At 49.7% G+C, this 57,671-nt stretch carries 53 protein-coding genes (2 of these 53 running past the window's edge); 41 read left to right on the top strand and 12 right to left on the bottom strand.

Features of this window, described 5'->3' with window-relative positions; all coding sequences use genetic code 11:
• Nucleotides 1-376: the 3' portion of an O-acetyl-ADP-ribose deacetylase gene (locus ACYVUU_RS10400; protein ID WP_484500841.1), read on the top strand. Its footprint begins 125 nt before the window's first position; 376 of the gene's 501 nt are visible here — the last part of the coding sequence; its start codon lies beyond the left edge, outside the window; it ends in the stop codon at nt 374-376.
• A gap of 65 nt (nt 377-441) precedes the next feature.
• Here ACYVUU_RS10400 and ACYVUU_RS10395 read toward each other — a convergent pair whose 3' ends face one another.
• Complete coding sequence (locus tag ACYVUU_RS10395; RefSeq protein ID WP_484500840.1) at nt 442-1,359, bottom strand: cytochrome C5; 918 nt, start codon at nt 1,357-1,359, stop codon at nt 442-444.
• Nucleotides 1,360-1,635: 276 nt separating this feature from the next.
• Here ACYVUU_RS10395 and ACYVUU_RS10390 point away from each other — a divergent pair, with 276 nt between their 5' ends.
• The 3 genes from ACYVUU_RS10390 to ACYVUU_RS10380 all read left to right on the top strand — a co-directional run bounded on the left by ACYVUU_RS10390 (nt 1,636) and on the right by ACYVUU_RS10380 (nt 8,699).
• Nucleotides 1,636-5,334, top strand: a complete 3,699-nt coding sequence (locus ACYVUU_RS10390) for an LPXTG cell wall anchor domain-containing protein (protein ID WP_484500839.1) — start codon at nt 1,636-1,638, stop codon at nt 5,332-5,334.
• Between the two features lie 517 nt (nt 5,335-5,851).
• Complete coding sequence (locus ACYVUU_RS10385; protein ID WP_439774988.1) at nt 5,852-7,255, top strand: class II fumarate hydratase; 1,404 nt, start codon at nt 5,852-5,854, stop codon at nt 7,253-7,255.
• Nucleotides 7,256-7,280: 25 nt separating this feature from the next.
• The gene (locus ACYVUU_RS10380; protein WP_439774987.1) at nt 7,281-8,699 is read left to right on the top strand and encodes a DASS family sodium-coupled anion symporter; all 1,419 of its coding nucleotides are present in this window, start codon (nt 7,281-7,283) and stop codon (nt 8,697-8,699) included.
• A 173-nt stretch (nt 8,700-8,872) separates the two neighbouring features.
• Here the strand turns inward: ACYVUU_RS10380 and ACYVUU_RS10375 are convergent, their stop codons facing one another.
• The 3 genes from ACYVUU_RS10375 to ACYVUU_RS10365 all read right to left on the bottom strand — a co-directional run bounded on the left by ACYVUU_RS10375 (nt 8,873) and on the right by ACYVUU_RS10365 (nt 12,738).
• Nucleotides 8,873-10,405, bottom strand: a complete 1,533-nt coding sequence (locus ACYVUU_RS10375) for a C69 family dipeptidase (RefSeq protein ID WP_484500838.1) — start codon at nt 10,403-10,405, stop codon at nt 8,873-8,875.
• A 277-nt stretch (nt 10,406-10,682) separates the two neighbouring features.
• Nucleotides 10,683-11,630 (bottom strand): sugar-binding transcriptional regulator, encoded by a 948-nt coding sequence (locus ACYVUU_RS10370; RefSeq protein ID WP_484500837.1) that lies wholly within the window; start codon nt 11,628-11,630, stop codon nt 10,683-10,685.
• A 169-nt stretch (nt 11,631-11,799) separates the two neighbouring features.
• Nucleotides 11,800-12,738 carry an aggregation-promoting factor C-terminal-like domain-containing protein gene (locus tag ACYVUU_RS10365; protein WP_484500836.1) on the bottom strand — a complete coding sequence of 313 codons (939 nt, stop codon included), beginning with the start codon at nt 12,736-12,738 and terminating at the stop codon, nt 11,800-11,802.
• A 399-nt stretch (nt 12,739-13,137) separates the two neighbouring features.
• On the opposite strand from ACYVUU_RS10365, the gene ACYVUU_RS10360 reads away from it, so the two are divergent.
• Both ACYVUU_RS10360 and ACYVUU_RS10355 read left to right on the top strand, forming a co-directional pair.
• The gene (locus ACYVUU_RS10360; RefSeq protein WP_484500835.1) at nt 13,138-15,669 is read left to right on the top strand and encodes a M1 family metallopeptidase; all 2,532 of its coding nucleotides are present in this window, start codon (nt 13,138-13,140) and stop codon (nt 15,667-15,669) included.
• 139 nt (nt 15,670-15,808) lie between these two features.
• Complete coding sequence (locus ACYVUU_RS10355; protein ID WP_484500834.1) at nt 15,809-16,594, top strand: HNH endonuclease; 786 nt, start codon at nt 15,809-15,811, stop codon at nt 16,592-16,594.
• A 58-nt stretch (nt 16,595-16,652) separates the two neighbouring features.
• Here ACYVUU_RS10355 and ACYVUU_RS10350 read toward each other — a convergent pair whose 3' ends face one another.
• The 4 genes from ACYVUU_RS10350 to ACYVUU_RS10335 form a co-directional block, all read right to left on the bottom strand.
• Nucleotides 16,653-17,249, bottom strand: a complete 597-nt coding sequence (locus ACYVUU_RS10350; protein WP_484500833.1) for a hypothetical protein — start codon at nt 17,247-17,249, stop codon at nt 16,653-16,655.
• A gap of 101 nt (nt 17,250-17,350) precedes the next feature.
• Nucleotides 17,351-17,773, bottom strand: a complete 423-nt coding sequence (locus ACYVUU_RS10345) for a very short patch repair endonuclease (RefSeq protein WP_484500832.1) — start codon at nt 17,771-17,773, stop codon at nt 17,351-17,353.
• A gap of 28 nt (nt 17,774-17,801) precedes the next feature.
• Nucleotides 17,802-19,652 carry a Z1 domain-containing protein gene (locus tag ACYVUU_RS10340; RefSeq protein ID WP_484500831.1) on the bottom strand — a complete coding sequence of 617 codons (1,851 nt, stop codon included), beginning with the start codon at nt 19,650-19,652 and terminating at the stop codon, nt 17,802-17,804.
• A 16-nt stretch (nt 19,653-19,668) separates the two neighbouring features.
• On the bottom strand, nt 19,669-20,859 hold the full coding sequence (locus ACYVUU_RS10335) for a restriction endonuclease PLD domain-containing protein (RefSeq protein WP_484500830.1): 1,191 nt from the start codon (nt 20,857-20,859) through the stop codon (nt 19,669-19,671).
• 263 nt (nt 20,860-21,122) lie between these two features.
• Between ACYVUU_RS10335 and ACYVUU_RS10330 the strand changes: the two genes are divergently transcribed.
• The 4 genes from ACYVUU_RS10330 (at nt 21,123) to ACYVUU_RS10315 (ending at nt 24,983) form a co-directional block, all read left to right on the top strand.
• Nucleotides 21,123-22,265 carry a DNA cytosine methyltransferase gene (locus tag ACYVUU_RS10330; RefSeq protein ID WP_484500829.1) on the top strand — a complete coding sequence of 381 codons (1,143 nt, stop codon included), beginning with the start codon at nt 21,123-21,125 and terminating at the stop codon, nt 22,263-22,265.
• Nucleotides 22,266-22,386: 121 nt separating this feature from the next.
• Nucleotides 22,387-23,019, top strand: coding sequence for a nitroreductase family protein (locus ACYVUU_RS10325; RefSeq protein ID WP_484500828.1), 633 nt, complete (start codon nt 22,387-22,389; stop codon nt 23,017-23,019).
• Nucleotides 23,020-23,102: 83 nt separating this feature from the next.
• Nucleotides 23,103-23,288, top strand: a complete 186-nt coding sequence (locus ACYVUU_RS10320; protein ID WP_003613252.1) for a hypothetical protein — start codon at nt 23,103-23,105, stop codon at nt 23,286-23,288.
• Nucleotides 23,289-23,381: 93 nt separating this feature from the next.
• On the top strand, nt 23,382-24,983 hold the full coding sequence (locus ACYVUU_RS10315) for a Rib/alpha-like domain-containing protein (protein WP_484500827.1): 1,602 nt from the start codon (nt 23,382-23,384) through the stop codon (nt 24,981-24,983).
• A 93-nt stretch (nt 24,984-25,076) separates the two neighbouring features.
• Here ACYVUU_RS10315 and ACYVUU_RS10310 read toward each other — a convergent pair whose 3' ends face one another.
• Together ACYVUU_RS10310 and ACYVUU_RS10305 are read right to left on the bottom strand one after the other, a co-directional pair.
• Complete coding sequence (locus tag ACYVUU_RS10310) at nt 25,077-26,288, bottom strand: L,D-transpeptidase family protein (RefSeq protein WP_484500826.1); 1,212 nt, start codon at nt 26,286-26,288, stop codon at nt 25,077-25,079.
• Between the two features lie 94 nt (nt 26,289-26,382).
• Entirely contained in the window at nt 26,383-27,018 is a 636-nt protein-coding gene (locus ACYVUU_RS10305) for a hypothetical protein (RefSeq protein WP_484500825.1), read from the bottom strand.
• 65 nt (nt 27,019-27,083) lie between these two features.
• On the opposite strand from ACYVUU_RS10305, the gene yaaA reads away from it, so the two are divergent.
• The 11 genes from yaaA (at nt 27,084) to ACYVUU_RS10250 (ending at nt 36,578) form a co-directional block, all read left to right on the top strand.
• Nucleotides 27,084-27,821: a peroxide stress protein YaaA gene (yaaA, locus tag ACYVUU_RS10300; RefSeq protein ID WP_484500824.1), complete on the top strand. Its 738-nt coding sequence runs from the start codon at nt 27,084-27,086 to the stop codon at nt 27,819-27,821.
• Nucleotides 27,822-28,001: 180 nt separating this feature from the next.
• The gene (locus tag ACYVUU_RS10295; protein WP_484500823.1) at nt 28,002-29,405 is read left to right on the top strand and encodes an FAD-binding oxidoreductase; all 1,404 of its coding nucleotides are present in this window, start codon (nt 28,002-28,004) and stop codon (nt 29,403-29,405) included.
• Nucleotides 29,406-29,728: 323 nt separating this feature from the next.
• Nucleotides 29,729-30,232 carry a TetR/AcrR family transcriptional regulator gene (locus tag ACYVUU_RS10290; RefSeq protein WP_484500822.1) on the top strand — a complete coding sequence of 168 codons (504 nt, stop codon included), beginning with the start codon at nt 29,729-29,731 and terminating at the stop codon, nt 30,230-30,232.
• Nucleotides 30,233-30,270: 38 nt separating this feature from the next.
• Nucleotides 30,271-31,329, top strand: a complete 1,059-nt coding sequence (locus ACYVUU_RS10285) for an FtsX-like permease family protein (RefSeq protein WP_484500821.1) — start codon at nt 30,271-30,273, stop codon at nt 31,327-31,329.
• 1 nt (nt 31,330) lies between these two features.
• Nucleotides 31,331-32,005: an ABC transporter ATP-binding protein gene (locus ACYVUU_RS10280; protein WP_439775610.1), complete on the top strand. Its 675-nt coding sequence runs from the start codon at nt 31,331-31,333 to the stop codon at nt 32,003-32,005.
• A gap of 142 nt (nt 32,006-32,147) precedes the next feature.
• The gene (locus ACYVUU_RS10275; RefSeq protein WP_484500820.1) at nt 32,148-33,167 is read left to right on the top strand and encodes a hypothetical protein; all 1,020 of its coding nucleotides are present in this window, start codon (nt 32,148-32,150) and stop codon (nt 33,165-33,167) included.
• Nucleotides 33,168-33,263: 96 nt separating this feature from the next.
• The gene (locus ACYVUU_RS10270) at nt 33,264-33,761 is read left to right on the top strand and encodes a PTS sugar transporter subunit IIA (RefSeq protein WP_484500819.1); all 498 of its coding nucleotides are present in this window, start codon (nt 33,264-33,266) and stop codon (nt 33,759-33,761) included.
• A gap of 198 nt (nt 33,762-33,959) precedes the next feature.
• On the top strand, nt 33,960-34,754 hold the full coding sequence (locus tag ACYVUU_RS10265; RefSeq protein ID WP_484500818.1) for a hypothetical protein: 795 nt from the start codon (nt 33,960-33,962) through the stop codon (nt 34,752-34,754).
• Complete coding sequence (locus ACYVUU_RS10260) at nt 34,741-35,439, top strand: hypothetical protein (protein ID WP_484500817.1); 699 nt, start codon at nt 34,741-34,743, stop codon at nt 35,437-35,439. Before ACYVUU_RS10265 ends, ACYVUU_RS10260 begins: the two co-directional genes overlap by 14 nt.
• 31 nt (nt 35,440-35,470) lie before the next feature.
• Nucleotides 35,471-36,133, top strand: coding sequence for an ABC transporter ATP-binding protein (locus tag ACYVUU_RS10255; RefSeq protein ID WP_484500816.1), 663 nt, complete (start codon nt 35,471-35,473; stop codon nt 36,131-36,133).
• Nucleotides 36,117-36,578, top strand: a complete 462-nt coding sequence (locus tag ACYVUU_RS10250; protein WP_484500815.1) for a hypothetical protein — start codon at nt 36,117-36,119, stop codon at nt 36,576-36,578. Before ACYVUU_RS10255 ends, ACYVUU_RS10250 begins: the two co-directional genes overlap by 17 nt.
• A 76-nt stretch (nt 36,579-36,654) precedes the next feature.
• Here the strand turns inward: ACYVUU_RS10250 and ACYVUU_RS10245 are convergent, their stop codons facing one another.
• The gene (locus ACYVUU_RS10245) at nt 36,655-38,055 is read right to left on the bottom strand and encodes a C69 family dipeptidase (protein WP_484500814.1); all 1,401 of its coding nucleotides are present in this window, start codon (nt 38,053-38,055) and stop codon (nt 36,655-36,657) included.
• A 277-nt stretch (nt 38,056-38,332) separates the two neighbouring features.
• Here ACYVUU_RS10245 and ACYVUU_RS10240 point away from each other — a divergent pair, with 277 nt between their 5' ends.
• The 5 genes from ACYVUU_RS10240 (at nt 38,333) to ACYVUU_RS10220 (ending at nt 41,968) form a co-directional block, all read left to right on the top strand.
• Nucleotides 38,333-38,875, top strand: coding sequence for a TetR/AcrR family transcriptional regulator (locus tag ACYVUU_RS10240; protein WP_439775606.1), 543 nt, complete (start codon nt 38,333-38,335; stop codon nt 38,873-38,875).
• A 135-nt stretch (nt 38,876-39,010) separates the two neighbouring features.
• Nucleotides 39,011-39,550 (top strand): NAD(P)H-dependent oxidoreductase, encoded by a 540-nt coding sequence (locus ACYVUU_RS10235; protein WP_439775605.1) that lies wholly within the window; start codon nt 39,011-39,013, stop codon nt 39,548-39,550.
• 16 nt (nt 39,551-39,566) lie between these two features.
• On the top strand, nt 39,567-40,115 hold the full coding sequence (locus ACYVUU_RS10230; RefSeq protein ID WP_439775604.1) for an NADPH-dependent FMN reductase: 549 nt from the start codon (nt 39,567-39,569) through the stop codon (nt 40,113-40,115).
• A 98-nt stretch (nt 40,116-40,213) separates the two neighbouring features.
• On the top strand, nt 40,214-40,996 hold the full coding sequence (locus tag ACYVUU_RS10225) for a tyrosine-protein phosphatase (RefSeq protein ID WP_439775603.1): 783 nt from the start codon (nt 40,214-40,216) through the stop codon (nt 40,994-40,996).
• A gap of 12 nt (nt 40,997-41,008) precedes the next feature.
• Complete coding sequence (locus ACYVUU_RS10220) at nt 41,009-41,968, top strand: FAD:protein FMN transferase (protein WP_439775602.1); 960 nt, start codon at nt 41,009-41,011, stop codon at nt 41,966-41,968.
• A 44-nt stretch (nt 41,969-42,012) separates the two neighbouring features.
• Here the strand turns inward: ACYVUU_RS10220 and ACYVUU_RS10215 are convergent, their stop codons facing one another.
• Nucleotides 42,013-42,537 carry a CvpA family protein gene (locus ACYVUU_RS10215; RefSeq protein ID WP_439775601.1) on the bottom strand — a complete coding sequence of 175 codons (525 nt, stop codon included), beginning with the start codon at nt 42,535-42,537 and terminating at the stop codon, nt 42,013-42,015.
• Between the two features lie 163 nt (nt 42,538-42,700).
• Here ACYVUU_RS10215 and rsmG point away from each other — a divergent pair, with 163 nt between their 5' ends.
• The 15 genes from rsmG to pfkB form a co-directional block, all read left to right on the top strand.
• Nucleotides 42,701-43,420 (top strand): 16S rRNA (guanine(527)-N(7))-methyltransferase RsmG, encoded by a 720-nt coding sequence (gene rsmG, locus ACYVUU_RS10210; protein WP_439775600.1) that lies wholly within the window; start codon nt 42,701-42,703, stop codon nt 43,418-43,420.
• Nucleotides 43,421-43,438: 18 nt separating this feature from the next.
• Nucleotides 43,439-44,263, top strand: coding sequence for a nucleoid occlusion protein (gene noc, locus ACYVUU_RS10205; RefSeq protein ID WP_484500813.1), 825 nt, complete (start codon nt 43,439-43,441; stop codon nt 44,261-44,263).
• 1 nt (nt 44,264) lies between these two features.
• Entirely contained in the window at nt 44,265-45,044 is a 780-nt protein-coding gene (locus tag ACYVUU_RS10200) for a ParA family protein (RefSeq protein WP_003621113.1), read from the top strand.
• Nucleotides 45,022-45,915: a ParB/RepB/Spo0J family partition protein gene (locus ACYVUU_RS10195; RefSeq protein WP_484500812.1), complete on the top strand. Its 894-nt coding sequence runs from the start codon at nt 45,022-45,024 to the stop codon at nt 45,913-45,915. The genes ACYVUU_RS10200 and ACYVUU_RS10195 overlap by 23 nt, the downstream gene beginning before the upstream one ends.
• On the top strand, nt 45,908-46,171 hold the full coding sequence (locus ACYVUU_RS10190; protein ID WP_484500811.1) for a DUF951 domain-containing protein: 264 nt from the start codon (nt 45,908-45,910) through the stop codon (nt 46,169-46,171). The genes ACYVUU_RS10195 and ACYVUU_RS10190 overlap by 8 nt, the downstream gene beginning before the upstream one ends.
• Before the next feature lie 76 nt (nt 46,172-46,247).
• The gene (gene ychF / locus ACYVUU_RS10185) at nt 46,248-47,348 is read left to right on the top strand and encodes a redox-regulated ATPase YchF (RefSeq protein WP_439775596.1); all 1,101 of its coding nucleotides are present in this window, start codon (nt 46,248-46,250) and stop codon (nt 47,346-47,348) included.
• 14 nt (nt 47,349-47,362) lie between these two features.
• The gene (locus ACYVUU_RS10180; protein ID WP_439775595.1) at nt 47,363-48,133 is read left to right on the top strand and encodes a DUF1129 domain-containing protein; all 771 of its coding nucleotides are present in this window, start codon (nt 47,363-47,365) and stop codon (nt 48,131-48,133) included.
• 133 nt (nt 48,134-48,266) lie between these two features.
• Nucleotides 48,267-49,994: an ABC transporter ATP-binding protein gene (locus ACYVUU_RS10175; protein WP_484500810.1), complete on the top strand. Its 1,728-nt coding sequence runs from the start codon at nt 48,267-48,269 to the stop codon at nt 49,992-49,994.
• A gap of 10 nt (nt 49,995-50,004) precedes the next feature.
• Nucleotides 50,005-51,849, top strand: a complete 1,845-nt coding sequence (locus ACYVUU_RS10170; protein ID WP_484500809.1) for an ABC transporter ATP-binding protein — start codon at nt 50,005-50,007, stop codon at nt 51,847-51,849.
• A gap of 128 nt (nt 51,850-51,977) precedes the next feature.
• Nucleotides 51,978-52,664 (top strand): response regulator transcription factor CroR, encoded by a 687-nt coding sequence (croR, locus tag ACYVUU_RS10165; protein WP_201330739.1) that lies wholly within the window; start codon nt 51,978-51,980, stop codon nt 52,662-52,664.
• Nucleotides 52,654-53,865, top strand: coding sequence for a sensor histidine kinase (locus tag ACYVUU_RS10160; protein ID WP_439775592.1), 1,212 nt, complete (start codon nt 52,654-52,656; stop codon nt 53,863-53,865). The genes croR and ACYVUU_RS10160 overlap by 11 nt, the downstream gene beginning before the upstream one ends.
• Before the next feature lie 36 nt (nt 53,866-53,901).
• Nucleotides 53,902-55,452 (top strand): UDP-N-acetylmuramoyl-L-alanyl-D-glutamate--2,6-diaminopimelate ligase, encoded by a 1,551-nt coding sequence (locus ACYVUU_RS10155; protein WP_484500808.1) that lies wholly within the window; start codon nt 53,902-53,904, stop codon nt 55,450-55,452.
• Between the two features lie 13 nt (nt 55,453-55,465).
• Nucleotides 55,466-56,215 carry an aspartate/glutamate racemase family protein gene (locus ACYVUU_RS10150; protein ID WP_439775590.1) on the top strand — a complete coding sequence of 250 codons (750 nt, stop codon included), beginning with the start codon at nt 55,466-55,468 and terminating at the stop codon, nt 56,213-56,215.
• A gap of 152 nt (nt 56,216-56,367) precedes the next feature.
• Nucleotides 56,368-57,117, top strand: coding sequence for a DeoR/GlpR family DNA-binding transcription regulator (locus ACYVUU_RS10145; protein WP_439775589.1), 750 nt, complete (start codon nt 56,368-56,370; stop codon nt 57,115-57,117).
• Nucleotides 57,117-57,671 carry the 5' portion of a 1-phosphofructokinase gene (pfkB, locus tag ACYVUU_RS10140; RefSeq protein WP_439775588.1) on the top strand. 360 nt of this gene lie beyond the right edge of the window, so 555 of the gene's 915 nt are visible here — the first part of the coding sequence; the start codon lies at nt 57,117-57,119; the stop codon falls past the right edge of the window. Before ACYVUU_RS10145 ends, pfkB begins: the two co-directional genes overlap by 1 nt.

The raw sequence follows: 57,671 nt of genomic DNA, 5'->3' as shown, positions 1-57,671 counted from the left end.
AAAATTGAATGAGGCCTGCCGGGCCCTGGGCAGCTGCGAGACGGGTGAGGCCAAGATCACGCCAGGCTTTAACCTGCCGGCCAAGTACATCATCCATACGGTAGGGCCGGTTTACTCGGGTTCGCATAGCGATCCTCTGCTTTTGGCGGCCTGCTACAGAAACAGCCTGCGGGTGGCCAAGGAAAACGGCCTGCACTCGGTCGCTTTTTCCGCGATTTCAACCGGGGTCTACGGCTATCCGCTGGACGCGGCCAGCAAGGTGGCCTTCGGTGAGGTCCGCAAGTGGCTGAGAGAACACAAGGATTACGAAATGCGGGTAATCATGGTGGCCTACGATGCCCGGACTTACGCCTTGTACCAGAAATTGCTGGGGTAGGAAAATGGAGATTTAGAATCAAGCAAAAAAGCTTCAGTAAAGCAATACTGAAGCTTTTTTCATTGCTATTCAAATTCATCTCGTTTGATCTCCCGGTAGATAGCCAGGACGAGGACAAAGACGGCGGAGATGATGGCCGGGTAGACCATGCTGCCGACCTGGACAGCCTTTTCCGCTGCTGCCTGGCTCATCTGATTTTCCACGGCGTATGAGATGACCCAACGGTTCATCAGAGTTGGCGTCAAGGCAAAGGAGATGGTGGAGATCAAGGAGGCCACCGTCATCACGTGCCGGGAGTAAGGCTCTCTGAAGAACTGGGACAAAACGCAGAAGGCTGGGGCGATCATCAAGAGGAAGATCCAGAGGATGATCATGGTGCCGGCAGTGGAGTTCATCATCTGCGAGCTGTTGGTGGCGTAGCGGTAAGTCCCCCATAAAGAGCCCCCGGTCAGCTGGTTGAAGAGGTTCAAAAAATAGGACCCTTGCTGGCCGAAAGTCCCCTGACTGGAGAGCATGTTCTGTACGACGGTCAAACTGTCGGTTGTCCCGGCGCTGGTGAAGTCAACGCTGACGATCTGCCGCATGTAGGCGGCCAGGAACATGATGGTTGAACCCAGAAGCTGCAGGGCCTTAATCATGCTCAGCTTGCGGGAGGCCTTGAGCTTGAATTCCAGACTGAGAACCCGGTTAGGGTGATGGGAGCGGCCGATCACGAAGATGCCGGCGATGGTCAAGACGATGATGATGGCCAGGCCGATCCACCACTTGGCCAGGATGCAGAAGATGGCCAGGCTGATCATGATGACCGTGACGTAAGGGCGGTCAGCGAAGATCTGCCAGAAGTTGAGCCGGACCTTCTGCTCGCTTCTTGAAGCCCCGTCAGTGTCCAGTCGGGGAACGGAATTAAAGCTTGTCTGCCGCGTCTGCTTTTGCGCGGTTTGTTCTTGTCTTTCTTGGTACTGTCTGCGCGACATTCTTGCCATGATAAAAAACTTCCTTTCGCAATCACAAGCCTAGCACAAGTTGGCCTGTAAAGGCTCTTTTTTCAGACGGTTTAACTTAAATTATAAGCTAATTACAGATCCTTTGGGCGAAAATAGTTTAGCAGCTTTATTGCATTTTGATGATATTTTTGTCTTTCTAATAGATAAAAGAATCTTTATTTTTCCGATGCTTCCCGCTTTTCCGGGGATATCTCCATCCTTTATAATTAAATATATATGTGATTTTACTATTTAAGAGCGAAAAGGGGAAAAAACATGAAAGCGAGAAGCGAGACCCGGATCAAGCAGATGGCGGCAGTTGCGGCTGCTGGTATTGGGGCAGTCAGCCTAGGGGCGGTAAACTTACCGCAGCCAGTCAGCGCGGCCACTAATGACGTGCAGGCTAGTTCCAGCCAGGATGACTTGAAGACGGCGCAAGAGAATGTTAAGACGGCTGAAGCAGAAAATACGCAGGCTCAACAGGCAGCAGACCAAGCGCAAAGCGCGGTTGCTGACCAGGAAAGTGCCGTCAATGAGGCGCAAAAGGCCAATGAAGCTGCCCAGGCAGATTTGACCGCGGCTCAAGACGTGCAAGCAGAAGCTGCTAAAACTGCAGAGGCAAACAAGGCCACTCAAGCTGCTGATCAAGCCAATTTAGACCAGGCAAAAGAAGCGCAAACTAAGGCAGGGCAAGCCCTCCAGGACGCGCGGAATAATTCAGCTGCTGCCAGCCAAGCGGCCAGCGAGCAGGCAAAAGAGGTCAGCCAAAAGGAAGAGGCAGCAAAGCAAGCTAAAGAACAGGCAGCTTCCGCCACTCAAGCTCAAGAATCGGCCAAAAGCCAGGCGGTGCAAAAGTCCGCGGTTAAAGACAAGGCTGCTGCTAATCTTAAAAACGCGCAAGACGGCTTAGCTAAGGCGACTGACCAAGCAAACTCAACAAATACTGCTGTAGCGAAGAACGAACAAGATTTGCAAAACGCGAGCGAAGAAGCAAGTACATCTCAAAAGGCCAATGATGATGCGGTAAAGGCCCAGGAAACGGCCAAGGCAGCAGAAGAAGAGGCCCAAAAAGCAGCTGATCAAGCTCAAACTGTCTACGATTCAGCCAAGGCCAATGCTGACCAAAAGACAGCCAACCAAGAAGCAGCTCAAAAGGCTTACGATGATGCCCAAACCGCCAAGACTGCGGCAGAGGCAGAGCAGACCGCGGCCGTCAATGACGAAGCCAAGGCCAAGTCTGCCGTAGACACTGAAGTGGCAACTGAAGTTTTATACAGTGGCGATGTTCTGGATTTAGAGAAGAAGGCCAAGACCGCGCAAGCAGCTTATAACTACCACAAGAATTTGACAGAAGAGCGGCAGAATACTTTTGAGAATACTTATCAAAAGGCTGTAACTGACGCGGAAGCCAATCTTCAAGCCACTAAGACGGCAGAAGGTGACGTCAACAAGATTGTTTTGCCAGACGGCTTTTTAGAGGCGGCTAAGGAATACTATGCTGCTGACGAAAACAGCAAGGCGGCAGCGGCCCAGAAGCTGTACGAAGTTGGGCAAAAGGGCCTGCCAGGCTTCACCTACAACAACCGCTATATTTCCGCGGCCGCTGATGAAGGCCGGAAGGTGGAATTTGTCGACGGTCAGGTGATGAACGCGGATGACGCTAAGGAACTGACTTTGTACGCGGCTTCCCTGATCAATCCGCTGCGCGAGGCCAATGGCCGCCAGGCTTACAAGGTCAGCCAGAATTCAGTGCAATATTCCAGTGACGTAGCAAAAGAATATGATGCCGACCACTGGCTGCTGGGGACTAGAGGCCACGACGTGCTGGCATTAAACAGAGTAGCAATGGACTACAGCAGCCGCGGCATCTATAGCAACAGCGAATCAGAGAATGCGACCAACGGTTTTGTCTGGCTGAATTACACGCAAGATGAAAAGACCAAGAATCTTGCTGAATACACGGCAGTCAGAAACGCAACTACAAATATGCAGGCCTACACTGGCACGATCAGTATGAACAAGCTTAAGCAGGCGATCTATGAGTCAATCTTGGGGTGCCTGGTTGACGACTCCGGGTCAAATTGGGGGCACATGAAGGCGTTCCTTTTTGCCAACCCAACCAGAACGGAATACTTGGGCGTGTCGATCGATCACTACCTGCAGATCCACTTTAACTCAGTCAGCTTCACTAATGACCATTCAACCGAATATGAAGTTCCGGCATTGGGGACAGGGGACCGGCAGAAGGTGATTGACGCAATAACTGATCTGTCTAAAAAAGAAGGCGCGCGGGATCAATACCAGTACATTTACCTGGAACCAGAAAAGAATTATCTAGCTACCGCGACTAGCAATCTAGAGACGGCTAATAGTAATCTGCAGGCGGCAAAAGATAAAGTGGCCGCGGCAGATAAAGCTGTAAAGAAGGCACAAGAAGCCTACGCTGCTGCCCAGGAAACGACGGCAGCTAAGACGGAGGCTTTGACCAAGGCGCAAGATCTGGCTACTAAGGCAGAGACTGCTTTGAACGCGGCCAAGGCAGAAACGGCAGCTGCACAAACGGCATTGACCAGCGCCCAGACCGCTTTGACGGAAAAGCAGGCAGCTTTAAAGGAAAAGACTGAAGCGGCAAGTACGGCAGAAGCAGCAGTAAAGAACACGGCAGAGGCTTTGCAGGCAGCAGAAAGCAAGGTAACGGATTTAACCGCCAAGCTGGAGGCTGCTAAGGCAGAGGCTGAAGAGAGCGCAAAGAATCTGCAAAGCGCGCAAGCTAGTGTTGACGCGGCTGAAACGGCAGTCGGGGATGCAGAAAAAGCTGCAGCTGACGCAAATGCCGCGGTAGAAGATGCTACGGCAAAAGTGGCCACTGCTAATGCGGCCAGTCAGAAGGCTGAATCTGAATTGGCAACTGCTAAGCAAAAGCTGGCTGACCTGCAGGCAGCAAAGGTTCAAGCAGAGACTGCAGAAACTGCGGCTGCAGAGGCAAAGGCAAATGCTGATGCTCAAGTCAGTGAACTTGCTCTTAAGGCAGAAGAAAGTGCCAAGCTGTCAACTTCCACGGAAAAGGAAGACCAGGCAGTTGAAGACGCTAAGGCTAATGCGGCAAGCGCGCAAGCTGCTTTGACCGCGGCAGAAGCTGATTTGGCGGATAAGAAGGAAACGTTGACGAAAGCCAAGGCAAGAGTGGCCGCAACTCTGCACGCTTTGAACCTGGCAAAGGCCCGCCTGGCTGCTTTGGAAGCAACACAGCCGACGGAACCAACAACTCCAACGGAACCGACGACTCCAACGAAGCCAACGACCCCAACGGAGCCGACTAAGCCAACCGAACCGACGACTCCAACCGAACCAACTCAGCCGACGGAACCGACAACTCCGACAGAACCGACGACCCCAACAGAGCCGACAAAGCCGACTGAACCGACGAGTCCAACGGAGCCAAGCAAGCCGACAGAGCCAACGACTCCGACTGAGCCGACTGAACCGACGAAGCCAACGAGTCCAACGGAACCGACTAAGCCGACGGAACCAACAACTCCAACGGAACCGACTAAGCCAACAGAAGACCCGACTCAGCCAAGTACAGAACCGTCTACTGAGCCAACGACAGAACCGACTACCGAGCCGTCCGAAGAACCATCTACTGAACCAACTGATACTGAAGAACCAGCTGATACAGATGAAGATACCGACGACAGTGACGTTGTAACTGTAGTGAACGCGGATGAAGAGCCAGCAACTAAGTCTGCTGTTAAGACTCCAGCTCCTGTGACTAAGTCAGCTGCTAAGGTACCAGCTGCCCAACCTGTTGCTAAGTCTGCTTCTGCCGCAAAGACTCCAGCCGCGGCTGCAGCTCAGCTCCCGCAAACCGGTGAGAAGGAAGCTAAGCCTGGCATCTTGGCAGGTATCCTGTCTCTGCTGGCCGGAGTTTCTCTCTTTGGCCTTAGCTTTAAGAAAAGAAAGCAAGAAAAGTAAGTCCTGATTTCCTAAAAATCAGTCCATAAACAAAGAGCTCTAGAAGCGTTTAGCAACTTCTGGAGCTCTTTTTTCCCTTGTATTTTTGTTTTTGTACCGGGGGATGTATGACTGAAAAAATCTGCTTTTTCCGCTATGCTCATTTTGCGCATTCTTCTTAAGAGCAATGAAAGCGTATTATTATAAGAAGGAACTGTCTAAATCACTTTTAGCAAATGAACATTTCACAAGTTACATTTTTCATTAACTCCCTGTAAAAAATAGGCCAAAAAATTTTCCCTACGTCAAATTAAATTGCGAAATACTTCTAGCAACCGCTTACTTCAGCTTGAAAACTTTTGCATTTTAAGAATTTTGCCAAAAAATTGTTCAAATTTCAAAAAATAGACAGTCCTTGAAATTCTTTAAAAAACAACAAAAAGCTGTGTCATTTTTAACAAAATTCAAAAAAGCCGTTATATAATGCAAGTAGTTAAGCAAGATTTTTGTAAAAGTTTATTGTAAGGAGATTTGTAAGATGGCAGAACAAGAATACCGTATTGAATCAGACACGATCGGTGAAGTTAAGATTCCTAAGGAAGCTCTCTGGGGCCCGCAAACTGAAAGAAGCCGCAACAACTTCCCATCCGGCGAATTGATGCCATTGGCTATCATCCGTGCTTTCCTGCACTTGAAGAAGGCTGCTGCTGAATCAAACGTTGAAGTTGGCGATGAACCAGCTGAAAAGGGACAAGCAATCGAAGAAGCTATCGACCAATTGCTGGCTCTCAGCGACGAAGACTTGCGCAAGGACTTCCCACTTCACGTATTGCAAACTGGTTCAGGTACTCAAACCAACATGAACGTCAACGAAGTTGTTGCCAACCTGGCCAACAAGCTTCACCCAGGCTTGAACATCCTGCCAAACGATGACGTCAACCGTGGCCAAAGCTCAAACGACACTTACCCAACTGCAATGAACATCGTTGCCGTTGAAGCTGTCGACAAGCTGGAACCAGCTATTCAACACTTGATTGACGAACTTAAGGTAAAGCAAGACAAGTACTGGAAGACTGTCAAGGTTGGCCGCACCCACCTGCAAGACGCTACTCCTTTGACTTTCGGCCAAGAAGTTTCCGGCTACATCTCAGCCTTGAAGCATGACCTGGCCTACATCCAAGAATTGAAGCCAAGCCTTTACGAATTGGCTATCGGTGGTACTGCCGTAGGTACTGGCTTAAACGCAGCACCAGGCATGACTGAAGCAATCGCTGGCAAGCTGTCAGAAGTTTACGGCCACGAATTCAAGGTTGACACCAACAAGTTCTGGGGCCTGGCTCACCACTCAGCTTTGAGCGTAATGCACGGCGCCTTCAAGACTTTGGCCAACGACATGTTCAAGATTGCCCAAGACATCCGCTTCCTGGCTTCTGGCCCACGTGCCGGCTACGGTGAACTGAACATTCCTGCCAACGAACCGGGCTCATCAATCATGCCAGGCAAGGTTAACCCAACCCAAGCTGAAGCCGTAACCATGGCTGTAGCCCGCGTATTGGGCAACGACGTAACCATCAACTTCGCTGCCAGCCAAGGCAACTTCGAAATGAACGTCTTCAAGACTGTCATGATTGCTGCCTTCCTGGAATCAGCTGAAATCCTGGCCGGCACTATCACTGGCTTCGCTGACAAGATGATCCACGGTTTGACTGTCAACGAACAAAGAATGGACGACCTGCTGGAAAACTCCTTGATGACTGTTACTGCTCTGTCACCAAAGATCGGCTACCACGAAGCTGCCGTAATCGCGCAAACTGCTCAACGCGAAGGCACTACCTTGAAGGAAGCTGCCCTCAAGAGCGGCAAGGTGACCGAAGAACAATACGATGAATGGATGGACTACATGGCTATGACCAACATCGACCGGACTAAGCCAGAAGAATAGTCTTTTTCAAAAAGCGGGAGAAAAAATGTTAGCAAAAGTTAATTACAAAGGCTTCATCTGGCCTTTGATCATCGGGATTGGGCTCTTCCTGCTCACTCCTTTGCGTCCGGCAACCATCACCGTTGCCGGCTGGCACATGTTCGCCATCTTCCTTGCGACGATCATTGCCTGCATCACCAAGCCTCTGCCAATCGCCGGGGTATCTATCATCGCCTACGTCATCATCATTGGCCTGGGCCTGGTCCAAATGAAGCCAGCCCTGTCAGCCTTCGCTGACTCAACTCCATGGACCATCGCCATGGCCTACATGATTGCCCGGGGCTTTACCAAGACTGGCTTGGGCCGGCGGATCGCCTTGATCTTTGTCCGGGCCTTCGGTAAAAAGACTTTGGGTCTGGCTTACTCCTTGTCCATGATCGACCTGGTCGTTTCACCAGCCACCCCAAGTAACACTGCCCGGTCTGGTGGGATCGTCCTGCCAATCATTGAATCCTTGTCCGACACCTTCGGTTCCAAGGTTTCTGATGGTACGGAAGACAAGATCGGTTCTTACCTGGTCTTCAACGAATTCCACGCCAACACGATCTCATCCAGCCTCTTCATGACCGCCTCAGCTCCTAACGTGGCCGCGGTTGGTCTGGCAGCAGCTAACGGGGTCAAGATTTCCTGGTTCGGCTGGGTAGCAGCAGCTATCGTGCCAGCCTTGATCTCCTTCATCTTAGTGCCAATCATCATCTACAAGATGTACCCGCCTAAGATCAAGGAAACTCCTAACGCTAAGGAATGGGCTGACGGCCAATTGAAGGAAATGGGCGCCATGAAGGCCTCTGAAAAGGTTATGATGGCTGTCTTCATCCTGGCTCTTGTCTTGTGGATGCTGTCCAGCTTCATCGGCCTGGACGCTACCTGGGTAGCCTTCCTGGCAACCGCGCTTCTGCTGGTAACCGGGGTTTTGACTACCAAGGACATGCTGAGCGAAACTGGTGCCTGGAACGTTGTCGTTTGGTTCTCAATCCTGATCTTTATGGCCAACCAACTGAGCCTTAAGGGTGGCGTGATTCCGTGGCTGCAGGCTTCAATCAAGTCTGTTATCGGCGGTATGTCACCAGTTCTGGTCATGGCTATCCTGGTTCTGGTTTACTTCTACAGCCACTACCTCTTTGCCTCCGGCACGGCTCACGTTGTTGCCATGTACGCTCCGCTGCTCTTGATTGCCAAGAGTGCCGGCGTACCGGTAATGTTCGCGGCTATCATGCTGGGGATGACTGGGGCGATCTTCCAGTCAACCACCCACTACTCATGTGGGCCGGCAACCGCCCTCTTTGCCCCAGGCTATGTCAAGCAGACTGACTGGTGGAAGATGTGCTTCGTTTTGGGTCTCTTCTACCTGGTAGTCTACGGCGGCATCGGCGGCTTGTGGATGAAGCTGATCGGCCTGTGGTAAAAGTTTAAAAGCAAGTTTGAAAAGTACTTGTAAGTAAAGTAAAAGTTTGTAAGTGAAAAGGCAGCTCCAGAATGGAGCTGCCTTTTTCGTGCGGTTTAAAATATCGATGTTGCTATTTTTACTTGTTAAAATGCTTCTTGTTTACAGTTACTATGGAGATTACGGCAATAAAATTACTTGTTGAAAGTGAGCCTGGACTTGGTCATTGGCGCCAGCTTGTTGGAGTGGACGATCAGGCTCTTGTTCATGGTCTGCCACTTGCCTTGCGCGTAGTCAGCGTTCTTCTGGTTCTGTTCAGTCAAGTAGGCCGTCAGCTTGTCACCGGACAAAGTCTTGGCTGTCTTGTCGCTTTGGGCCAGGTTGGCCGCCAGCTGTTTAGTTACGGCCTTCTTGGTTGGATTAACGTCCTTGTAGATCAGGTCCGTCTTCTTGCCAGTTGCGCTGTCGATAAACTTCTTGTGCTTGTAAGCTTCAACCACCATGGCCGTGGTCTTGTAAGTCCAGTAGGCAGACTTGGTATTAGTCGGGTCTTGGTAGTCGCCATCAACCTTGTACTGGCTTGGCGTGTCGCTGATGTTGGTGTAGAAAGGCAGGTAGACGCTGGTCGCCGGGGAGGCCATGGCCAGCCACTGGATAGCAGCATATTCCTTAGGTACATTGTTTCTGATCTGCAGGATATGGGATTCCACGTCAGTTGGCACGTTGATCGGCCGGTAACCGCCCTTCCACTTGCCGTAGCTGGAGTACTTGGTTCCCGTAAAGTGGGAGGAAAGTACCTGGCCAACCTTGGCTGGGCTGACCTTCTTGTCCGGCTTAAGGAAGAGGGTGTAGGACTTCTTGGTAATTGACTGCTTCTTACTTGGGGTCAAGATTCTCTGCCCGTCCCACATTCTCGGCCGGTTGTAGACGGCGTCAGTCTTGTCGTTGGTACCAAAAGCCTTGGCGTAGTTGACCGTGCCTTTTGCATAGCCGGCCAGCTTGATCTTCTTGTTCTTGGACCAGGCCTTGACCTTCTTGACCAGGTTGCTTGAAGCCATGTAGTTCTTAGAGTCCTTGAGGTTGAGCTTGCCAATCACCATTTGGTTAGGGATGACGGCGTACTTGTTGTCTGGAACTCTGACGGCTGCCCAGGTGTGGCCGGAGCCGATTTCCATGTACCAGATTTCATTCTTGTCGCTGAAGATAACCCCATTGTTTTCGGCGCTGCCTTGCTTTTCAACGATCTGGCCCAGGCGCTGGACGCCTTCCTTAGCAGAGTGGATGTAAGGCAGGACCACGTCCAGCATGGAAGCTTCGGAGATCCCGTTCTTGACCAGTTTGTCAGCTTTCAGCCCCTTCTTGTTGGTCGTAGCTGATTCCGTAGCACTCATGGCCACGTTTTCGCTGTTGATCCCGCTCTCGCCAAAAATCCACTGGCCATTTTCCTGCTCGCCGTCCGGCGTGCTGGTATAGCGCAGGGCCGTCTTTGGCAGGCTGGTCTTGAAGCCGTTGTCTTCAGAAACATAAGTGGTCGGGCCATTGCTGGTTGCCTGGTGAACATAGAAGTGCTTGGACCAGGCGCCCACGTCTTCATTGCGGGCGACCAGGGTTGATCCGTCGGTCGTGGCCTTCTTGCCAACTACTACAGTCGTGCAGGCCTTGACAGGCGAGGCGGTAAAAGCAGCTGCCAGGCCCAGGGCACCAGCAGCCAAAATAAACTTACGCATGATATTTCCCCCTATCAAACATAATCCTATCAATCACACAGCAGCGCTTGTTAGCGCTTACTAAAAGAAATCATAAGCCTTTTGCCATTAAATTACAACCCTATACGAAAAGCTAAGCTGCTTTATTAAGAAGCAACTGGGCAGGAAATTATTAGAAAATGAGAAAGACTTTTACATGTAAAATAGGGGACAGCTAGATTATACCGGTTGAAAAAAGGACCGGCTCTTTTTCGGAGCTGGTCCTTTTGCCTGCTAAGCAGTGGAAATAATTAATTTTTTACCGGCTGCCTTCTTCTTGCAGCTGCAGGACCCGGTCAGCGATGCTTTCGCTGGTGACCAGGTGGGTGATGATGCCGGACTTGAGGGCGCCCAGGAGGGCTTCAGACTTGAAGCGGTCGTTGACCACGACGAAGCGGACAGGGGTCTTGACGATCTGCTGGTCGGAAATGCCGATGATCTTGTCAGTAATTGAGCTGAAGAAGTGGCCATCATGGTCGTATGGCCGGCCGAAGATCATGCCGGAAATGTTCTTTTGGTGGATGTTCTTAAAGAGGAGGCTTTCGTATTTTTCATGCAGGAAGCTTTCTTCTTCAAAAGCCTGCAAGGTGCCCAGGCTGGCCACCAGAAGGTCCATGTTGTCGTAAAGCTCATCCAGCTTCTCGTAAAAAGGCTCCTTCTTGATCAAGTTGACCAGGTCGGGATTGGAGGAGTAAAGGGGAGCTGGCAGGGCGCGGAAGTGGCCCCCGCATTGGGCAGCAGCGACGCTTTCCAGCGGATTCTTGCGCCCGCTGCCCTGGAGGGGATAGCCAACCAGCTGGACGAAGGTCAAGTCATCATTTTTGACATCCGTAAAGGAGTTGATGATGTCGAGCATGGTCGTCCCCCAGGTGATGCCGACGTTTTTGCTGGACTGCATGTAGCTCTGGATCTGTTCAGCCGCGAAGCTGACGATCTTTTCGCTGTCCTGGTTCTTGGTCTCCAGCTTCTTTAAGATAAAGGCTTCCTTGAGGCCAAACTGTTGGCGAAAGGTCTTTTCCAGGCCGGGATTCCGCTTGGCTCCTTCCTTGATATTGATCTGGACGATGCCGGTCTTTTCCGCGTCGTTCAAAGCTTTGTCAATAAGGTAGCGGGACAGGTTGTACTTGGCGGAAATTTCGGCGATGTTGAGTTTGCTGATGTAGTAGTCGTGTGCGATGTTTGCAAGCTGGTCGTTGCTGAGCTGCATGATTTCCTCCCAATTTTAGACATTTCAAAGACTATTTAAATATTGTAAAGCAAAAGGTCACTTTTGTAAAATAAGTAAAAAGGTATCACTTTTTGAAAAAGACAAAAAGCTAAAAAAGAGCAAAAAAGAAGGGGGAATCAAGCGATTCCTCCTTCGTCATTGTCTGATTTTAGTACCAGTTGTGAGCCAGCCAGAATCTCTTGGCGTTGACCCATGAGCCGTAACGGCCGTATACGTAGCGGTCAGCAGTCCGTTCTTGATTTGCCTTGGACAGGTTGCCGCCCAGGTAGGAGATCAAGAGTTGGTAGCGGCCGTAACAGTTGCCGTTTCTGGCAGTGTAGGAACCGCCTGATTCCCGCATAGCGATCCAGTACTTGGCTGCCTTTTCAGCTGACTTCTTAGCAGCCTTCTTCTTTGCGGCAGCTTTCTTCTTGGCAGCGGCCTTTCTCTTAGCGGCGGCTTTCTTAGCAGCAGCCTTTTTAGCAGCAGCAGCTTTCTTGGCAGCCTTCTTAGCGGCAGCAGCGGCCTTCTTGGCAGCAGCTTCAGCAGCCTTCTTAGCCGCGTCGTCTTGCTGGTCAGTTGAGCTTTGGCTTGAAGCTGAACTTTGGTCAGAGGCTTGGCTTTGGTCAGCGCTGGCAGTTACAGCTGCGGTAGCAGACTTAGTGGTCTTCTTGGCAGCCTTCTTAGCTTTCTTAGTTGCCTTCTTCTTAGTAGTCTTCTTAGCAACCTTCTTGGTAGACTTCTTCTTTGAAGTCTTCTTGGTCTTCTTAACAGCCTTCTTCTTGCTCTTCTTAGTAGTCTTCTTGGCCTTCTTAGTGGTCTTCTTGGCCTTCTTAGTGGTCTTCTTTACCGTGTTAGTAGAAGTAGAAGTGCTTGAGCTGGTTGAGCTTGCTGAAGCAGCAGTAGCTGAGCTTTGATTGGCAGCGCTAGACTGGCTTGCGGCCTGGTCTTGGCTGGCTTGCTTGTCTTGACTAGTTGCAGTTGCTGACTGTTGGGTAGAATTTGCGTCATTGGTTGCCGCTGAAACGTTAGCGGCGGGAGCAACCACGAGGGCAGCTGCAAAAGCAGTTGCTGATAAAACTTTCTTGAAATTACGTTTGAACTTCATATGGTAGAAACTCCTCACTTGCTTCTCTTAAAAACTAAGTCTATGCTACTAAAGGAATATTACAGGAACGTTACAAAACGACCACAGCTCGTTAACAATCCGGTAAAATGAACAATTTTTTGGCAAAAATGTCATAAAAAAGCAGAAAAGAGGGCCAAAATTATCATTTTAAGCGCTTTAAATTAGTTGAACGAATAAGTAACATTAGTAACAATTGTCAAGAGAATGACATAAAGTGGAATTTACTTCAAACTATTATTTCAAAAATGGAATTAATTGTTAGGGCAAAATCCAGATATTTTGCATTAAAGCGGCTTTATTTCGGCTTTTTTGCTAGAATAGAGAAGTGTGAATACAAAATATCGCGGGAAAATCTGCCGCGGATTATAGGAGGAAACAATGGCTGTTAAGCGCTTTTACGAAACATTCCATCCAGATCACTACGATCTGTACATCGACGTTGACCGGGCAGCAAGATCTTTCTCAGGGACTTCCACCATCCATGGTGAAATCCAGGAAGAAACTGTCTTGGTCCACCAAAAGTACATGACCATCAGCAAGGTCACGGTTGACGGCAAGGAAGTGCCGTTCACCTTCGGCGATGACTTTGAAGGCATCAAGATCGAAGCCGGCAAGACCGGGGAAGCGGTCATTGCGATCGACTACTCAGCTCCATTGACTGACACCATGATGGGGATCTACCCGTCCTACTACCAAGTTGACGGCGTCAAGAAGGAACTGATCGGGACCCAGTTTGAAACTACTTTTGCCCGGGAAGCCTTCCCATGTGTCGACGAACCAGAAGCTAAGGCAACCTTCTCCCTGGCCCTTAAGTTCGACGAACACGAAGGCGAAACTGTTTTGGCCAACATGCCGGAAGACCGGGTAGAAAACGGCGTTCACTACTTTAAGGAAACTGTCCGCATGTCCAGCTACCTGGTTGCTTTTGCCTTTGGTGAAATGCGGTCATTGACCACCCACACCAAGAGCGGGGTTTTGATCGGGGTTTACTCAACTCAAGCCCACACTGAAAAGGAACTGACCTTCTCATTGGACATTGCCAAGCGGGCAATTGAATTTTACGAAGACTTTTACCAAACTCCATATCCGTTGCCGCAATCACTGCAGCTGGCCCTGCCTGACTTCTCAGCCGGCGCCATGGAAAACTGGGGTCTGGTAACCTACCGGGAAGCCTACCTGCTTTTGGACCCAGACAACACCACTTTGGAAATGAAGAAGCTGGTTGCGACTGTGGTGACCCACGAACTGGCCCACCAATGGTTCGGCGACCTGGTAACCATGGAATGGTGGGACAACCTCTGGCTGAACGAAAGTTTCGCCAACATGATGGAATACCTGTCAGTTGACCACCTGGAACCTAACTGGCACATCTGGGAAATGTTCCAGACTTCTGAAGCAGCGGCTGCCTTGACCCGGGATGCGACCGACGGGGTACAGTCAGTGCACGTGGAAGTCAACGACCCGGCTGAAATCGACGCGCTCTTTGACGGGGCGATCGTTTACGCCAAGGGTTCAAGAATGCTGGTCATGGTCCGGTCACTTTTGGGCGACGAAGCTTTGAGAAAGGGCCTTAAGCGCTACTTTGACGAGCACAAGTTTGGCAACGCGGCTGGTGACGACCTCTGGGATGCCTTGTCAACGGCTACTGACTTGAACATTGGGGAAATCATGCACACTTGGCTGGACCAGCCTGGCTACCCAGTGGTGAATGCTTTTGTTGAGGACGGCCACTTGAAGCTGACTCAGAAGCAATTCTTCATCGGCGAAGGCAAGGAAGTCGGCCGCAAGTGGGAAATTCCGCTTAACGCCAACTTTAAGGCACCAAAGATCATGTCTGATGTTGAACTTGACCTGGGCGACTACCAAGCTCTTAGAGAAGAAGCTGGTCACGCTCTGCGCTTGAACGTGGGCAACAACTCTCACTTCATCGTGAAGTACGACCAGACTTTGATGGACGACATCATGAAGGAAGCCAAGGACTTGGGCCCAGTTTCCCAATTGCAATTGCTGCAAGACCTGCGGCTTTTGGCAGAAGGCAAGCAGGCTTCATACGCTGATGTGGTACCAGTTCTGGAACTCTTCAAGAACTCAGAAAGCCACATTGTTAACGACGCTTTGTACACGACTGCTGCTAAGCTGCGGCAATTTGCCCCAGCCGGCAGCGAAGCCGACAAGAACCTGCGGGCACTGTACAACGACCTGTCCAAGGACCAAGTTGCCCGTTTGGGCTGGCTGCCTAAGGCAGGGGAAAGCGATGAGGACATCCAGACCCGGCCATACGTTTTGTCCGCAAGTCTTTACGGCCGCAACGCTGATTCTGAAAAGCAAGCCCACGAAATTTACGTGGAATACGCTGATAAGCTGGCAGAATTGTCCGCAGACATCCGGGCTTACGTTTTGATCAACGAAGTTGAAAACTACGGGTCAAGCGAATTGACTGACAAGCTGATCGGTTTGTACCAGGCAACTAGCGACCCATCATTCAAGATGGACTTGGAAGCCGCGATCGTGAAGAGCAAGGACAAAGGCGAACTGAAGAAGATTGTATCCTGGTTCGAAAACGCTGAAATCGTCAAGCCGCAGGACCTGCGCGGCTGGTTTAACGGCGTCTTGTCCAACCCGGCAGGTGAACAGCTGGCCTGGAACTGGATCAGAGACGAATGGGCATGGATGGAAAAGACGGTCGGCGGCGACATGGAATTCGCTACCTTCATCACTGTCATCTCCCGCGTCTTCAAGACTCAGGAACGCTACGACGAATACAACTCCTTCTTTACTGACAAGGAAAGCGACATGCTGCTGAACCGGGAAATCAAGATGGACCGGAAGGTCATCGCTACCCGGGTAGACTTGATTGCCAGCGAACAAGCTGACGTCAACGCCGCGGTTGCTGCTGCTTTGCAGAAGTAATTAAATAGAGCATAAGAAAACTGTTTCCGGTGAGAGCTGGAAACAGTTTTTTGTATGTATTGTTTTGACAAACTTGTCTTTTTTTGTGTTATCCTGAAAGCGATAAATCTATTTTGGCAAAAAAGCTAGGGGTTTAGTTATGCCTAATAATAGGGGAAAACGCTGGACGGAAGAAGAGACAACGCTGGCGTATGCTTTATATTGTGAGATACCATTTGGTCAGATAACTGGCAGGAATCCAAAAGTTATTAAGCTTGCACAGCTGCTTGGAAGAACGCCAGGCTCAGTGGGGATGAAAATGTGTAATCTTGCCCGTTTTGACCCAGAGTTACAAAAAAGGAATGTTGGCGGTTTAAAAAACGGCAGCAAGATGGATGAGATTGTGTATAGGAAGTATGAATCAAATCTTGAAGAACTTGCTTATCAAGTCCAGTTGATCAAAGAAAGTCTTTCAACTGGGGAAATACACGAACCAAAGTACTACAATCAAGAACCAGTCAACATGCCAGAGGGAAGGGACAAAGTACGGGAAGTAAAGACCAGAGTTGGCCAGGATGCTTTTCGGAGAGTTGTTCTTAGCTCTTATCATAACAAGTGTTGCATAACCGGCATTAACAACTCAGAATTGCTTGTAGCCAGTCACATTAAACCATGGAGCGTAAGTGATGCCGCAACTGAGAAAACTAATCCCAGAAATGGCTTATGCTTAAATTCATTGCATGATAAGGCCTTTGACTGCGGACTGATTACTATTGACAAAGGACTTCATGTGATAATTTCTGATAATCTCGCAAAAACTGACATGGATAACAATACTCGCGAGTGGTTGAAGAGTTACGATCATCGTCAAATAGCTCTTCCAGAGAAATTTATTCCTTCAGTAGAATTTATCGAATACCACAACGACGTTATATTCCAAGGATAGCAAGTTGGACATGGAAAAAGACTACAGTTCTCGTAAAGGAGCTGTAGTCTTTTAGCTTCTATTTGAATGAAAGGTGTTTGTAATCAGGAGTAGATTTATTTTTGTATTGCTTAGCTAAGGCCTTAGTAGGATAGTAGTTTGCCCAAGTATAGACGTTGGTAAACACTAAAATATTAACCTTCTTGCCATTAATTTTCCGAGTGATGTGTCTAAATGATGGAAAATTTTCGCCAAGTCCATACCAGCCTGACAAGCATAAGTAAGTTCCGTTAGTATGGTTTTTGATGATAAGGCCACGTTTTGCCCACTCACCTGCGACCCAATGCTTAGATGCTTTTTCGATGGCTCTGTTCTCATTTTTTTGTTTCTTTGTGAGCTTATCACCATAGTGGTAGTTAGGGTAGCCTTTACGAGCATAAATGCGCATATTAGTACCCAAGCTACCAGAATAGGTATATTTGGTAAAGACAACTGGCTTTTTTCCATCACGGCCAACATCATAACTATACCATTTGCCTCGTAGGTTCTTAGGTACAACGATCTGTTTTCCTCGACCGTATTTTGCAGCAGAAACGGCTTGGTTATTGAAACTGATAACGGCAATCAGTCCTAGCATAGCGACTAAAATCGCTAATGCTTTTTGGAATTTCTTCATTCTCTTTTACCTCATAATTGCGTGAAAACTATGTTCACTGATTATGATACAACTATATGTTAGGAGAAAGAAGAGATTTTTTGATCATCTTGAACAATAATTCATTCATCACTGCGAGTGTACAACATGATCAATTCTGCGTAGTATTCTGGATTTTTGAGCACTTGTTTGGACCAAAACCGCAATACGGTCCATCCCATTTCTTTGAGCTTTGCATTGACTTCTTGGTCCCGTTTCATGTTGCGCTCAATTTTAGGAATCCAGTAGTCACGATTGCTCTTTATATGCTTTTTGTAGTTTTCCCAATCATAGCCATGCCAGAATTCGCCATCGATAAATACTGCGACTTTATATTTGGTAAGTGCAATGTCTGGCTTTCCCGGAAGATCTTTATAGTTCTTTCGATAATGAATGCCATTCTTCCAAAGAATTTTGCGAATAATAACTTCGTCCTTGCCTTCGGTAGAATGAACCTTTGACATTCGTTTGCTGGTCCTAGGGTTGGTCTTAAATTCATACGCCATAGGCTATACCTGCCCCATTCTTGAGAAACTAGTCAATCATATAAATGTTGCTAGTGCCAGGAAGTTTGATGTTTGGCACCCAGAGCTTCTTACCTTCAGGCCAATTCAATTCGGGATTGTCGCCATTTACTTGATAGAGCGTTAAGACAAACTTGTCGGTAAATGCATTTGTAGCAGCCCAGTCATTTGGTGACAGTAAGGCCCGCATGCCATAGGTAATGTTACGGTCTCGTCGTACCATAAGCATGCCTGTAGCAAGTGGAGTTTTGTGCATTTCAGATTGAATCATGCTCTTGTATCCAGCAAAATTGAAGTTGTCATCTTCAAATTTGTCTAAAATCTTGATAATCAGCTGAAGAGGAACTGCTTGAGGTGCTTCAGTTCCATCAAACTTTTCCACCATTTTGGAAATCTCATCAAAAGTATTGTTGTGAGGATTTGATGGGAAGTGGTTACTGTTACCTGGAAGAATGTTAAGCAAAGATTTGTCTAACACATTTTCACGTGTTGGATTTAATCCGTCAGGATAGCTGATAGTAATTTTTTCTCCTTTGCGGGCTTGCTCAACGATTGCGTTGTTTGTCTCATTGATTTCAGAGAACAGGTTGTACAGCTCATGAGTAATAAAGAGACTGATAAGCCCCTTATCGCGATCATACCCAAACATTCTGTTGTGTTGCCACATTGTGTCTGCTTGTGGGTGTTTGCTCGTGCGTGCGTAATAGAAAGTATGTAGCTGACTAAACGTTACGCCACGACCAAGATTGGTACCACCAACTACGAAATTACACCCGCGTTCATAGTCTTCACTTGTATCAGCGCTTGAACCGTTTAATTTAACAATATTGAATTCCTTCTTGCTCAAGATTTTTTGAACGAGCTGATAGATATCTTCAAAAGACTGCTTTGGATCTTTTACAGGAGCAAGCGTGTCATATTCCTTCTTCATCTCATCCTTTAGCTTAGGATCATCGGATGATTCAGAAAGCTCGTCAAGTACATTGCTGATTTCCCTTGCCGTTCTGTTGTGTTCTGACTGCAAGCGGCTTGTATGAATTAAGCAATTAGACACTTCATGACCTGTTAGGAAGAGTTGTGCCGTTACAACTAAATGTCGAATGACTACATCACGAGCTAAGTTTGAAGTAGATTCGCTGTTAATGAAGCGCACAAAATCTGGTGTTTTGTCTTTCGGAAAGAAGAAGTTGCCGCCAAGATAAGCATCTCCTGGTTCGAAGTAGTCTACGAAAAGGGGGTGCCAGCCGGAGATGCTTGATTGCAATAACAAGGATTGAGGAGTACCAGTCATTTGCAAGTAGATGCTACTTTGAGCTGTATCAATAATATCTTGGAGATATTTATTGATAGATGACACTTTGTCTTGGTTGACCTTGGTGTTCAAAGATGCTGCGTCTGCTTCATCGTCAATGATAAATAGCGGATTCCCTAAAAGCATGTTTGTATTTCTGAATCTATTTGCCCATGCTTTAAGAACTCGGTAATTCTTTTTAACAACAACTACTACGGGTTTATCACCGTGGTTCCTAAATTTTTGTTCTTCATTTTCGTTGCATACTACGAAATCCGTCAGGTCGTTCTTTGCACGGTCATAGGTTTGCTCTTGAAGAGTAGTATTGTCAGTAGTCAGAAACAGAAAGAAGGGAAATCCGAGGTCAACGGCTTCACACATTACGCCAAAAACATGTCCAGTCTTCCCAGATTGAATGTTGCCAAATAGGAGTCCCATTTGATGTGACGCATAGTCAAATTGTGACAGTCGTTTTTCTCCTACTTGCTTTGCGGTCTTTTCAATCGAATCAGCAAAGCCAGTCTTTCCTTCATTTTTGATTTTATCTATATAGTTATCTAAGTAGCCCATCAATTACTTCCTTAAGCTAATCACAAAAGTGGATCGTCCAAACATCTAACGGCTCTTCTATCCAGTGTTTCTTATCCAGGCGGTTATTTTCATTTCGTTTGAAGACTTTGCCAAGTCTTTTCTCATTGGTCTTGTGCAATTCGAGTGTCGTCATGTGAGATTGTTTGAGCATCTCCTCAGTTACCATACCAAGTCGATCTGGATCGTCATCTTTATTGTCAAAAGGCGTTAGTAATCCAGATGCAACTAAGCGACCTTTGATCCATCTCCCAAAGATACGGTCATTGCCGTATGCCGTCAACTGTTTGTTATTTTGAGCAGTGGTATGTGCTTCAAACATGTATCCATCATCAGTTACCAAGAAAAACGGCTTGTCCTTTGGGTAATCAGGTTCACGGGTAATATTTACGCTAACAGTAATTTGGGTTTCGAACCAGTTTCGTAGAGCAACTTTACCGTTCTTGCCTTTTCTGCCGTTTCCGTAGCACACATTGATATTTGAACTTGCGAAGTCTTTTCTATCCGTACTGAAGCGATTTGCATACTTTGGAGCCTTGATTGGGATGTGAAACGAAATATCGTTCTCTTTCTCGTTGAAGTGTTGAACTGATGATTCAGTTAATTCAGATACATCTTCGATATTAGTCAATAAGTCGTTTCTTTCGTGAACAGTCTTGATCTCATCAATTTTCTCTACAGTGATACAACATTTCTCTAGCAAATTGGCAATAAACTCAGATAGCTCTTGATTCTCTGCGATGTCTTCATTTGTTTTGGAGAGTTCATATTGACGTAAGGTACGGCCGGTTGGATTTAAGGCACCTAAGTTTGCAGATCCTAGAATACTGAGAAACGGTTTGCCATCTTTCCAGAAGATGTACAGCTTGCCGTGATATTCCATACTTCTGACAATGTATAAGTCACCAATTCCACTGGCTTGCCACTTTTTGTGAAGACGAATTATTTCATTGCGAATGCTGCTGGGCATTCCATCAACGGAATACATTCCGCAAATCAGCTTAACGTCTTTAATATTATATTTTTCTACAAGTTCATCGACTTTTTGGAGCCCTTTTACAGAAACATAACCTACTGCAATCTCAAGCTTATCAGATTGTGCAAGAGATTCTTCAAATTGTTCTGATATTACCTTCTTGCCACTCGGTATTATCAACGGACGAACATCAGTATACAAAATTGACATCATTTATACCTCATTTCTAAGAAATCGAAACTATATTCCTATTAGTTTCTTGTTTAATTAAATTCTATCAGCTAAAAAATAGTTTGTCAGAATTATGTGGTGCGCGTATTATTTGGCTGTATTACAGCGAAAATAGAGGTACGGTACATTATTATTGCCAGCTGCGTTCAAAAAAGGTAAAATGTTAGCATAGTCATATGCCAAAACGCATGTTTTGGTAGATATGATTTTTGTAGCAAGAAAACTGATTACTGAGGAGCTCAAATATGATTTTTAGGACTGCAGAACTTTTTGCTGGCCCAGGTGGCGGTGCATATGCTGCCAAGCAAAGCCATTTCGTAGACAAGAACGGCGTAGAATGGGGATTTACCCACGCTTGGGCTAATGAATATGATCCCGACACTGTTGAAACCTATAAGCTGAACATTCTTAATGATCCAGATGCAAAGACTGTCTACTGTGAAGATGTTCGCAAGTTTAATCTAGATGACGATGAGAAGCTTGGAAACATTGATGCTTTAATTTTCGGTTTTCCATGTAATGACTACTCAGTGGTGGGGAAGCATAAAGGTCTTGAAGGGACTTATGGTCCACTTTATAGCTATGGCGTACACGTTTTGAAGAGATATCAGCCTAAAGTTTTTGTGGCTGAAAACGTTGGTGGGCTGACTTCGGCAAACCAGGGTGAAGCCTTCATTCAAATTTTAAAGGCATTGCAAGAAGCTGGTTACACTCTGACACCAAACTTTTACAAGTTTGAACAGTATGGTGTTCCTCAGATGCGACACCGTATCATTATTGTTGGGATCAGAAACGATTTAGCAGAAAAGGGAATCAAGTTCCATGTCCCTGCACCGACTACGCCAAATCCATCTGACTACAAGACGGCGGGTGAAGCATTGACTAATCCACCAATTCCAGCTGATGCACCAAACAATGAAATGACACATCACAACAAACGTACTGTTGATATGCTTAATTATATCCCCGAAGGCGGCAATGCATGGTCGTTGTCTATTCCAGAAGAATTGCGTTTGCATGTTAAAGGGGCAAAACTCTCCAACATTTATAAGCGTTTGACCTTCAATAAACCGTCTTATACGGTAACTGGTTCTGGCGGTGGTGGCACTCATATGTATCACTGGAGTGAAAATCGCGCTCTAACAAATAGAGAGCGTGCGCGTTTACAGACTTTCCCAGATGATTATGTATTTGTTGGCGGGAAAGAAAGCGTTCGTCGCCAAATCGGTATGGCGATTCCGCCAGAGGGGATGAAGCATATTTTGATGGCCGTGCTTAAGACGTTTGCAGGCGTAGATTATCCGAGTGTTGAACCTACTGAACGCTTACAGCCTGATATTTTGTTTAACGTCAGCGGTAGCGAAGTTGCAAACTTGGTTAAGCATTAATTGAAAATAAAATGACTGTTTCTAGCATGAGCTGGAAACAGTTTTTGTATGTATTCAATCTGACTGCAATCGGTTACAATATAGGTGTAAATACTATCGTACATTCTTTGAGGTAAACACAATGAACAACGATTTTAAAGATATCATGCAAAACAGAAAGTCAATCCGGCACTATGATTCCAACGTTAAGATTTCCCGTGACGAATTGCTGGAAATCATCAATGAGTCTATCTCTGCCCCAAGTGCCTGCAACCTGCAGTCATGGCACTTCGTTATCGTCGACACTCCAGAAGGCAAGAAGAAGCTTCATGACTTCTTGATGCCGTTCAACTACCAACAGGTTGACACGGCTCCTGCTACCATCATGGTCTTCGGCAACACCAAGTCATATCTGAAGTACCGTGACCTGTGGAATGGCATGGTAGAAGCCAAGAAGGTAACTCCAGAAGCACGCGATGCCGCGGTTAACACCTTCCTTCCGCTTTACGAGAAAGCTGACCGGCAAATGTTAGTCGCAGATGCAATGGTTGATGCCTCACTTGTCTCAATGCAACTGATGCTGGTTGCCCGTGAACACGGCTACGAAACCAACCCAATGGCTGGCTATGACGCAAGCAAGGCAGCCGCGGAATTTGGCTTGGATCCAGAACAATACATTCCAGTGATGGCCATCTCCATTGGCAAGCCAGACCCAAGCGAAGTCGTTCCAGATACTGCCCGTTATGATGTCAAAGACGTGACGGAATTCGCCTAAGTTGTTATTTTTGCCGCTGAGAAAGCGCTATAATATAGATGGTAAGAAATGGTCAGAGATGTGTGAGAAATAAGGTGAGCAAAATGAAGATGAAACATGCTAAGAGAATCGCCCTTTTGCTGGCTTTAGGCTACGCTGGTGGCCAGGCTTTGAAGCGGTCAGCTCCATTCTTGAAGGGCGTGCAGGCAGGGATCCTCATGGAGAAGGGCAAGAGAAAGCTCAAGGAGAGCGAACCTGTCCAGAAACTGAAGGAATTAGCTGATAAATAGAAAATAATGTACGCGTGGTTCTAGTTGGAACACATCTCCATTCTTATACTAGTGCCACGCGTATTTTGTGGAATGTAATTGAGGATTAGGAATATGAAAATGAAACTTAGTCGTATTCTGACGCTTATAGCAGCGTTAGTTTTATTAGGTAGTGCTGTTGAAACGGTGCCTAGTTCAGTACAGCCAGCTGAAGTTGCAGCGGCTCAAAAGAAGACTGCTAAGAAGAAAAAGACAAAGAAATCTAGTTCAAAATCTAAGAAGAAGTCGATAAAGAAGACTACTTCAAAACCAAAGAAGAGGTCGGTAAAGAAGGCCACTTCAAAGTCGAAGAAGTCGGTAAAGAAGAAGCCGGTAAAGAAGACTACTTCAAAGTCAAAGAAGAAGACGGCAAAGAAGACTACTTCCAAGCCAAAGAAGAAGTCAGTAAAGAAGACCACTTCAAAACCGAAGAAGACGGTTAAGAAACCAACATCAAAGTCAACGACAAATGCAAAGGTTAATCAACCGTCCACAAAGCCGTCAACGGAACAACCAGCTAATAAGCCATCAGCTAGTCAACCTTCTACGAAGCCGTCGACAGAACAACCAACTAATAAGCCATCAACTGATCAGCCATCTGACAAACCAGAAAACAGTTCAAGTGTGAAAGAGAGTAAGGATGCTGATCGTTATAAGCCTATAGCTGGTGAACCAGATGTTGGTGTAGCAGTAGGTGATCCGTTGCCGTGGAGTTGGTTAATTTCAAACGAAAATGAACTTCCCTCGGGTACGAAACTTAAGTTTGATAAAGAGCCTGATTTAAACAAAGTTGGAACGTATCACATCAAGGTCATTGCCCAGTATCCAGATGGATCTGAAAATAGCTCAGATACGATCCAAGTACGTGTGAGACCCAAAACTGATGCTGAAATCTATGAACCTAAGGTTAAAGATTTAGAATTATTTGAGGGAGAATACCGAGACGATAGTGAATATATAACTAATAAGGAAGAACTCCCTAAAGGAACAACATTTACGCATTTCCTAAGCGAGACTTTTGTGAATTACGAAAAGGCAGGGGTGTACACTCAAACTATTGAAGTGCGTTATCCAGATGGTTCTATGGATATAACAAGACCAGTAACAGTAAAAATAAATTCGATAGCAGATGCGGTATCAGTTAAAGCTTTTGATGAACCAAAATCTCCAACTGAAAGATATATAATGTTGAAAATTACTAATAGATCTGGGAAGACACTGGATATAGGCATGGCTGCAGAGCCAAAAGATAGTCACGGTAAGGATCTTGGGCTTATAGCCGATGACAACCGAGGCCCTATTGCGCCAAATCAGTCTGTTATTTTATGGGGAAAATTTAGGGATCAGAGACCCTATTACTTTGATCATATAGATTATCATCTTAATTTAACAGAATCAGTTAAAAAATCCGCAAACTCTGATTTGAAAGTAGAAGTTACTAAAAATGATGACTACGGATATGATGTAAAGGCAACTAATATCGGATCTAAAAAGATCTATTACCCAAATGTACATGTATTCCTCTTAAAGAATGGAAAAGTAATAGATGAAAATGAGGTATTAATGGAACCAGATGATGCCGATGGTTTACAACCTGGGGAATCAATTACTAAGTCGTTCCAATCAGATGATTATGATGATGTAGAACTGTCTTACACGTCATCATATGACAAATAGCTTTGGGTGATTAACCCGCTAAACTTAACGCAATCAAAAAAGGATCTAGCTTCCAAAGAGAAGATAGATCCTTTTTCATATGTAATTTAGGTTTTAGTAAACGATCACAGGCATGTGCACCTTAACCGCGTTCCAAACGGACTTGATTTCACTAGGCCGGATGTTGACGCAGCCGTGTGACCCGCCTTCCAGGTAGGCCGTGCTTGACCAGTCGGTCCGCCATGACGCGTCGTGCAACCCGCAGCCGCTCAAAGTAAATGGCATCCAGTAGCTGACCTTGGAAGCGTAGTTCGACCCGTCGTCGTTCTGCCCCTTCAAAGTAGCGTCCTGTTGCTTGTACATGATGTACCAAACCCCAGTAGGCGTAGCGTTGTCGCCCTTGTTGGCCGTCCCCGTAACCACGTCAGATACAGTTACGACCACCTTGCCGTTGACAGCCACCCACATGTCCTGGCTGGCGATTGATACAACCACATAGCTGTTGCCCAGCCCGTTGTTGCTCTTGCCATAGCCCAAACCTTGCGTGGTGTAGCCTTCGCCATAGATGTGGTTCTTCCCGTCAATGGTCTTCTTGCCGCTTTCATAAGCTGCCAGAACCGCCTTCTTGGCGCTGGCCGTCCAGATCCCCCAGCCGTAGCTCTGGTTGGTAACGGTGATGGTTGACCCGGCAGGAGTCTTGAACTTGTAGCTCTTGCCCAAAGTCTTGACTTCCTTGTCCATGGCGTTAAGCTTGCTCGTCAGCTTGCTGGTGTCGTCATAGTGAACAGCGCCGTTGTAGTAGCTGACTTGAGTCAAGTAGTCCTTAGCCGCCAAGGTAAAAGTCTTCCCAGCTACAGAGTAGTCCACGCTGGCCGAGGTAATAGCCTTCAGCTTGCTCTTGCCCTTCTTCAGAGCCGTGTTTTCGTAAGTGTAGCTCTTGCTGGTCGGCAGTTGGGTGTACTGCTTGTCAAAGTACTTCTGGACCTTTTCCTTGCTGATGGTCGTCAGCTTGCTGTCTCTAACAGCACTGATCTTGCCATCCTTGTAGACCAGCTTGTTGACGGCCTTGGCCTGGATCTTCTTGACCGCTTGGTCAACCGTCAGCTTGCCCACCTTGACGCCATAAATGGTGACGTTGGCGTTGAAGTGCTTCTTGTTGTATGCCACCTGCTTCTTGTTCTCCGCCAGAACCGTTGCCTGGTGCTGCTGGTAGGCATTGTGTCCCCAAATGCCCGCGCAGGCTAAGGCGATAACCGCCACGCCCGCGATAATCAGGTACTTGCTGCCTTGAGTGTTTTTCTTCCGGTAGTCTTTGCGAGAAGTCATTAATAACTCCAATCTGTTCATTCAAAAGATTGTGTTCAGTATAACACGAATCGCTTAGCGATTAAAATGTACGGAGGGATTTTTTAATATGAATTTAAAATTTAGTCTCCGCGATATCGTCTTCCGGCCGGTGGCCCTGAATCCGGACCAGCTGCCAGGCAAAAGGACTTTCCTGCTTCTTTAACTGAACTGTCAAGACGCCTGCTTCAAAAACAAAAGCACATTCTTCCCGGCCGTCAATCCATTCAATCCGGTTTGGCTCTTCAGTCAAGCCAGTCACCTTGACCTCTGCAGGATAAGGGGCCTTTAAGAAAAGGTAGGCCTGGTAGGGCGCGTGCCGGTTGGTCAAGACGAAAGCATCTTCCGCGTCAGCTGATAATTCGCTGGCTTGCCCTTCATTAACCGCGTGGCCAAACTTGTGCATCCAGCTGTTTAAGGCCTCTAAAGTAGTCTGGTCAGCTTCGTCTGCGGCATCCACGTCAATCACCAGTGCCTGGCCATTTTTTCTTGCAGCTACCAGGGCGTCCACGACTTCATCTGCCTTGTAATGCTGGCCAGCTTGCTCTGGCAGGTAGGCAATGGTGTACTTTTCACAGGCTGCCTGTAATTCTTCAGGGCCGCTGACGGCGCGGGCACCGATGTCTCTTGCCCGGCGGACCAGAGCATCCGCGTTTACATTTTCCCCACTTGGGTTAAAATTTAAGATAATCGCAAAATCAGGGTTGATCATTGCTTGCTCCTCCTTATTGTTAAACACATGTTTTATTTTACTAAATTATTGTAAGGATGTAAAAAATGAAGATCGTAATTTCCCCCGCTAAAAAAATGCAGACGGATGGCGGCTTTTTGCCGCAGACCAAACCCGTCTTTCTTGATCAAGCCCAGGAGCTCTGGTCCTATCTGAATTCCTTAGACCAAGCTGACTTGGAAAAAGTCTGGCGGGCCAATGCCAAAATCACTGAAGAAGCCCGGCAGATGCTGGCCGCTGACTTGAATCAAGGGCAAGTTCCGGCTCTGTTTGCCTACAGCGGCCTGCAGTACCAATATCTGGCAGCTGATGTCTTAGACCAGGCCGGACTGGACTACCTGGACCAGCATTTGCGCGTTCTGTCCGGCCTTTACGGCAGTCTGCGGCCTTTTGATGGTATCGTGACTTACCGCCTGGAAATGAAGAGCCCCCTGCCTAACTTCAAGTATAAGAGCCTTTATGAATTCTGGGGAGAAAAAGTCTACCAAGAGCTCTACCAAGATGATTCAGTCGTCCTCAATCTGGCTTCTAAGGAATACAGCCGCCTGTTGGCTCCCTATCTTAAAGATGGCGACCGCTTGCTTGAAGTTGGCTTTCAGGAAGAGAAAAACGGCAAATGGCGGACCCAGGCAACTCATGCCAAGATGGCCCGGGGCCGTCTGGTCCGCTGGCTGGCTGAAGGGGGCCGGGACCTGTCTGACCTGCCGGACTTCACGGGCTTTGGCTATGCCTTTGCCCCAGACCAAAGCGGGGAAGACCAGCTTGTTTTTCGTAAAAAGGCATGACGATTTTTCACAAAGTACGAAAAAAGAAAAAATTTTTACACTTTTAAAAGGCTAGGAAGCGCTTGCTGACCGGCCTTTTTTCTTTTGTGCAAGAATTCATAAAATTGACAACGCTTTCAAATGTGATTTAATAGAAACAGAGATTGAAACACAAAAAAGAAAACTGTAAGGTGAGCTAGAATGGAATATCATAAGTTAACTGCTGAAGACATTGAAAACTTGCGGCCAATGATTGCCGACCCAGAACGTTTCATTACTGAAGTAACTGAACACTGGGACCACGACCAATTCAAGACTGTCCGGGCCATGCCTGACCTGGTAATCCAGCCAACTACGGCTGAAGAAGTAGCCAGCGTCTTGAAGTACGCCAGCGACCACGAAATTGCCTTGACTCCACGGGGCAACTCAACTGGCTTGATGGGGGCCAACTTGACTGTGCATGGCGGGATCTCCCTGGACATGGTTAAGATGAACAAGGTCATTGACTATGACCCAGCCAACTTGACCATCACTGTTCAACCAGGCATCCGTCTGAACCAACTGGAAGACTTTTTGGCAGACAAGCCATTTACCTACATGCCAGCACCAGCCATGCACTGGGCTACTGTAGCCGGCAACATCAGCACCAACGCCGGTGGCTTGAAGGCCATCAAGTACGGGGTAACCCGTGAACACATCCGGGAAGTCAAGGTTGCCTTGACTGACGGCAAGGTCTACAAGTTCGGCTCCAAGTCAGTTAAGTCATCATCCGGCTACTCCTTGAAGGACCTGATCATCGGCTCAGAAGGGACTTTAGGCGTCATCACTGAAGCTGTTCTGCGTCTTTACCCAAGACCAAAGCACGCTTTGAACGCCATCATTCCTTTCCCGACTTTGGACGATGCCATCGAATCAGTGCCAGCCATCCTGGCTTCCGGCGTTGTGCCAACCACTGTTGAATACATGGGCCGCAAGGTCTTGAACCTGTGGGAAAAGTACTACGACGCTACTTTCCCAATCAAGGAAGGCGACGGCTTCATCATCCTGGGCATCGACTCCTTTACTGAGAGCGACGCTGAAGCGCAACTGGCTCAAGCTTTGGAAGCAGTCAAGCCGTTCCACGCTTTGAAGGAAACTGTCTTGAATGCTGAATCAGAAGAAGCCAAGACCATCTGGGACGCCCGGGAAAAGCTGCTTTTGGCCATCCAAAAGTCAACTCCAAAGATGGACGAAGTCGACGTTTCAGTGCCGATCAGCAAGATTCCGCTGGTTTTGCACCGGATCGAAGAGCTGGAAAAGGAAGAAAACATGCGGATCCCTAACTTCGGCCACGCCGGCGACGGGAACCTGCACATCTACCTGTGCTCTGACGACATGACTGACGAAGAATTCGCCAAGAAGGGCGACACCGTTATCTCCGAACTCTACAAGACCGCCAAGTCAGTGGACGGCAACATGTCCGGTGAACACGGGGTTGGCTACGCCCGCCAGAACTACTACGAAGACTTCTATGGCAAGGATTACACCAACTTGCTCAGAAAGGTCAAGGGCCTCTTTGATCCTAAGGGTATCCTTAACCCAGACAAGATCTTCCCGTTAGACTAAAGCACGGCTCCCTCCGCGCGGCAACCTTTAAAAATCCGAATCAAAAACTAATCAAGAACTAATCAACTAAGCAAATCAAGAATTAACCAAAAACCGAAAAGATCAAGTACCTAGCAATAAGTACATAAAAACAATAGCAAAACAACAAAACAACATTTTAATTTTTAAGCTTCACAAATTAATTATCACAGGGAAGGGCTGCTCCGGCAGCCCTTTTTTGTGCAAGAAAAATGACATCGCGTCACTTTTTATGTTGACACGATGTCACTTTGGTCTTATACTAGAAAACAGTTAAAGGTGACATGGTGTCACGGAGGTAAAAAATGGTCAAGGCAACTTTTGAGAATTTAAGCAAAGACAAGCAGGATCGGGTTACAGCCGCCCTGCTCAAAGAATTCAGCGCCCATACTTTGGCCAGCGCCCAGGTGGCGCGGATCGTCAAGGAAGCCGGCATTGCCCGGGGGGCCTTTTACAAGTACTTTGAGGATCTGATGGATGCTTACCAATACCTGTTCAAGCTGGCCATGCGGGACCTGCACACGGGTCTGACCGGCCGGATGGGGGCAGACGAGCTCTACCAGATGACCAAGGACTTTGTGACCAAGGCCACTGGCAGCCAGTACTATGACTTGATCCGCCTGCACTACGCGGCTAACGAGGCGCTTTTGCCAAGCAGCAGGCCCAAGCAAATGCCGGCTTGTGCCTGGGCTGCGATGGCCCTGTCGCATGAGGCGATCAAGGAAGCCTTGCTGGACCCGGATAACGCTGATTTTTACTTAGACCGGGAGCGCGAGGCTTTAGAGAAGCTCTTTAGCGGCCACGAATAGGGTAAAAGAGGATATAAGAAAGGAAGAAAGCAGAAAAAATGTTTTTAGCACTAAAAGAGATCAAGCATGAAAAGAAGCGGTACGGCTTGATCGTCTTCATGATTTTTCTGATCGCGTACATGATTTTGGCAACCTGGGGCCTGGCATACGGCCTGGCCCGGGAAAACACGGTGGCTTTGGAGAGCTGGCAGACCAAGAGCGTGGTCTTGAACAAGAACGCCAACCTGTCCATGAACAGCTCGATTTTGACCAAGGACGACTTGAAAAAGATCGACTTGACTGACAAGGAAGCCGTGGTCGGCGAATTGCAGGTAGTGGCCAAGAAGAAGGGACAAAGCGGGATCAACGCCCAGTACATGGGGGTCAAGAAGGGTGAGTTCATCTACAAGGACCAGGACTTGATCGCTGGCCGCCGGGCTAAGAGCAAGTACGAAGTTACAGCTGACAGCCGCTTTAAGGACAAGGGCTATAAGCTGGGCGACAAGGTGACCTTGAACGGGTCAGACCACAAGTACACGATCGTCGGCTTCGTCAAGGATGCCAAGATCAATATTGAGCCGATCATGTATGGCTTTTTGCCGGCATGGAAGGAATTGAAGAACGTGGCACCAGGGATTGAAGCTTCCGGGATCATTTCCCAGCGGAAATTGTCCGTTAAGGGGAAGAATTTCAAGACTTACGGGGTTAAGGAATTTACGCAAAAACTGCCAGGTTACTCTGAACAGAACCTGACTTTTGAATTGATGATTGCTTTCATGTTCATCATTTCCCTGGTCATCGTAGCAGTCTTCCTGTACATTTTGACCATCCAGAAGCTGCCGAACTACGCGGTATTGCGGGCACAAGGCGTGCCGGCCAAGACTTTGATCTGGGCTACGGTCAGCCAGAGTCTGCTTTTGGTAACGAGCGCTTTGGTCTTGGCCCTTTTGGCAATTTGGGGCACGGCGGCCGCGATGCCGGCATCTGCTCCGATGGCCTTTACGCCAGGGATTTTCGTGGCAGCGATCGGCGGGATGTTGTTAATGGCACTGCTGGGCGGGCTTAACCCAGTCAGAACGATTTTGAAGATTGACCCGGTACAGGCAATTGGAGGATAAAATGGCAGCGATTGAAATCAAGAACGTGAAAAAAGTTTACGGGCAAGGGGATGCAGCAACGGTTGCCCTCAAGGGGGTCGACTTCAGCGCGGACACTGGCAACGTGGTTCTGTTGATGGGACCAAGCGGGGCCGGGAAGAGCACCCTGCTGACGATTATGGGCGCCTTGCAGAACGCGACGAGCGGGCAGGTGGAAATCGACGGCCAGGATATCAGCCAGTTGAAGGAGAAGGACCGCAGCCGCCTGCGTTTGAACAAATTGGGCTTTGTTTTGCAGGCCTACAACCTGGTGCCTTACTTGACGGTTAAGGAACAGTTTCAGCTGGTGGACAAGGTGAAGAAGACCGGCAACTTGAGCCAGGAAGAATTAAAGGATCTTTTGGCTGACCTGGGGATTGAGAACCTGGTCAAGAAGTATCCGGAAAACCTGTCAGGCGGGCAGAAGCAGCGGGTGGCAATCGCCCGGGCCATGTACGCCAACCCGAAGATTTTGCTGGCTGATGAGCCAACGGCATCACTGGACAGTGAACGGGTGGAAGAAGTCGGCCGCTTGTTTAAGAAGCTGGCTAAGGACCACGGGAAGGCGATCATTTTGGTCACCCACGACCCGCGACTGGAAAAATACGCTGACCACATCTATGACATGATGGACGGGCAGCTGACGCAAAGAAAATAAGATCAAAAAGGCTCCGCTCAGGCGGGGCCTTTTTTGACCGGATACGAGGAAAAACGACCGGATTTGAATTTTTGGCAGAAAAAATCTGGAAAAAGAGTATGCTTAAATAAGAAAACGAGTAAGAAATGTGAGGTCGTTAGGGATGGAAAAATTATACGAAATCTACACAGACGCTGCCGAAGACAGTTTTGAAGTTGGTCGCCTCTTGTTTGAAGAAAACGACTGGCAGCTCTACTTGACTTTGGATGAGCTGGGCCGGGATGATTCGCTGCTCTTGATCAGAAAGTCAGCGGTCACGCGGCTGCTGGATCAATCGGATTATTTGGCAGAGATCCAGCGCCGGCGGAAGCTGCTGACGCAAAAAGGCCTGGCAGATCCTTTCAAGCTGGAAGACAAAGCTAGCATGATCAAGTCAGTTGAAAACTTTATGGACTTATTGCCCGGGCAGGTTGTGTATTTTGGCCTGGAAGGCGAAGATTACCAGCAATGGGGATATATCGATGAAATTTCTGCCGGTCATGTTAATTTTGCGGCATATCCATCTGGCAAATACCAGCCATTTGCAGGAAAAGTTGCTGTCAGTCAACTCCGGCGGTTAGCCGCTTTCTCCGGTGAATGGCTGCTGGACAATCCTAAGACGCGGGATACTGAAGGTACAACTGTAGATGGTTTGCGTGAAGTTCATCTGAAAGAAGATCCAGCTTCATTCGCGGTTGGCCGGCTCTTGTGTGCTGATGACGACTTCAGCTTGTATTTGACTGTCGACGAAATTGGCAGGGATGACTCATTGCTGCTGGTTAAGAAGACGGCAGTTGACAGAGTAATTGATAAGTCAGAGTATTTGCAAGATATCAGCCGCTGCCGGCGCCAGCTTAAGGAAAGAGGATTAGAAGATCCATTTGAAGTTCAAGGCAAAGCAGCAAACATCAAGCAAATGCAGGACTTCTGGCAATTAGCTGCCGGGCAAGTCGTATCCTTTGTTATGAAGGATGAGGAAGAAGCAGAATATGGCGTCTTGCAGAGCAAGGAAGGGGATGCCTTAAGCTTTGAGCAATACCCGTCTGGCAAGTACGAGACTTTTGCTGGCCAGATCAACCTGGCTGAAGTTGGCCGCTTGGAAGCCTTTGGCGGAGAATTGACTTTGGAAAATGGCAATTGTTAGCGGGAACATGTAGTAAATCTACCATCAAAATGATAAACTAGACAGTGATGATTGCGCTTACATATTTTAGTCTGAATATCATTTTGAGGTTGATTTATGTTTAGAATTTTTGATTTGCTAAAGAGCAAGGCCCGGCTGAGCAAGGTTCTGGCTCCGGTCCAGGGCAGGCTGTTCCCGCTCGAGGACGTCAACGATGAGATTTTTGCCAGCAAGGGACTGGGTGAGGGCTTCGCGGTTCAGCCGTCTAGCGACTTGATCTACGCTCCCTTGAACGGCACGGTTACTTCCTTGTTTCCGACCAACCATGAGATCGGCATCCGGACCAAGGAAGGGCTGGATCTCTTGATCCACCTGGGCTTGAACACGGTAGAGCTGGGCGGGGGCGGCTGCGACATTTTAGTTGAAGCCGGCCAGGAAGTTAAAAAGGGGCAGCTATTGGCGACCATGAACCGCAAGCTGCTCCGCGGGCTTGGCTATGATGACACGGTGATCGTGACTTATACCAACGACCAGATCCTCAAAGGTGTCTCGGCACCGGTTTTCTTTAGGAAGATCAATGCCAAAAGAGCGGTCCAGACGATCAGCTACCATTAATTTAGATGAAAAAAGGCGTGAACGCTGCAGGGATGCGGGTTCACGCCTGTTTTGTTTAGTGCTTGTATCTGGTTATCTTACTGTTGGGTATAAGAAAAAGGTAATTGCTATCTAAATAAAAACTTAACTTGCAAACAAAAAGTGACTGAATTATAATTTTCATTGACTATTAATTGCTCAATATGGAGGAGGTTGATTGTGTATATTAGAGAGCGACTAAAGTCGCCGAAAGTGTATGTAGGGATAGCGATAGGCACGATAATTGTGCTTTTTCATTTTATTTCTGACTATTACGTAATTAAGCCACAACTAGATGGAAACGTTGCATTTTTTACACCGTATACACGGTGGATTGGCTATGATGTTGGTGCTATGACAACTTTTTATTATACTTTGTTGCCGTTGTTAGCCTGCTTGACAGCCAACCAGCTTTTCTATCAAGACCTAAAAAGTGGCTTTATCAAGCATGCGGTGAAGGAACAAGGGGTTGTAAAGTACAGCTTTTCCCACTTGGGGATCAGTTTCTTGGCAGGCTTTTTGACAGTATCTTTGCCACTGCTTTTGGATTTTGTCTTGTTTTACTGCACCTTGCCTAATATGAAGCCAGATCCTCTTCTGAATATGAGCGCGGGTGTTACGTCAGATTTAACCTATCTTGCTGGTTTGTACTATTCAAATCCCTTGCTGCACGTGGCTTTTTACCTATTCCTGGCAGGACTTGCCGGGGGCTTGGCCGCTACCATCTCTTTGGCTGTGACGTGCTTTATTAGCAACTATTTTGCTGATGTAGCTGCTGCTCTCTTAGTCACATTGATCTTCAATGTTTTTTCCGTCGCGACAGATAAAGCTTTTCTTTCGCCAAACCTCTTTGTCATACCGGTTTGCCCGCTTTATATTCCTTCGTTGACGGCAGCCCTGTCAGAACTCCTCTTAGGGGCGCTTTTGTTCAGCTTAATCTATTTCTACGGGGTAAGACGCCATGCCTTTAGTTAACTATTTGCGGCAAAAGAGCGGGGCCTGGCTGGCGATAAAAAGCATCTCGTTTGTGATAATTTGGGTTTTGGTTTATACTGCTTTGTTTTTGATGCATAACAAGATCGTTGCCCCTGGCACGCCGGCCTTGAGCAATGTCCGCCTAACTGTTACCAACCTCCACAATCAGCTCTACTTCATCGCCCCTTTGCTGATAGTCAGCAGCCTGCTTTTCTTCAGCCGCCCTCAAAGCGTTGAATTTTTCTATTTAGCTTTAAGAAAACGGCTGCGCCAGTACTTGCTGATCTATACCCTTTTTGAAATGTTTTTGCTCATCATCAGTTTATTGATCGGCAGCTTGATTTCTGCTTTCGTGACGAAAGCACCAATAGCTCCGCAGGTTGATTCAGAAATAATCATATTGCTGGCCCACTTCTTGGGTGTCTTTGTCTTGATTCTCTCTTTAAACACTCTGGTCTTCTTGATCGATAAACTAAAGGCAGGGGCTGCAGTTGAAGTTTTGCTCTTACTGGATACCCTTTGCATAGCTAAGCTGGGCTGGTCCCTCTTCTTGGCTCACGGCTTGGTAAATCTGATCGATAATACATTCTTTGTGTTTGACCCGCTGATTTATCTGATTTATGGCTTTCTGCTTTATTGTTGTTTGGGTAGCCGGGCTTTTTACCAGATGGTTCAATATGCCTAACGATAATATCGATTTTTCTTTGGAGTAAAAAATGACGAAAATTATAGAAGGTGACCATGTCACCAAGCGCTTTAAAAACAAACTGGCTCTTGATGACGTTTCCTTCAGCATTGATACTGGCAAAATCTATGGCTTCAGAGGCCCCAACGGGTCAGGCAAGTCCGTGACCTTCAAAACCATCCTCGGCTTTATCCGGCCAAACTCCGGAACTGTCAAAGTTTTGGGCAAAAAAATCCGCCAGGACGTCATCTTTGCCCCAGACACCGGCTTCGCGATTTCTGAATACGGCCTGTTAGAAGACAAAACCGGCTTGGAAAACCTCAATCTGCTCAAAGTCTTGAACGATGACCAAAGCAGCCAGGCGGAGGCAATCTTGCAGCGGGTAGGCCTGGATCCAGCCAATCCCTTGAAACTGAAAGAGTATTCTCTGGGCATGCGGCAGCGGCTTTTGATCGCCGCCGCCCTCCTAGGCGACAAGCAGATCCTCCTTTTCGATGAGCCAACCAATGCCCTCGATGAAGACGGGCAGGATTTTTTGGCCCGGCTCCTGCTGGAATTGAAGGACCAGGACAAGACCATCCTCGTCTCCAGTCACGACAAAGACTTCCTTAACCGGGTCGCCGACCACATCTTCGTCTACAGCGAAGGCAAGATTGTCAAAGAATTGGAGCAAAACCATGAAGCTGAAGCATAAAGGAATCTGGTTCTCTGCAATCTTGCTCTTGTGCCTGCTGGGCCTTTTTCTAAGCAAAAAGCATATCGACCAAGTCTATCGGAACTTGCAGGTCTCTCAAATTGAAGTCAGTCAGACTGCCTATAGCGAGATCAGCCAAAATCTGGCTGTCAAAAGCGGGCAGGGCAAGACTGAAGGCGATAGCTACCTGGCAACTATCTACGTCAAGGCCAAGACCGGGCAGAAGCTGTCCAGAAATGATTTCTACCTTTATCAAGGACTGAAAGAGGGAACGACCATGATCGACTCTTTAAAAATCAATGGGCAAGCAACTAGCCACCTGCGATCCGGCGTAAACAAGGTCCAGGTTAAAGCCTCGAAAAACGGCAATGAGCAATATCTCTACCTGCTCGTTAACCCGAAAAAAGGCAAGTACGTCAAATATCATTTCAATCTACAGAAATAGGAAATAGAAGCTAGAACGGCAAAAAAGGCGTGAACGCTACAGGGATGCGGGTTCACGCCTTTTTTAATATGCTTTTTTACAAGTTCGGATCCATCTGGAAGCTGAGCGGGGAATCGCCCGTCTGCTGGGTAATCAAGCTGCTGATCAGCTTGTTGTAAATATCCGTCACCGTCTTGGCCATCTTGGCATTGGCCTCATCCGCGATCGCCGTGGCCTGGCTTGGGTCAGCGTGCAGCTTCTGGTCGTATTCATACCGCAAGCGCAGGACCTTTTCCTTGGCTTCAGTCTGGGCATTAGCCAGTTCCTTGCCGTACTTATTCCAGTTCCGGTCAACCAGGACTCCGGCCAACTTGAAGATCCAGTAGGCAGAGTTCGGGCTGTAGTCGACCTTGCCGTTGCCCCACATGTAAGGCACCTTGGTCCCCTGCGGGAAGAAGGGAATGTAGACGCTCTGCGCCGTAACCCCCATGGCCAGCCAGTGGTACATGTCCTCGCCCTTAAGCTGCAAGAGGTGGGATTCCTGGGTCGTTGCCACCCCGATCGGCCGGAAGGTGGCCTGACCCGCGTTCTTCGGGTTGGTCAAGTCGTAATCCGTGTCGCTGTAGTGGCTGGCCAGCACCGCCTGTGCGTCCTGGATGCTCAGCGGCCGGTCCGCCTTTTGAATAAATGGCAAGTCAAAAGATTGCGGCTCTTGCTTAACTGATGGGGTCAGCAGCTTCTGCCCGTACCAAACCCGCGGGGTGTTGTAGTGCAGGTCGCTCTCGCTTCTCGTGCCAAAAATCTCCCGCCAGTTGAACTTGGCTTCCTGTGGCCAAAGCTGGTGGTCATAAACGAACTCTTGCAGACCGGCTGAATAAAGGAAGTTGGCCGGATCGTTAAAGTCGATCTCCTGAATTGACAGCTGGTTGGCCACTACCGTGTAGGAGTCATCCGGAATTCTCTGGGCAACCCAGTGGTGGCCTGACCCGATTTCCAAGTACCAGGCCTCGTCTCTGTCCGCAAACAGAATCCCGTTTGATTCAGCAGCCCCGTACTTTTCCACGATCTCGCCCAAGCGCTTGACCCCTTCTTGCGCCGTCTTGACGTAAGGCAAAACGATGGTTACCATGGCTTCTTCCAAAAGGCCCTTTTCGGTATCAAAGGGGTCGATGGCCAGAACCCGTTCGTTGGCATAAGCACTTTCCGTAGCACTCATCGCCACATGGAATTCATTGATTCCGTCTTCTTCAAAAAGCCCGTACTTTTTCGTCCATTCTGGCGTGGATGAATATGCAAAGGCTTCCTCCGGCAAGTCAATTGTGAACTTGTTATCATGTGACTTGAAAGTCTGGGCTCCTTCTTGCCGCTGGTGGAAGGCCAGGTGCTTAGGCCAGGCCGTCCGTGAGTCCTCGTTGCGGCCGATAATCACGCTGCCGTCAAGGCTGGCCTTTTTCCCGATCAAGATTGAAGTACAGGATGAACGTCCGTGTGTAGTCATAAATTGTCCTCTTTTCTCCATTTGCTTTTGTTTAAATTTTACCTTATTTTGCCTTCCCCGGCAGACAAGCCGCCTCATCTTCTTAACTTTTCCCTAAAAATACGCCTGTCCCTAAATATTGTGCTAATATATAAATTAGTACGAATAAACGTTTTTTATAGGCTGGGTAGTCTTGATTCATTAGCTTAGTCTAATAAAGTCCAGTGTAAAAAACGTTTTTTGTTAGGAATGAAGTATTAAAAGTGTTAGCAGAATATGATGAAATTAGGTGGAGTAAATGATGGCCAGAAGGAAAGAAATTAATCGCGAGCGAATATTGGACATCGCCTACAAGAAGGCCTTGACCAACGGGATCGAGAACCTGACCGCCCGCAGCATTGCCCAAACTGGCCACTTTTCAACCCAGCCGATCTATTTGGAATTCAAGAACATGGATGGCCTGCGCAAGGAAGTGCTTAAGCGCGTCTCCTACACCTTGCGCGATGAAATCCTGCAGAAGAAATTTATTGATGAGCCCTTATATGATGTCGACTTGTCCTACCTGCAATTTGCCCGCGACCACCGGAACCTGTTCTCAACGATTTTCGTCAATGGTGAATTCGGCGATGACTTGATCCGCGACATTTTGATGGATTTGGGCCGCAGCAAGCTGCATGAGCAGTACCAGCGCGATTTTGACTCTGACTTGGAGAAGCGCGTGATTGCCCTCAACTGGATCATCACCAACGGCCTGGCTGTAATGCTGGTCGATGGCTTGATTGACTACGACCAGGACAACTTTGTCCGGATTATCAGGCGGCAGCTGGAGACCCTTTTTTGACCGCTAATCCATTAAAAAAATCCTTCTATCGATTGGGTCTTTCTATCCTTGTAATTTTTTCACAAAAAGCCTGCTGAAATCCCTTTAATTTGGGTATAATAAGGGGAGTAATGGAAAATCTGAAAGGTGGTTTTTATGAAAGTTTTAGCTCTTAACGGATCTAACGCTGACAAGTCTTACAACGAAATGCTGCTGAAGTTCATTGCCAAGCACTTCGCTGATAAGTATGATTTTGAATTCGCGACCGTGAAGGGGTTGCCGATGTTTAAGGAAGGCCAGGAAGACCCGGCCGACGTGGCCAAATTGAGTGAGCAAGTTGCCGCCGCTGACCTGGTTTTGATCGGGTCACCGGAACAACAGCACTCAGTAACCAGTGCTCTGAAGAGTGCCCTGGAATGGCTGTCAACCAACTCCCACCCGTTTAATGGCAAGCCGGTTGTTGTTGTGTCAACTTCACCGCTGGCCCAAGGGGCTGCCCGGTCACAGACCAAGCTGAAGACGATTTTGGCTTCCCCAGGCCTGCACCCAGTTGTCTTCAACGACGACGAATTCATGATGGGCGGGGCAGCTTCTGCCTTTGACGAAAATGGCGATTTGAAGATTTCCGGCACCGTTGACTTCCTGGAACACTTCTTTGACGAAGTCGACGCCTGGTACGCACAAATCACGAAGTAAGTGGGGGGATTGCCAAATGAAATTATTAGCTATTGTCGGAACTAATGCCGATTTTTCTTTCAACCGTCTGCTCTGCCAGTTCATCGCCAAGCGCTTTGGCGATAAGGCGGAAATCGAAGTCGCTGAAATTGGCGACCTGCCAGCCTTCTACAAGGAAGGGCAAGCTGACGCCAGAGTTTCTGCTTGGCGGGAAAAGGTTGACCAGGCTGACGGCTTGATCATCGCTACTCCAGAATACGACCACGGTATCCCAGCCGCTTTGAAGAGTGCTTTGGAATGGCTGGGCAGCCACGCTGGCAGCAAGGTCATGGCCTACAAGCCAGTTTGCGTTGTCGGCGTGTCCTTGGGCGGCCAAGGCGCTTCCCGCGCCCAGGAAGATGCTCGGGAAATCCTGCTGTCACCAGACATGACGGCCAACGTTTTGCCAGGCAACGAATTGCTGATCGGCCGGGCTTACAGCAGCTTTGACAAGGAAAGCGGCGACCTGGTTGACGAAGCTTCAATCGCCCAACTGGACAAGGTCATGGAAGCCTTCTTTGCTTTCGTAGAACAAGCTAAGAAGTAAGGACGAAAAAGCAAAAATCTAAAAACAAGGCGGTGGCTTGGCGCTTCCGCCTTGTTTTGGTTTAAAATTGTAGGGAGAAAGTGAAGGAGGAGAAAAAGATGGCAATGGAGCTTTTACCCTTGAAAACGGTCCGCAATCCGCGGGACCTTGGCGGCTATACCGGCTTTGCCGGCAGGAGGATCAAGGCCGGACTTTTGCTGCGGACCGGGATGGTCGCGGCGATCAGCGAGGAGGATGCTGACTATTTGCGGGCCCGCGGGGTCAAAACCATCATCGACCTCCGTTCTCCCCAAGAGTGCCGCAAGCGGCCGGACAAGCAGCTGGCCGGCATCCAGAACGTCAATATTCCCGTCAACAGCCGGGACCAGACCAAGGCAGCGGCCAGCCTGGCGGAATTAGCCAAGCAGTATAGCTTAGACCCCTTGGCGGGCTTCCGTCACATGGTGGAGAGCTACCGGCTGATGGTGACGGAAAAGCACGCCCAGGCGGCCTTTGGCCAAGTGCTGGCTTATCTTGCTGAAGCAGAAGGCGGGACCATCTACCACTGCTCAGAAGGCAAGGACAGGACGGGCCTGGCGACCGTCTTTTTGCTGACAGTCTTAGGGGTTGACCAGGAAACCATCCGCCAGGACTATCTTTTATCCGCTCCCTGCCTTAACGGCTACCGGGCCAAAAGGGACAAGGAAGCCCGGGAAAACGGGGAAAGCCTGGTTCAGCGGGCCAACCTCCGGTCACTGGGCACGGTGAACAATGAGTACTTAGACAGCGCCTTGATCACCATCAACCAGGAGTACGGCGGCATGGAAGCCTTTTTGACCCGGCAATTGGGCGTCAGCTCGGCCCTCCGGGACCAGCTCCGGGCCAAGTATCTAGAAGAGTAAGGATTTTTAAAAATGGAAATCATCAAATACATATCAACTGACCAAGTCATGGCCCAACACAGGGCCATGGGGACCCACATCAGCCTGCAGATCTACGGGGCAAGGGAAGACCCGGAAAAGATCCTGGACCAGACCAAGGCCTTGATCGACCACTTTGAAGACCTGCTGACGGTCAACCGCAAACCGGATGACCCCCGCTACGGCCTTTCAGAAGTCACCAGGGTCAATGATCAAGCAGGCAAGGAGCCTGTCCAGGTCTCCAGCAGCGTTTACGGCTTGATTAAGCTGGCCGTTGAGACCAGCCGGGAAAACTTCGGCTTTAACGCCTTGATTGGCCCGCTCGTCAAGCTCTGGTCCATCGGCTTTAAGGACGCCCGCGTGCCAAGTGACGCGGAAATCAAAGAGAAAATGAAGCTGATCGATCCTTGGCAAGTCGAATTAAACGACGATGACCACACGGTCTTTTTGAAGCAGGAAGGCATGGAGCTGGACTTGGGCGGGATCGCCAAGGGCTGGACGGCCGACCGGATCCGGGACCTCTGGCGGGCCTACGGGGTCGAAGCCGGCATCATCAACTTAGGCGGCAACGTCCTCTTCGTCAACCCTTGTCCAAAGCGGGCCAACGGGATGTGGACGGTAGGCGTCCAGGATCCATTGAAGCCGCGGGGAGAAAACATCACGGCCATGATGATCCCGGAATGCTCCGTGGTCACCAGCGGGACTTATGAGCGCTTCTTGGAAGTGGATGGCCACAAGTACCACCACTTGATCGACTCCCGGACCGGCTACCCGGTGGAAACCAACATTGCCGGGGTGACGACCTTCACCAAGAATTCCGTTGACGCGGAAATTGAGTGCAAGCGCTGCTTCTTTGCCGGTCAGCCAATTGCTGGCTGGGTCAACCGCCGCCGCTTAGGCGCCGTTTACGTTTATAACGATGAACGGGTAGAAAAAGTCGGCCTGGATTACTAAAAGAAAACGAAAAGCAGCCTCACCTTCTGGTGAAGCTGCTTTTTTTAGGCAGTAGTTCGGCTGACGCTGAAGAGAGTCTTGAAGACCCCGGTTGACAGACCTGGCGTGTCGTTGACGATGAAACTGAGCAGCTGGGAATCGCTGATCATCTGGCTCAGCTGACTGACGCCGACTGAGTTGAGGATGGACAGGACCACATACATGAAGAAGTAGGAGGCCACGAAAGAAACGATGGCCCCGGCGATGTGGTCCAAAGTGGCCGTGAAACCAGTCTTGGTCTCTTGATCTGGCAGCCAGGCCTTGAAGATCTTGGCGACCTGCTTGAGGATGAAGAAGAGGGCGAAGAAGGCCCCGAAGCGGCAGGCCTGCAAGACCATGCTGGAGTCCCCCGCCTGTCCTTGGACGAACTGGGTGTAGATCAGATTGCCGATTGGGTTTTGCAGCATAATGGCCAGCATGAAGACCAGACCGGCGAAGATCAGGTTGACGATCCGCTTGGAGAAACCTACGTGGTAGCCCTTGTAGGTCTGCCAGGCGATATAGAGAATGACGAAAATAACTAAGAGCATCTTTTTATCCTTTGTTTTTAGCTGTAATTTTCCAAGGATTATTTTTGACCTTCAAGCAAAAATAATCCATAATTGTTAAGATAGTTTGTGTAACATTTTTTTGCGCAAGATTGCTTTTTGCGTTACATTTAAGGGTGTGAAACACAGTTTCACAGGTGAAAGAATGAATCCTGAACTTTTTGCAGAAACATTGTCAAAATCTAATTTTAAGTTGTCTCCTGTCCAAGAGCAACAATTTAAAACATATTTTAAGGAATTGGTCCGGGTCAACGAACATGTCAACCTTACCCGGATCACGGACGAAGACGAGGTCTACCTCAAGCACTTCTACGACAGCGTGACCCCGCTTTTGCTCTGGCCAGAGGTCTTTAGCGAAGGGGCCAAGCTCTGCGATGTCGGGGCCGGGGCCGGCTTTCCGTCACTGCCGATCAAGATTCTCCGCCCGGACCTGGAAGTCACCATCGTTGACTCTTTAGGCAAGCGGCTGAACTTCTTGTCCGACTTGCTGGAGAAACTTGGCATCGAAGGCGTGAACTTGGTGCACGGCCGAGCCGAAGATGTAGGGCAGAACCCGGACTACCGGGAAAAGTTTGACCTGGTAACCGCCCGGGCCGTGGCCAGAATGAGCGTTTTAAGCGAATACTGCCTACCCCTGGCCAAAGTCGGCGGCAAGTTCCTGGCTTTAAAGGGCCCGCGGGCTGACGAAGAGCTGGAAGACGCCAAGAATGCCCTGAAGAAACTGGGCGGCGAAGCTGTCTTCAGCCGGGTCTTCACCTTGCCGGGCAGCGATGAAGAAAGGACCCTCGTCCTGATTGACAAGGTCAAGGCAACTCCGGGCAAGTACCCGCGCCAGGCAGGCACGCCGAACCGGAAACCCTTGTAGTTTTTTGGAGGTTCCCAAATGGCTTTTGGTTTTTTCCATCGAAATGAAATTCCCCAAAACAAGCAGGTCCAGGACCTGCCTTTAGCGGAAATCCATCCGAACCGCTACCAGCCAAGAAGGACTTTTAGCGACGATTCCATCCAGCAATTGGCCCAGACCTTGCAAGAAGAAGGGCTCTTGCAGCCGATCATTGTCCGCCAGGACCAGGGCGGCTACGAAATCATCGCCGGCGAGCGCCGCTTCCGGGCGGCTAAGAGCCTGGGCTGGGAAAAGATCCCGGCCATCGTGAACAATCTCGATGACCAGCAGACCGCTTCTTTGGCCTTGATTGAAAACCTGCAAAGGGAAAACCTGAACCCAATCGATGAGGCCCAGGCTTATGAGCAATTGATGGAGCTCAACGACTTGACCCAGACCCAGCTGGCCCAGGACATAGGCAAGTCCCAGTCTTACGTGGCCAATAAGCTCCGCCTGCTCAAGCTGGCCGAACCCGTGCAAGAACTTTTGGCCAAAGGCGACCTTAGCGCCCGCCACGGCCGGGCCATCTTGGGCTTAAGCGAGGAAGACCAGGTGAAATTGGCCAAGGAGGTCACCGAGCAGGGCCTCAGCGTGAAAGAGACGGAAGAGCGGGCGGTTAAGCTGGCCAATCCTAAGCCGGTTGTTAAAAAGAAGCCGGTGGTCCGCTATGATCGGGACATGCAGCTGCAGATCAACACGATCAAGCAGGCGGTCAAACTGGCCAAGGAATCCGGCGTGAAAGTCAAAATCACCGAGGCCAAGAGCCCGGATGAATACCAGATCACCATTGTGATGAAGAATCAGAGAAAGAAAAAGGAGGACTAGCATGGGCAGCGTCATTGCAGTCGCCAACCAGAAGGGCGGCGTTGGCAAAACCACGACGACCATCAATTTGGCCGCCTCCATTGCTAAGAGAGGCTACAAGGTATTGATTGTCGACATTGACCCGCAGGGCAATGCCACCTCAGGCTTGGGGATTGAGAAGTCAACCATCGAGTACGACATCTATAATGTCTTAATCGATGAAATCCCGATTGCCTCAGCCATCAAGCCGACCAGCAGCAAGAAGCTGGACATCGTGCCGGCCACGATCAATCTGGCCGGGGCGGAAACCGAGCTGATCAGCATGATGGCCCGGGAAACCCGCTTGAAGGGGGCCATTGAAGACTTGGGCGACAAGTATGACTTCGTCTTTATCGACTGTCCTCCTTCTTTGGGGCAATTGTCCATCAACGCCTTTACGGCCAGCCAGTCGATTTTGATTCCGGTCCAAAGCGAATACTACGCTATGGAAGGGCTGAGCCAGCTGCTCAACACCATCCGCTTAGTCCAGAAGCACTTCAACAAGGACCTGGGCGTGGAAGGGGTCCTTTTGACCATGCTGGATGCCCGGACCAACCTGGGGGCTGACGTGGTCCAGCAGGTCAAGGAATATTTCGGCGACCGGGTCTACAAGACGATCATCCCGCGCATTACCAAGCTGGCCGAAGCGCCAAGCTATGGGGAGGCAATCACGGAATACGCGCCAAGTTCGCGCGGGGCCAAGGTTTATGATGACTTAGCAAAAGAGGTGCTGAAGGCTCATGGCAAGAGACTCAAGAAATAAGAAACAGGAAAAGAAGAAGGGCGGCCTGGGCCGGGGCTTGGGGGCGCTTTTTGAAGAAGAGCCCCAGGCAAAGCCGGCCGAGGAAATCGAAGACCTGCCTCTGGCAGAAGTCCGGCCCAACCCTTACCAGCCGCGGAAGAACTTCGACGAAAAGAAGCTGGCCGAACTGGCCGAATCCATCAAGGAAAACGGGGTTCTGCAGCCGATCATCGTCCGCCGGTCAGTCGGCGGCTACGAAATCATCGCCGGTGAGCGCCGCTGCCGGGCTTCCGAATTAGCCGGCCAGGCTACCATCCCGGCCATCATCCGCCAGTTTGACGAAAGCCAGATGATGGAAGTGGCCATCCTGGAAAATCTGCAGCGGGAAGACCTGACTCCTTTGGAAGAAGCCCAGGCTTATGAAATGCTGCAAAAGAACCTGGGCCTGACCCAGGAAGAGGTTTCCAAGAAGATGGGCAAGTCCCGTCCTTACATCACCAACTACCTCCGCCTGCTTACCCTGCCGCAGAAGACCAAGGGCCTTTTGCAAAGAGGGGAATTGTCCATGGGCCAGGCCAGAACCCTCCTGGGCTTGAAGGACAAGGACAGAATCGATGAACTGGCCAAGCGGGTGGTCAAGGAAGGGATGCCGGTCCGCAAGGTTGAGGCGCTGGTGGCCAAGATGAACGAGCGCGGGCAGAAGCAGAAGAAAAAGAATGCTGGCAAGTCGGCCTTTGTCCGGGCCAGCGAAAGCCAATTGGCGGCCAAGTTCGGCTCGCCGGTAAGCATTACTGAAAACAAGACGGGGAAGGGGCACTTGTCAATTGACTTTGCTTCCCCGGATGAATTGAACCGGATTCTGGATTTGTTAGGTGTGAATCTCGATGACTAAAAATTTTACTTTTGACTTGGCGGACACGGTTGAAATGAAGAAGCCCCACGCTTGCCAGACCAACAACTGGGAGGTCCTGCGCCTGGGCGCCGACATCCGCCTCAAATGCATGGGCTGCGGGCATGTGGTCATGATGCCGCGGGCTGACTTCAACAAGAAGGTCAAGAAGCTCTTAGCCAAGAGCAATGATCCCGTCAACCTGAAGAGCGATTTTTACGTGCCAAAGGAAGACATCGCCCGGCCAAATTTCGGCTAGGCATTGACTAATCTGGCCAAAAGGCCAAGAATTAAACACGCAAGCAAGAAAAAACAAGAAAGAGGAATTACAAAATATGGCTTTAACTGCTGGTATCGTCGGTTTGCCAAACGTCGGCAAGTCAACTCTGTTTAACGCAATTACCAAGGCGGGCGCGGAAATGGCCAACTACCCATTCGCGACTATTGAACCAAACGTGGGGATGGTTGAAGTGCCGGACAAGCGCCTGGCCAGAATCCAGGAACTGATCCCGGCCAAGAAGGTCGTCCACACGACTTTTGAATTCACCGACATCGCCGGCTTGGTCAAGGGGGCTTCCAAGGGTGAAGGCCTGGGCAACAAGTTCCTGGAAAACATCCGCCAAACCGACGCCATCGTGCACGTGGTCCGGGCTTTTGACGATGAAAACATCACTTCCGTCTCCGGCAAGGTTGACCCGGAAGAAGACATCGACACCATCAACCTGGAACTGATCTACGCTGACCTGGACTCAGTTGACCGCCGGATCGGCAAGGTGCAGAAGATGGCCCAGCAAAAGGACAAGGAAGCCATGGCTGAATACAATGTCCTGCAAAAGATCAAGCCAGTTCTGGAAGCCGGCGACCCGGTCCGGTCCATCAAGTTCAATGACGACGAAGCCAAGATCGTCAAGGGCCTCTTCCTCTTGACTTCCAAGCCAGTCATTTACGTGGCCAACATCGCTGAAGAATCCATGGCTGATCCGGAAAGCGACAAGTACTACCAAATCGTCAAGGCCCACGCCGACAAGGAAGGCGCTGGCTGCCTGGGCATCTCCGCGGCCATCGAAGAAGAAATCGCCGGCCTGGACGATGAAGAAAAGGCAGAAATGCTGGCAGCTGAAGGGGTGGAAGAATCCGGTTTGGACCGTTTGATCCGGGCTGCCTACCACCTGCTGGGTCTTAGAACCTTCTTTACGGCCGGGGGCAAGGAAACCCGGGCCTGGACCTTCCACCAGGGCATGAAGGCGCCGCAAGTCGCCGGGGTCATCCACTCCGACTTTGAACGGGGCTTCATCCGGGCCGAAGTCGTTTCCTTCGAAGACCTGGACAAGTACGAAAGCATGCAGAAGATCAAGGAAGCTGGCAGAGTCCGCCTGGAAGGCAAGGACTACGAAGTCCAGGACGGCGACATCATCGAATTCAGATTTAACGTATAAGACAGGAGACAGAAGTGAGCGAAGAAAAGCAAGTTAAGAACGCTTCTCAAGCCAAGCTGCAAAAGCAGGGGCAGGCAGAAGCCAAGACGGAAAGCATCAAGCAGGAGAACCCGGAAGAACTCCGGGGGAAATTGTCCAACAAGAACAAGGACTACATCTACCGCTTGAAGAAGGAACTGGTTGCCGGGGGCTTGAGCGAAGGCGACGCTGACGGCAAGATCGACAGCCTTTTGCCGGAAATCTACGACGCCCAGATCAAGGGGCAGCCGGCCAACGTTTTGTTTGGCGCGGCGCCAAAGCTGAAGGCCAGCCAGATCCTGCACCCGGTCGTTAAGCCGGAAAAGGTGCCAGACAAGCTGGTTGCCCTGGACGGTGCCCTCTTCTACACGGCTATGCTGACGGTTTTGTTTGGGGTCTTGCAATTGTTCACGGACAACAGCAAGTCCACATCCTCTGGTTCCGGGATCGTGACCTTGATCGTGATGGGTCTGGCCATGGGCTGGTACTTCACCAAATACAACTCCTGGATGCAGCCTGACCCGAAGACCGGCAAGCCGGCCTGGGGCAAGGTGATCTGGGGCCTTCTGGGGTCACTTTTGATCATCATGCTGATCGTCTTTGTCCTCTCAATTCCGGCCTTGTCCGTCATCAACCCGGTTCTGCCAGGCTGGGCTGACATCCTGGTGGCCGCTGTTGCTTACGGGATCCGCTGGCTGCTTCGCCGCCACTACGGGATTGAAGGGACCTCTCTCAGCCCGGATAAGCTGACCATGAAGAAAAAGTAAATCAATAGCGTGCTTTTTATTCTCAATGGGTGTAAAATAAATAGCTGATAATTAAAGAACAAATAGATGCTGAGCATCTATTTGTTTTTGTTTGACGATTTTTTATAAAAAGCAATGAAAAAGGAGGTCATCAATGCTTAAGACTTTATTGAAGTCCGTCCGCCAGTACAAAAAAGAGACGCTCTTGTCTCCTTTGTGCGTTATTGGCGAGGTCTTCATTGAAATGTATATCCCGTATATCATGGGACTCTTGATTGACAACGGGATCAACAAGGGTGACATGGACTATGTGCGCAAGATGGGTTTGTTTACCATCCTGCTGACCCTGGTCTCCCTGGTTCTGGGGGCCAGTGCCAGCTACTTTTCAGCCCACGCGGCAGCCGGCTTTACCGCCAACCTCCGCCAGGACATGTTCTACCACATGCAGGACTTCTCATTTGAAAACATTGACAAGTTCTCCAGCGCCAGTCTGGTGACCCGGCTGACGACCGACACCAACAACATCCAGCAGGCTTACCAGATGAGCATCAGAATGGCCGTCCGGGCACCGTTTATGATGATCATTTCGCTTGTCATGGCAGCGACGATCAGCTGGAAATTGACCCTGGTCTTCCTTGTGGCCGTTCCTGTTTTGGCTTTTGCCATGATCTTGATCATCAAGAATGCCCGGCCGTACTTCCCGAGAATCTTCCGGGCTTATGATGAACTGAACCGGAAGGTCCGGGAAAACATCCGCGGGGTCCGGGAAGTCAAGACCTACGTCCATGAAGAAGAGCAGATTGAGAACTTTGAAAAGTCCACTAGCAAGATCTACAAGCTCTTCAGCCGGGCCATGTTCATCATGGCCTTCAACGGCCCGGTCATGACTTTAATGATCGATGCCGTCATGCTGGCCCTGTCCTGGTTTGGGGCAAAACTGATCGTGGGCCACGAACTGGCAACTGGCCAGCTGGTTTCCATGTTCTCTTACACCATGTCCATCTTGATGTCTTTGATGATCCTGTCCATGATCTTCACCCAGCTGATGATGGCCCAGTCAAGCGGGCACCGGGTAGCTGACGTTTTGACGGCTAAGCCGACCATCGTCAACCCGGCCAAGTCGCCTTTGACCAGCGTTACCAACGGGGAAATCGTTTTTGACCACGTTGACTTCAAGTACGACAAGGAAGACGCCCACTACGCCTTAAAGGACATCGACCTGCGGATCAAGTCCGGGGAAACCCTGGGGATCATCGGGGAAACCGGATCCTCCAAGTCAACCTTGATCTCCATGATTCCCCGTCTTTACGACGTGACCGGCGGGGCAGTCAGAGTCGGCGGCCACAACGTGCGCTCTTACGACCTCAAGACTTTGCGTGACAACGTGGCGGTCGTTTTGCAAAAGAACGTCCTTTTCTCCGGCACTATCAAGGACAACCTCAAGTGGGGCAATGAAAACGCCAGTGACGAGGAAATCGTCCAAGCAGCCAAGATTGCCCACGCTGACGGCTTTATCCGGGAAATGCCAGATGGCTACGACACCATGGTCGAACAAGGCGGCAACAACGTTTCCGGGGGGCAAAAGCAGCGGATCACCATTGCCCGGGCTCTTTTGAAGAAGCCAAAGATCTTGATCTTGGATGACTCTACCAGTGCCGTTGACACTAAGACCGAGCGGGAAATCCGGGAAGCCTTGAAGCGGGACCTGCCGGAAACGACCAAGATCATCATTTCCCAGCGGATCGTGTCCATCAAGGATGCTGACCGGATCGTGGTCATGAACTACGGGCAGATCGAAGACGTCGGAACTCACGATGAATTGATCAAGCGCAACGACTTGTACTCATCCATCGCCAAGTTCCAGGAAGAAAACAGCAAGTAGGTGATAATCGATGACTAAAAAACAAGCTCAGCAACCATCACAAATGCAGACCTTGAACCGCCTGCTGAAGTACGTCTACCGGGTTAGTCCGGCATCTTTGATCATTTCCCTGGTCTCCGTGATCATCAGCGCGGCAGCTTCTGTCGTCGGCTCCTTGTTCATTGAACAGGTTATCGACCGCTATATTACGCCCATGCTTAAGCAAAAGAGCCCGGACTTCGGCCCTCTGGCTCATGCAGTTTTGCTCATGGCCGGCATTTACGCCATCGGGCTGGTGGCCAACTACCTTTTCACCTTGCTGATGATGGTTTTGTCCCAGCAGGTGCAAAAGCAGATCAGAAATGAAATGTTTAGCCACATGCAGCGGCTGCCGATCGCCTTTTTCGACCAAAACGAATACGGCGACATCATGTCCCGCTACACCAACGACATCGACACCTTGATGCAGATGATTTCTCAAGCCCTGCCGATGTTCGCCAACTCGGTCTTTTCCGTGGTCTTTGTTTTGGCGGGGATGTTCTACCTCAGCTGGCAATTGACCCTGGTTTCTTTGGCAGTGGTCCTCCTGTCTTTGGGAGTTGTCCGCTACCTGACCAAGAAGTCCAGCTACTACTTTGACCAGCAGCAAAAGACTGTGGGGCTGGTCAACGGCTACAACGAAGAAATGCTCAACGGCTTAAAGGTCATCAAGGTCTTCTCCCATGAGCCAGAAGCCAAGGCGGACTTTGACAAATACAACGAACAGCTGCGGGTTGCCTCAGGCAAGGCCAACACCTATGCTACCATCTTGTTCCCGATCATGGGCAACATCGGCAACCTGCTCTACGTTTTGATTGCCTTGATCGGCGGGGCGGCTATCTTAGCCGGCAATATTCCGCTGACCTTGGGGGCACTGGCTTCCTTCATGCAGCTGTCCAAGGCCTTCATCATGCCAATCGCACAGATTTCCCAGCAGCTGAACGCTATCGTTTTAGCCATTGCCGGGGCCCGGCGGATTTTCCAGGTTCTGGATGAAAAAGTTGAAGTCGACGATGGCCAGGTCACTATTGAAGAAAAGCCAGGCGTCAAGAATGCCTGGCAGTGGAAGGTCCCAACTGAAAACGGCTTTAAGTACGTCCCAGTCAAGGGGCACATCGTCTTTGACCACGTCAACTTCGGCTACGTGCCAGGCAAGCAGATCCTGCATGACATCTCCCTTGATGCCAAGCCAGGCATGAAGGTGGCCTTGGTCGGGGAAACCGGGGCCGGGAAGACCACCATCTCCAGCATGATCAACCGCTTCTATGAAATCAATTCCGGCACGATCACTTACGACGGCATCGATATCATGGATATCAAAAAAGATGACCTCCGCAAGTCCGTCTCCATCGTTTTGCAGGAAACCCACATGTTTACCGGCAACGTTATGGAAAACATCCGCTTCGGCCGGCCTGACGCCTCGGATGACGACGTCTACCAGGCAGCCCGCCTGGCCCGGGCCGACGAATTCATTCATGACCTGGATGACGGCTATGAAACGGTCATTGACGGGGGCGGCGGCGACCTTTCCCAAGGGCAGCTGCAGCTGCTCTCCATTGCCCGGGCCATGATCGCTGACAAGCCGGTCATGATCCTGGACGAAGCCACCAGTTCCATCGACACCCGGACTGAGCGCCTGGTGCAAGCCGGGATGGACAACCTTTTGGCTGGCCGGACCAGCTTTGTTATCGCCCACCGTTTGTCCACCATCGTCAACTCCGACTTGATCATGGTGCTGGACCACGGCCGGGTCCTGGAAGCCGGCAACCACGACCAGCTTCTGGCCAAGCAGGGCTACTACTACGAGCTCTACACCGGCAAAAAAGAAATCCAATAAGGGCGAATCTTATTTTTTGCTAAAATCCAAGTTTGAGCGTACGTCAAAGTACGCTCTTTTTGGTATATTGGTTAAAATAAAGGTTACAATATAGGTTAGATAAGTTTGGAATAGAAGAGGTTTAGCAGATGAAAATTCTCGTTGTCGACGATGACCACGAAATCGTGGAACTCTTAAGCATTTATTTGAAGAATGAAGGCTATGAGCCAATTGCCGCATATAATGGCAAGGAAGCCCTGACCAAGCTCTCGACCACGCCGGATATTGCCTTGATGATTCTGGATGTGATGATGCCGAACATGTCAGGGATCGATGTGGTCAAGGAAGTCCGCAAAGATTCCGATATTCCGATCATCATCGTCAGCGCCAAGACCGGCGACATGGACAAGATCCAGGGGCTCATCACCGGGGCTGATGACTACGTGTCCAAGCCGTTCAATCCCCTGGAAGTAATGGCCCGGGTCCGGTCCCTTTTGCGCCGCAGCCAGAAGCAGGTCAAGGAAGAAGAACCTGACGTTCTGGAAGTTGGTCCCTTGATCATCAACAAGGACTCCCATGAGGTCAAGACGGTCGAAGGCAAGGAAATTCAGCTGACGGCCCTGGAATTCGGCATTCTCTACCTTTTGGCCAGCCACCCCAACCGGGTCTTCTCAGCTGATGAGATCTTCGAGCGGGTCTGGCAGCAAGAGTCCATCGTTAGCGCCAAGACGGTCATGGTTCATGTTTCCCACTTGCGGGACAAGATCCAGAAGGCCACCGATGGCGAGGAAGTCATCAAGACTGTATGGGGTGTAGGTTACAAGGTTGAAGCCTAAGCAAGATAAAAAAGAACAGCAAGTCGTCCAGGGCAAGCGGCCCCGGGTCAAGCTGACCGCGGCTGAAAAGAGCGAGCTTTTCGCGGAAGGCGTGGTGACAATCATCATCATGCTGCTCTTGAACATGTCCGTCATCATCCTTTACCATTTGGCGGTCCTGCAGGACAAGAGCTTGGTCAACGGCATCTATTTTTTGAAAAGAACAATGACGATCGGGCCAGGCTACCATATCTGGTCCTGGGAAAGAATCGGGATCATCATGATGGGAATCGCCGACGTCGTCGTCTTATACTGGCGCTTGATCCGCCGCTACCACCAGATGCAGTTGCGGCACATCATTTCTGAATTGCACTATATCGCCAACGGTCACTTTGACCACCGGATTTCCTTTAGCGTCAATACTGACATGCAGAAGGTGATCGACTCCATCAACTCCCTGGTTGACTCAACTGTGGGGGCGATCAATGAAGAAAAGGCGATCGAACAGTCAAAAGACGAATTGATCACCAATGTTTCCCACGACATCCGGACTCCTTTAACCAGCATCATCGGCTACCTGGGCCTGCTTAAGAACGGGGCAGTGACCAGCCAGGAGGACATGCTCAAGTACATCAATATCGCCTATGACAAGGCTGAGCAGATGAAGTCCCTGGCCAATGACCTTTTTGAGTACACCACCTTGAAGTCGACAAAGACCAAGCTGAACGTGACCCCAATCAATATCAAGGGCATGATGGAGCAGGTGGCGGCCGGCTTTGAACTGGAAGCTGAAAAGAAGGGCATTGCCTTTAACGTTAAAGCCCGGCCGGACGACTTGATCGTCAACGCCGACGTGGAAAAGCTGGTCCGGGTCTACAACAACTTGATCTCCAATGCCTTGAAGTACGCGGCTGGGGCCAGCCGGATCAACCTGGTGGCCAACCTGATCAACCATGAGCAGGTTGAGCTGCGGGTGGAGAACAACGGGGAACCGATTCCCAAGGATAAATTGAAGAAGATTTTTGACCGCTTCTACCGGGTGGAAAGCTCGCGCAACACCAAGACCGGCGGTACGGGCTTAGGCCTGTCCATCGTCCAGGGGGTCGTTGAATTGCACGGGGGAACGATCCGCTGTGAATCAAACAAGGATTGGACCAGTTTTATCATTCTCTTGCCCCGGGATCCCCAGGCCAATAACTTCGCTCATAGACCTGTGGTATAATTTGAACTGAATCTTAATTGACAGTGAGGAGTAAAAATGAGCATCTCATTAAACACCTGTATTTTAATCTTGAAAGAACACCACCTGCTCAAGTCCAGTGCCGTCCAGGACACTGTCCAGAGCCGGATGGAGGCTGTTTCTTATGACTCACGCGACGTCCAGAACAACAGCCTCTTCTTCTGCAAGGGGGCGGGCTTTCGGCCAACCTACCTGACCATGGCCAAGGAAAACGGGGCAATTGCCTACGTGGCTGAGCAGCCATACCCGGAAGGCACGGGGATGCATGCCTTGATCGTCCGCAACGTGTCCAAGGCGATGGCTCTTTTGTCAGCTGCCTTCTACCGCTTCCCGCAAGACGACCTCTTCCTGGTCGGCTTTACCGGGACCAAGGGCAAGACCACTTCCGCCTACTTCTTAAAGGGGATGCTGGACCAGCTCAACGGCGGCCGGACCGCTCTTTTGTCCTCAGTCAACAACATCCTCGGGCCAGCTCCGGAAGACACCTTTAAGTCCAGCTTGACCACGCCGGAATCACTGGACTTGTTCAGAGACATGCGGCGGGCAGTGGACAACGGCATGACCCACATGGTTATGGAAGTGTCATCCCAAGCCTACAAGAAGAGCCGGGTCTTTGGCCTGACTTACGACCTGGGCTTCTTCTTGAACATCAGCCCGGACCATATCGGGGTCAACGAGCACCCGGACTTTGAGGACTACCTTCACTGCAAGCTGCAGCTTTTGGTCAACTCCCGCAAGTGCATCATCAACGCGGAAACTGACCGCTTCGCCGATGTCTACGCGGCAGCAACGACCACGACCAACCCGGACAGCATCTACCTGTTTGCCCGGGACGGCTTTGAAAACCCGGATCTGAAGAAGCCGATCGACTTCCGCTACAAGTCTGTGGAAACTGACCTGGCTGAAACCAAGTTCACCTTGACCACAGCTTCAAGCAAGGCCCGCAAGCTGCCGATCTCTGGTGAATACACCCTGCAGATGATCGGGGACTTCAACGAAACCAACGCTACCGGTGCTATCATCGGGGCTGGTTTAGCCGGGATGAGCTACGAAGACTGCGCTAAAGGTATCCGGCACGTGACCATCCCAGGCCGGATGGAAACCGTCACTACCCAAAAGCACGGTTTGATCGTGGTGGACTATGCCCACAACAAGGCCTCCATGCTGGCTTTGATGCGCTTCATGCGCCGGGAATTCACCAACCCGCGGGTCATCGTCGTTGTCGGCGCGCCTGGGGACAAGGGGATTTCCCGCCGGCTGGGCTTCAGCGAAAGCTTGACGGCTGAAGCTGACAAGGCCTACCTAACTACGGACGACCCTGGCTTTGAAAGTGCCCAGGACATCTGTGAGGAAATCGATGCCGGGATCGACCACTCCAAGTGTGAAACGGTTATCGAACTGGACCGGGAAAAGGCCATCAAGGAAGCTATTTCCGAAGCTGGCCCAGACGACGTGGTCCTGCTCTGCGGCAAGGGGGCTGACGCCTTCCAGAAGGTCCGCGGGGTAGACACCCCATATGCCGGCGACATTGTTATCGCCCGGCAGGTGGTCCAGGAATTAGAAAAGTAAGGATTGATATTATTTGAAGCATTTCTTCAGCATTATCGGCGGGATGGGGACCATCGCGACCGAAAGCTATGTCCGCTTGATCAACCACCGGGTCAAGATCAGCAAGGACCAGGACTACTTGAACTACATCCTGGTCAACGATGCCCAGGTGCCAGACCGGACGGCCTACATCAAGGACCACAGCCAGCCGAATTTTTTCAATGCGCTTAAAGAAGATGTTTTAGGCCAGGCCAAGCTGGGGCCGGACTTCATGGTCATGCCCTGCAACACGGCCCACTACTTTTACGACGACCTGGCGGCCTTGACCGACATTCCCTTCCTGCACATGATGCGGATTGCCGTGCACAAGTATGCTGACCAGTACCCGGACAGCCCGAAGATCGGCTTGATCGCGACTGAAGGGTCAATTTACGACCACCTTTATGAAGACGAGATCCACCGGATCGGCCGGGAAGTCGAATTCGGCGGTCCCGAGATCCAGCCGATGGTGACGGAACTGATCTACCGGGACATCAAGGAGAAGGGGATCGTCGACAAGGAGCTCTACCATGAGATCCTCCGCAAGATGCACGACGACTATGGCTGCGACGTGATCCTGCTGGGCTGCACGGAACTTTCCTTAGCCCAGGAGCAGGCGCCGGACCACCCTTACCAGGTGATCGACCCCCAGTCGATCATCGCTGACGTGACGATCGAACTGGCTCTGGCGATCAGAAACGGGCAAGATCCCCGCCAGGCCTGCCAGAAATATCTATATGATTAAATAAAAGACCAGGAAGCCCTGGTCTTTTTTGCTTGGCTTTTTTGTGTTCAGTCAAAAACAGTCAAATTTTTAGAAAAAGCGCTCATTTTTGACGGAAAATGATTGCTTTTGACCGAGAAAGCCTTTACAATATATATCGAGGTGAGATAAAGATGCTGACGGAAGAACGGCAACAAATGATTGCCCATTATGTAGACGAACATCAGATTTGCCGCGTAACGGAACTTTGCCGCTTGACCTCGACATCTGAGTCGACGATCAGACGCGATCTGAGTGAAATGGAAGACCGGGGCCTGCTTAAACGGGTCCATGGCGGAGCGCAGAGCCTGCAGGCCTTTGGCCAGGACGTGGCTCAGCAGATCCGCTTCAATCTGAACAAGGAAGACAAGCTGGCCATTGCCAGGCTGGCCGCCAAGAAGGTGCACCCGCACGACTATCTCTTTTTGGACGCGGGGACGACCATTTATGAAATGGTTCCCTTCTTAAAAGAGATCAGCGGCCTGCATGTGGTGACCAACGGGCTGGAAACAGCCCTGGCCCTGACTGACGCGGGAATTGACTGCTGCCTTTTAGGCGGGCACGTCAAGCGTCAGACCCACGCGGCCATTGGCGCGACCACTGTCTCCCGCCTGCAGGAACTGAACTTCAACGCGGCTTTCATCGGTGCCAACGCCTTGAGCCCGGCCGGCTTTTTGACCACGCCGGACACTGAGGAAGCTGCCGTGAAGAGGACAGCTATCCAGCAAAGTCAGCAGGCTTTCGTTTTAATCGACCGCAGCAAATTTAACGCGGTAACTTTTGCCGAATTCGCCAAGACCGACCAGGTGACCATTATCAGCCGTCTGGAAGCAGGCGACCGGGAGAAATTGCCAGTAAATATTCAACTTGAGGAGGCTGAATAATGATTTACACCGTGACTGTCAACCCAGCTTTGGACTATGTTCTGCAACTGCCAGAAGTCAAGGACGGGGAGACCAACCGGTCAAGCGACACCCAGTTCCTGGCTGGGGGCAAGGGGATCAACGTTTCCCAGATTCTTAACCAATTAGGCGTGGACAACACCGCCTGGGGCTTTGTCGGCGGCTTTACCGGCGAAGAACTGATCCGCCAATTGAACGTCAAGAAGATCAACAGCGACTTCGTAAGAATCAGCGACGACACCCGGGTGAACGTTAAGATCCACGCCCAGGTGGAAACTGAAATCAACGCGGCTGGTCCGAACATTACCGACCAGGAAGTCGCAGCCTTCAAGTCCCGCCTGGACGACCTGGAAGCAGGTGATGTCGTTGTTTTGAGCGGCAGCCTGGCACCAAGCCTGCCAACTGACTTCTACGAAAGCCTTTTGCCTTTGATTCGGGAAAAGGGAGCGGAATTCGTTGTTGACACGACTGGTGAAGCTTTGCTTCGGACTTTGAAGTTCAACCCATTGGTCATCAAGCCAAACCACCACGAACTG

The sequence above is a fragment of the Lactobacillus sp. WILCCON 0058 genome, from assembly GCF_057198005.1.
The sequence above is the reverse complement of the archived record's forward strand: the minus strand, read 5'-3'. Positions and strand labels throughout refer to the sequence as shown.

Coding starts and splice junctions, on each gene's coding strand:
- ACYVUU_RS10255 (WP_484500816.1), top strand. CDS start 35,471: ATGACGAAAATTATAGAAGGTGACCATGTCACCAAGCGCTTTAAAAAC.
- ACYVUU_RS10270 (WP_484500819.1), top strand. CDS start 33,264: ATGTTTAGAATTTTTGATTTGCTAAAGAGCAAGGCCCGGCTGAGCAAG.
- ACYVUU_RS10215 (WP_439775601.1), bottom strand. CDS start 42,537: ATGCTCTTAGTTATTTTCGTCATTCTCTATATCGCCTGGCAGACCTAC.
- ACYVUU_RS10375 (WP_484500838.1), bottom strand. CDS start 10,405: ATGCGTAAGTTTATTTTGGCTGCTGGTGCCCTGGGCCTGGCAGCTGCT.
- ACYVUU_RS10390 (WP_484500839.1), top strand. CDS start 1,636: ATGAAAGCGAGAAGCGAGACCCGGATCAAGCAGATGGCGGCAGTTGCG.
- ACYVUU_RS10385 (WP_439774988.1), top strand. CDS start 5,852: ATGGCAGAACAAGAATACCGTATTGAATCAGACACGATCGGTGAAGTT.
- ACYVUU_RS10220 (WP_439775602.1), top strand. CDS start 41,009: ATGGAAATCATCAAATACATATCAACTGACCAAGTCATGGCCCAACAC.
- ACYVUU_RS10305 (WP_484500825.1), bottom strand. CDS start 27,018: ATGATCAACCCTGATTTTGCGATTATCTTAAATTTTAACCCAAGTGGG.
- ACYVUU_RS10330 (WP_484500829.1), top strand. CDS start 21,123: ATGATTTTTAGGACTGCAGAACTTTTTGCTGGCCCAGGTGGCGGTGCA.
- ACYVUU_RS10195 (WP_484500812.1), top strand. CDS start 45,022: ATGGCAAGAGACTCAAGAAATAAGAAACAGGAAAAGAAGAAGGGCGGC.
- ACYVUU_RS10370 (WP_484500837.1), bottom strand. CDS start 11,630: ATGCAGCTCAGCAACGACCAGCTTGCAAACATCGCACACGACTACTAC.
- ACYVUU_RS10290 (WP_484500822.1), top strand. CDS start 29,729: ATGGTCAAGGCAACTTTTGAGAATTTAAGCAAAGACAAGCAGGATCGG.
- ACYVUU_RS10240 (WP_439775606.1), top strand. CDS start 38,333: ATGATGGCCAGAAGGAAAGAAATTAATCGCGAGCGAATATTGGACATC.
- ACYVUU_RS10325 (WP_484500828.1), top strand. CDS start 22,387: ATGAACAACGATTTTAAAGATATCATGCAAAACAGAAAGTCAATCCGG.
- ACYVUU_RS10365 (WP_484500836.1), bottom strand. CDS start 12,738: ATGAAGTTCAAACGTAATTTCAAGAAAGTTTTATCAGCAACTGCTTTT.
- noc (WP_484500813.1), top strand. CDS start 43,439: ATGGCTTTTGGTTTTTTCCATCGAAATGAAATTCCCCAAAACAAGCAG.
- ACYVUU_RS10190 (WP_484500811.1), top strand. CDS start 45,908: ATGACTAAAAATTTTACTTTTGACTTGGCGGACACGGTTGAAATGAAG.
- ACYVUU_RS10260 (WP_484500817.1), top strand. CDS start 34,741: ATGCCTTTAGTTAACTATTTGCGGCAAAAGAGCGGGGCCTGGCTGGCG.
- ACYVUU_RS10275 (WP_484500820.1), top strand. CDS start 32,148: ATGGAAAAATTATACGAAATCTACACAGACGCTGCCGAAGACAGTTTT.
- ACYVUU_RS10285 (WP_484500821.1), top strand. CDS start 30,271: ATGTTTTTAGCACTAAAAGAGATCAAGCATGAAAAGAAGCGGTACGGC.
- ACYVUU_RS10225 (WP_439775603.1), top strand. CDS start 40,214: ATGGCAATGGAGCTTTTACCCTTGAAAACGGTCCGCAATCCGCGGGAC.
- ACYVUU_RS10280 (WP_439775610.1), top strand. CDS start 31,331: ATGGCAGCGATTGAAATCAAGAACGTGAAAAAAGTTTACGGGCAAGGG.
- ACYVUU_RS10155 (WP_484500808.1), top strand. CDS start 53,902: ATGAGCATCTCATTAAACACCTGTATTTTAATCTTGAAAGAACACCAC.
- ACYVUU_RS10320 (WP_003613252.1), top strand. CDS start 23,103: ATGAAGATGAAACATGCTAAGAGAATCGCCCTTTTGCTGGCTTTAGGC.
- ACYVUU_RS10175 (WP_484500810.1), top strand. CDS start 48,267: ATGCTTAAGACTTTATTGAAGTCCGTCCGCCAGTACAAAAAAGAGACG.
- croR (WP_201330739.1), top strand. CDS start 51,978: ATGAAAATTCTCGTTGTCGACGATGACCACGAAATCGTGGAACTCTTA.
- ACYVUU_RS10380 (WP_439774987.1), top strand. CDS start 7,281: ATGTTAGCAAAAGTTAATTACAAAGGCTTCATCTGGCCTTTGATCATC.
- ACYVUU_RS10200 (WP_003621113.1), top strand. CDS start 44,265: ATGGGCAGCGTCATTGCAGTCGCCAACCAGAAGGGCGGCGTTGGCAAA.
- ACYVUU_RS10235 (WP_439775605.1), top strand. CDS start 39,011: ATGAAAGTTTTAGCTCTTAACGGATCTAACGCTGACAAGTCTTACAAC.
- ACYVUU_RS10230 (WP_439775604.1), top strand. CDS start 39,567: ATGAAATTATTAGCTATTGTCGGAACTAATGCCGATTTTTCTTTCAAC.
- ACYVUU_RS10315 (WP_484500827.1), top strand. CDS start 23,382: ATGAAAATGAAACTTAGTCGTATTCTGACGCTTATAGCAGCGTTAGTT.
- ACYVUU_RS10310 (WP_484500826.1), bottom strand. CDS start 26,288: ATGACTTCTCGCAAAGACTACCGGAAGAAAAACACTCAAGGCAGCAAG.
- ACYVUU_RS10245 (WP_484500814.1), bottom strand. CDS start 38,055: ATGACTACACACGGACGTTCATCCTGTACTTCAATCTTGATCGGGAAA.
- ACYVUU_RS10395 (WP_484500840.1), bottom strand. CDS start 1,359: ATGGCAAGAATGTCGCGCAGACAGTACCAAGAAAGACAAGAACAAACC.
- ACYVUU_RS10250 (WP_484500815.1), top strand. CDS start 36,117: ATGAAGCTGAAGCATAAAGGAATCTGGTTCTCTGCAATCTTGCTCTTG.
- ACYVUU_RS10350 (WP_484500833.1), bottom strand. CDS start 17,249: ATGAAGAAATTCCAAAAAGCATTAGCGATTTTAGTCGCTATGCTAGGA.
- ychF (WP_439775596.1), top strand. CDS start 46,248: ATGGCTTTAACTGCTGGTATCGTCGGTTTGCCAAACGTCGGCAAGTCA.
- ACYVUU_RS10355 (WP_484500834.1), top strand. CDS start 15,809: ATGCCTAATAATAGGGGAAAACGCTGGACGGAAGAAGAGACAACGCTG.
- ACYVUU_RS10340 (WP_484500831.1), bottom strand. CDS start 19,652: ATGGGCTACTTAGATAACTATATAGATAAAATCAAAAATGAAGGAAAG.
- ACYVUU_RS10170 (WP_484500809.1), top strand. CDS start 50,005: ATGACTAAAAAACAAGCTCAGCAACCATCACAAATGCAGACCTTGAAC.
- rsmG (WP_439775600.1), top strand. CDS start 42,701: ATGAATCCTGAACTTTTTGCAGAAACATTGTCAAAATCTAATTTTAAG.
- ACYVUU_RS10360 (WP_484500835.1), top strand. CDS start 13,138: ATGGCTGTTAAGCGCTTTTACGAAACATTCCATCCAGATCACTACGAT.
- ACYVUU_RS10145 (WP_439775589.1), top strand. CDS start 56,368: ATGCTGACGGAAGAACGGCAACAAATGATTGCCCATTATGTAGACGAA.
- yaaA (WP_484500824.1), top strand. CDS start 27,084: ATGAAGATCGTAATTTCCCCCGCTAAAAAAATGCAGACGGATGGCGGC.
- ACYVUU_RS10335 (WP_484500830.1), bottom strand. CDS start 20,859: ATGATGTCAATTTTGTATACTGATGTTCGTCCGTTGATAATACCGAGT.
- ACYVUU_RS10345 (WP_484500832.1), bottom strand. CDS start 17,773: ATGGCGTATGAATTTAAGACCAACCCTAGGACCAGCAAACGAATGTCA.
- ACYVUU_RS10295 (WP_484500823.1), top strand. CDS start 28,002: ATGGAATATCATAAGTTAACTGCTGAAGACATTGAAAACTTGCGGCCA.